The sequence below is a fragment of the Aeromonas salmonicida genome, assembly GCF_028355655.1.
Taxonomy (GTDB): domain Bacteria; phylum Pseudomonadota; class Gammaproteobacteria; order Enterobacterales; family Aeromonadaceae; genus Aeromonas; species Aeromonas salmonicida.
In genome coordinates, this window is record NZ_CP110645.1 from 3,465,441 (window position 1) to 3,523,111 (window position 57,671).

General features: G+C 59.9%; 46 protein-coding genes, 2 tRNA genes and 1 pseudogene (2 of these 49 cut by a window edge). 23 read left to right on the forward strand and 26 right to left on the reverse strand.

Annotated elements, in window-relative coordinates:
- Nucleotides 1-1,666: the 3' portion of a bifunctional isocitrate dehydrogenase kinase/phosphatase gene (gene aceK, locus ONZ54_RS16115; RefSeq protein ID WP_271786661.1), read on the forward strand. 62 nt of this gene lie to the left of the window's left edge; 1,666 of the gene's 1,728 nt are visible here — the last part of the coding sequence; the start codon falls outside the window, past its left edge; its stop codon occupies nt 1,664-1,666.
- Between the two features lie 171 nt (nt 1,667-1,837).
- Here aceK and ONZ54_RS16120 read toward each other — a convergent pair whose 3' ends face one another.
- Nucleotides 1,838-2,236 (reverse strand): META domain-containing protein, encoded by a 399-nt coding sequence (locus ONZ54_RS16120; protein WP_005312410.1) that lies wholly within the window; start codon nt 2,234-2,236, stop codon nt 1,838-1,840.
- Between the two features lie 172 nt (nt 2,237-2,408).
- On the opposite strand from ONZ54_RS16120, the gene ONZ54_RS16125 reads away from it, so the two are divergent.
- Nucleotides 2,409-2,885 carry a hypothetical protein gene (locus tag ONZ54_RS16125; RefSeq protein ID WP_058395661.1) on the forward strand — a complete coding sequence of 159 codons (477 nt, stop codon included), beginning with the start codon at nt 2,409-2,411 and terminating at the stop codon, nt 2,883-2,885.
- A gap of 4 nt (nt 2,886-2,889) precedes the next feature.
- Here the strand turns inward: ONZ54_RS16125 and ONZ54_RS16130 are convergent, their stop codons facing one another.
- Nucleotides 2,890-3,369: a putative 4-hydroxy-4-methyl-2-oxoglutarate aldolase gene (locus tag ONZ54_RS16130; RefSeq protein ID WP_271788297.1), complete on the reverse strand. Its 480-nt coding sequence runs from the start codon at nt 3,367-3,369 to the stop codon at nt 2,890-2,892.
- A gap of 42 nt (nt 3,370-3,411) precedes the next feature.
- Nucleotides 3,412-3,828, reverse strand: a complete 417-nt coding sequence (locus ONZ54_RS16135; RefSeq protein WP_271786662.1) for a DUF3293 domain-containing protein — start codon at nt 3,826-3,828, stop codon at nt 3,412-3,414.
- Between the two features lie 376 nt (nt 3,829-4,204).
- Here ONZ54_RS16135 and arcA point away from each other — a divergent pair, with 376 nt between their 5' ends.
- A complete protein-coding gene (arcA, locus tag ONZ54_RS16140) occupies nt 4,205-4,924 on the forward strand; it encodes a two-component system response regulator ArcA (RefSeq protein WP_005312398.1) in 720 nt (239 codons plus the stop codon).
- A 132-nt stretch (nt 4,925-5,056) separates the two neighbouring features.
- Here arcA and ONZ54_RS16145 read toward each other — a convergent pair.
- Nucleotides 5,057-5,131: transfer RNA gene (locus ONZ54_RS16145), tRNA-Gly, on the reverse strand.
- A gap of 99 nt (nt 5,132-5,230) precedes the next feature.
- A tRNA-Gly gene (locus ONZ54_RS16150) sits at nt 5,231-5,304 on the reverse strand.
- A gap of 201 nt (nt 5,305-5,505) precedes the next feature.
- On the opposite strand from ONZ54_RS16150, the gene cydD reads away from it, so the two are divergent.
- The 4 genes from cydD (at nt 5,506) to ONZ54_RS16170 (ending at nt 9,949) form a co-directional block, all read left to right on the forward strand.
- On the forward strand, nt 5,506-7,275 hold the full coding sequence (cydD, locus tag ONZ54_RS16155) for a heme ABC transporter permease/ATP-binding protein CydD (RefSeq protein WP_271786663.1): 1,770 nt from the start codon (nt 5,506-5,508) through the stop codon (nt 7,273-7,275).
- On the forward strand, nt 7,268-9,013 hold the full coding sequence (gene cydC, locus ONZ54_RS16160; protein ID WP_271786664.1) for a heme ABC transporter ATP-binding protein/permease CydC: 1,746 nt from the start codon (nt 7,268-7,270) through the stop codon (nt 9,011-9,013). The genes cydD and cydC overlap by 8 nt, the downstream gene beginning before the upstream one ends.
- Before the next feature lie 168 nt (nt 9,014-9,181).
- Nucleotides 9,182-9,553: an Rcs stress response system protein RcsF gene (rcsF, locus tag ONZ54_RS16165; RefSeq protein WP_017412233.1), complete on the forward strand. Its 372-nt coding sequence runs from the start codon at nt 9,182-9,184 to the stop codon at nt 9,551-9,553.
- A gap of 9 nt (nt 9,554-9,562) precedes the next feature.
- Nucleotides 9,563-9,949, forward strand: a complete 387-nt coding sequence (locus tag ONZ54_RS16170; protein WP_005312389.1) for a DUF488 domain-containing protein — start codon at nt 9,563-9,565, stop codon at nt 9,947-9,949.
- Between the two features lie 80 nt (nt 9,950-10,029).
- On the opposite strand, the gene ONZ54_RS16175 is transcribed toward ONZ54_RS16170, so the two are convergent.
- Nucleotides 10,030-11,022 (reverse strand): NAD-dependent epimerase/dehydratase family protein, encoded by a 993-nt coding sequence (locus tag ONZ54_RS16175; protein ID WP_271786665.1) that lies wholly within the window; start codon nt 11,020-11,022, stop codon nt 10,030-10,032.
- Nucleotides 11,023-11,257: 235 nt separating this feature from the next.
- Here ONZ54_RS16175 and tsaA point away from each other — a divergent pair, with 235 nt between their 5' ends.
- A complete protein-coding gene (gene tsaA, locus ONZ54_RS16180) occupies nt 11,258-11,962 on the forward strand; it encodes a tRNA (N6-threonylcarbamoyladenosine(37)-N6)-methyltransferase TrmO (protein WP_271786666.1) in 705 nt (234 codons plus the stop codon).
- Between the two features lie 136 nt (nt 11,963-12,098).
- Here tsaA and ONZ54_RS16185 read toward each other — a convergent pair whose 3' ends face one another.
- From ONZ54_RS16185 to ONZ54_RS16195, 3 genes are read right to left on the reverse strand one after another with little or no spacing between them, the layout of a single operon-like run.
- Nucleotides 12,099-13,220, reverse strand: a complete 1,122-nt coding sequence (locus ONZ54_RS16185; protein WP_271786667.1) for a beta-ketoacyl-ACP synthase III — start codon at nt 13,218-13,220, stop codon at nt 12,099-12,101.
- A gap of 57 nt (nt 13,221-13,277) precedes the next feature.
- Nucleotides 13,278-14,441: a vWA domain-containing protein gene (locus ONZ54_RS16190; protein ID WP_058395654.1), complete on the reverse strand. Its 1,164-nt coding sequence runs from the start codon at nt 14,439-14,441 to the stop codon at nt 13,278-13,280.
- Between the two features lie 4 nt (nt 14,442-14,445).
- Nucleotides 14,446-15,288 (reverse strand): AAA family ATPase, encoded by an 843-nt coding sequence (locus tag ONZ54_RS16195; protein ID WP_005312374.1) that lies wholly within the window; start codon nt 15,286-15,288, stop codon nt 14,446-14,448.
- 167 nt (nt 15,289-15,455) lie between these two features.
- Between ONZ54_RS16195 and cysK the strand changes: the two genes are divergently transcribed.
- The 4 genes from cysK to crr all read left to right on the forward strand — a co-directional run bounded on the left by cysK (nt 15,456) and on the right by crr (nt 19,449).
- Nucleotides 15,456-16,424: a cysteine synthase A gene (gene cysK / locus ONZ54_RS16200; protein ID WP_005312371.1), complete on the forward strand. Its 969-nt coding sequence runs from the start codon at nt 15,456-15,458 to the stop codon at nt 16,422-16,424.
- Between the two features lie 442 nt (nt 16,425-16,866).
- A complete protein-coding gene (locus tag ONZ54_RS16205; RefSeq protein WP_005303128.1) occupies nt 16,867-17,124 on the forward strand; it encodes an HPr family phosphocarrier protein in 258 nt (85 codons plus the stop codon).
- Between the two features lie 44 nt (nt 17,125-17,168).
- Nucleotides 17,169-18,896: a phosphoenolpyruvate-protein phosphotransferase PtsI gene (gene ptsI, locus ONZ54_RS16210; protein WP_005312368.1), complete on the forward strand. Its 1,728-nt coding sequence runs from the start codon at nt 17,169-17,171 to the stop codon at nt 18,894-18,896.
- Nucleotides 18,897-18,939: 43 nt separating this feature from the next.
- The gene (crr, locus tag ONZ54_RS16215; protein WP_005312365.1) at nt 18,940-19,449 is read left to right on the forward strand and encodes a PTS glucose transporter subunit IIA; all 510 of its coding nucleotides are present in this window, start codon (nt 18,940-18,942) and stop codon (nt 19,447-19,449) included.
- A gap of 88 nt (nt 19,450-19,537) precedes the next feature.
- Here the strand turns inward: crr and ONZ54_RS16220 are convergent, their stop codons facing one another.
- Nucleotides 19,538-20,500, reverse strand: coding sequence for a sensor domain-containing diguanylate cyclase (locus tag ONZ54_RS16220; RefSeq protein ID WP_271786668.1), 963 nt, complete (start codon nt 20,498-20,500; stop codon nt 19,538-19,540).
- Between the two features lie 62 nt (nt 20,501-20,562).
- Nucleotides 20,563-21,381: an ABC transporter substrate-binding protein gene (locus ONZ54_RS16225; protein WP_334312709.1), complete on the reverse strand. Its 819-nt coding sequence runs from the start codon at nt 21,379-21,381 to the stop codon at nt 20,563-20,565.
- Between the two features lie 237 nt (nt 21,382-21,618).
- On the opposite strand from ONZ54_RS16225, the gene ONZ54_RS16230 reads away from it, so the two are divergent.
- On the forward strand, nt 21,619-22,164 hold the full coding sequence (locus tag ONZ54_RS16230) for a cytochrome b (protein WP_271786670.1): 546 nt from the start codon (nt 21,619-21,621) through the stop codon (nt 22,162-22,164).
- 72 nt (nt 22,165-22,236) lie between these two features.
- Here the strand turns inward: ONZ54_RS16230 and ONZ54_RS16235 are convergent, their stop codons facing one another.
- The 3 genes from ONZ54_RS16235 to ONZ54_RS16245 all read right to left on the reverse strand — a co-directional run bounded on the left by ONZ54_RS16235 (nt 22,237) and on the right by ONZ54_RS16245 (nt 27,745).
- Nucleotides 22,237-25,989, reverse strand: coding sequence for an AAA family ATPase (locus ONZ54_RS16235; RefSeq protein ID WP_271786671.1), 3,753 nt, complete (start codon nt 25,987-25,989; stop codon nt 22,237-22,239).
- A complete protein-coding gene (locus tag ONZ54_RS16240) occupies nt 25,986-27,212 on the reverse strand; it encodes an exonuclease SbcCD subunit D C-terminal domain-containing protein (protein ID WP_271786672.1) in 1,227 nt (408 codons plus the stop codon). The genes ONZ54_RS16235 and ONZ54_RS16240 overlap by 4 nt, the downstream gene beginning before the upstream one ends.
- A 104-nt stretch (nt 27,213-27,316) precedes the next feature.
- A complete protein-coding gene (locus tag ONZ54_RS16245) occupies nt 27,317-27,745 on the reverse strand; it encodes a GNAT family N-acetyltransferase (RefSeq protein ID WP_005312341.1) in 429 nt (142 codons plus the stop codon).
- Between the two features lie 179 nt (nt 27,746-27,924).
- On the opposite strand from ONZ54_RS16245, the gene rdgC reads away from it, so the two are divergent.
- The 4 genes and pseudogenes from rdgC (at nt 27,925) to ONZ54_RS16265 (ending at nt 34,397) form a co-directional block, all read left to right on the forward strand.
- Complete coding sequence (rdgC, locus tag ONZ54_RS16250; RefSeq protein WP_005312334.1) at nt 27,925-28,836, forward strand: recombination-associated protein RdgC; 912 nt, start codon at nt 27,925-27,927, stop codon at nt 28,834-28,836.
- A 333-nt stretch (nt 28,837-29,169) separates the two neighbouring features.
- Nucleotides 29,170-30,791 (forward strand): annotated as a pseudogene (locus ONZ54_RS16255) (gamma-glutamyltransferase family protein).
- A gap of 373 nt (nt 30,792-31,164) precedes the next feature.
- Nucleotides 31,165-32,817, forward strand: a complete 1,653-nt coding sequence (ybaL, locus tag ONZ54_RS16260) for a YbaL family putative K(+) efflux transporter (protein ID WP_271786673.1) — start codon at nt 31,165-31,167, stop codon at nt 32,815-32,817.
- Between the two features lie 407 nt (nt 32,818-33,224).
- Entirely contained in the window at nt 33,225-34,397 is a 1,173-nt protein-coding gene (locus tag ONZ54_RS16265) for a M28 family metallopeptidase (protein ID WP_271786674.1), read from the forward strand.
- Nucleotides 34,398-34,474: 77 nt separating this feature from the next.
- Here ONZ54_RS16265 and ONZ54_RS16270 read toward each other — a convergent pair whose 3' ends face one another.
- Nucleotides 34,475-34,699, reverse strand: a complete 225-nt coding sequence (locus ONZ54_RS16270; protein ID WP_271788298.1) for a hypothetical protein — start codon at nt 34,697-34,699, stop codon at nt 34,475-34,477.
- 303 nt (nt 34,700-35,002) lie between these two features.
- On the opposite strand from ONZ54_RS16270, the gene pykF reads away from it, so the two are divergent.
- The 3 genes from pykF to pgl all read left to right on the forward strand — a co-directional run bounded on the left by pykF (nt 35,003) and on the right by pgl (nt 41,088).
- The gene (pykF, locus tag ONZ54_RS16275) at nt 35,003-36,415 is read left to right on the forward strand and encodes a pyruvate kinase PykF (protein WP_011898977.1); all 1,413 of its coding nucleotides are present in this window, start codon (nt 35,003-35,005) and stop codon (nt 36,413-36,415) included.
- Between the two features lie 147 nt (nt 36,416-36,562).
- Nucleotides 36,563-39,886, forward strand: a complete 3,324-nt coding sequence (mscK, locus tag ONZ54_RS16280; RefSeq protein WP_271786675.1) for a mechanosensitive channel MscK — start codon at nt 36,563-36,565, stop codon at nt 39,884-39,886.
- A 191-nt stretch (nt 39,887-40,077) separates the two neighbouring features.
- Nucleotides 40,078-41,088, forward strand: coding sequence for a 6-phosphogluconolactonase (gene pgl, locus ONZ54_RS16285; RefSeq protein ID WP_271786676.1), 1,011 nt, complete (start codon nt 40,078-40,080; stop codon nt 41,086-41,088).
- An 88-nt stretch (nt 41,089-41,176) separates the two neighbouring features.
- Here the strand turns inward: pgl and ONZ54_RS16290 are convergent, their stop codons facing one another.
- From ONZ54_RS16290 to ONZ54_RS16305, 4 genes are all read right to left on the reverse strand, one after another.
- On the reverse strand, nt 41,177-41,917 hold the full coding sequence (locus tag ONZ54_RS16290; RefSeq protein ID WP_271786677.1) for a dienelactone hydrolase family protein: 741 nt from the start codon (nt 41,915-41,917) through the stop codon (nt 41,177-41,179).
- Nucleotides 41,918-42,127: 210 nt separating this feature from the next.
- Nucleotides 42,128-43,654, reverse strand: a complete 1,527-nt coding sequence (locus ONZ54_RS16295) for a methyl-accepting chemotaxis protein (protein WP_271786678.1) — start codon at nt 43,652-43,654, stop codon at nt 42,128-42,130.
- A gap of 39 nt (nt 43,655-43,693) precedes the next feature.
- Complete coding sequence (locus ONZ54_RS16300) at nt 43,694-44,425, reverse strand: substrate-binding periplasmic protein (RefSeq protein WP_042468743.1); 732 nt, start codon at nt 44,423-44,425, stop codon at nt 43,694-43,696.
- Nucleotides 44,426-44,975: 550 nt separating this feature from the next.
- Nucleotides 44,976-46,214: a uracil-xanthine permease family protein gene (locus tag ONZ54_RS16305; RefSeq protein ID WP_021139103.1), complete on the reverse strand. Its 1,239-nt coding sequence runs from the start codon at nt 46,212-46,214 to the stop codon at nt 44,976-44,978.
- A gap of 305 nt (nt 46,215-46,519) precedes the next feature.
- Here ONZ54_RS16305 and ONZ54_RS16310 point away from each other — a divergent pair, with 305 nt between their 5' ends.
- Nucleotides 46,520-47,920, forward strand: a complete 1,401-nt coding sequence (locus tag ONZ54_RS16310) for a hypothetical protein (RefSeq protein WP_271786679.1) — start codon at nt 46,520-46,522, stop codon at nt 47,918-47,920.
- Nucleotides 47,917-48,258, forward strand: a complete 342-nt coding sequence (locus ONZ54_RS16315; RefSeq protein ID WP_125606400.1) for an RT0821/Lpp0805 family surface protein — start codon at nt 47,917-47,919, stop codon at nt 48,256-48,258. The genes ONZ54_RS16310 and ONZ54_RS16315 overlap by 4 nt, the downstream gene beginning before the upstream one ends.
- An 88-nt stretch (nt 48,259-48,346) precedes the next feature.
- Here ONZ54_RS16315 and ONZ54_RS16320 read toward each other — a convergent pair whose 3' ends face one another.
- Entirely contained in the window at nt 48,347-50,062 is a 1,716-nt protein-coding gene (locus tag ONZ54_RS16320) for an NAD-dependent malic enzyme (RefSeq protein WP_021139102.1), read from the reverse strand.
- A 236-nt stretch (nt 50,063-50,298) separates the two neighbouring features.
- On the opposite strand from ONZ54_RS16320, the gene ONZ54_RS16325 reads away from it, so the two are divergent.
- Entirely contained in the window at nt 50,299-51,087 is a 789-nt protein-coding gene (locus ONZ54_RS16325) for a substrate-binding periplasmic protein (protein ID WP_271786680.1), read from the forward strand.
- 33 nt (nt 51,088-51,120) lie between these two features.
- Here ONZ54_RS16325 and ONZ54_RS16330 read toward each other — a convergent pair whose 3' ends face one another.
- The 6 genes from ONZ54_RS16330 to ONZ54_RS16355 all read right to left on the reverse strand — a co-directional run.
- Entirely contained in the window at nt 51,121-52,074 is a 954-nt protein-coding gene (locus tag ONZ54_RS16330) for a formate dehydrogenase subunit gamma (RefSeq protein WP_271786681.1), read from the reverse strand.
- On the reverse strand, nt 52,071-52,730 hold the full coding sequence (gene fdh3B, locus ONZ54_RS16335; protein ID WP_058393423.1) for a formate dehydrogenase FDH3 subunit beta: 660 nt from the start codon (nt 52,728-52,730) through the stop codon (nt 52,071-52,073). Before fdh3B ends, ONZ54_RS16330 begins: the two co-directional genes overlap by 4 nt.
- Nucleotides 52,731-52,734: 4 nt before the next feature.
- The gene (locus tag ONZ54_RS16340) at nt 52,735-55,623 is read right to left on the reverse strand and encodes a formate dehydrogenase subunit alpha (RefSeq protein WP_271786682.1); all 2,889 of its coding nucleotides are present in this window, start codon (nt 55,621-55,623) and stop codon (nt 52,735-52,737) included.
- A 23-nt stretch (nt 55,624-55,646) separates the two neighbouring features.
- Nucleotides 55,647-55,850 (reverse strand): transcriptional initiation protein Tat, encoded by a 204-nt coding sequence (locus tag ONZ54_RS16345; RefSeq protein WP_271786683.1) that lies wholly within the window; start codon nt 55,848-55,850, stop codon nt 55,647-55,649.
- 73 nt (nt 55,851-55,923) lie between these two features.
- Nucleotides 55,924-56,544: a TorD/DmsD family molecular chaperone gene (locus ONZ54_RS16350; RefSeq protein ID WP_271786684.1), complete on the reverse strand. Its 621-nt coding sequence runs from the start codon at nt 56,542-56,544 to the stop codon at nt 55,924-55,926.
- 10 nt (nt 56,545-56,554) lie between these two features.
- Nucleotides 56,555-57,671, reverse strand: partial view of a 4Fe-4S dicluster domain-containing protein gene (locus ONZ54_RS16355; protein ID WP_416995593.1) — the 3' portion only. It continues 620 nt past the right edge of the window; only the last 1,117 of its 1,737 coding nucleotides appear in the window; the start codon falls outside the window, past its right edge — the gene reads right to left on this strand; the stop codon is at nt 56,555-56,557.

Consider the following 57,671-nt stretch of genomic DNA (forward strand, 5'->3'; position numbering starts at 1 on the left):
CAGCCGGTTTCTCGAAATAACCCAGGGCAGCAAGAGCCGCTTCGAAAACAGTGACTGGCTGGGAGTACAGCTCGCCGGGCGCGAGCGCATTCGCCTCTATGATCACCACGTCGGCGCCACCACGGCCCTGATCAAGCAGATGATGGGGGAGCATCACGCCACTCAGGAGCTGCTCAAGCGGGTAAAGGGCGCCTTCAGCGATCTGCTGCCCTGTTGTGACAACTTCGAGGTGGCGGAGTCCTTCTTCAACTCCGTCTATCGCCGCATCTTCCGCCATCGCAACATTCGCGACGAGAACCTCTACATCCATCCCTTTCGCAGCCGAGGGGAGCATCCCGACTTGAGCGCCCTGCTGCGGGTCTATCGCACTGACCTAACCCATCTGCCCCAGACCCTGAGCCAGATGCTGGGGGATTACAGCTTCACCCTCCCCTATGAGGACAAGCAGCGCGACATTGTCGACATCCACCGCCATCTTGCCGAGAACGGCCCGCATATCCTGCATGAGGAGCCCTTCGCCATCGAGCTGCTCAAAGAGGTGTTCTACCGCAACAAGGGCGCCTATCTGGTGGGACTTATTCGGGTGAAGGGGCAGGTGTTCCCCTTCATTCTGCCGCTGCTCAGCACAGGCCAGAGCATCTATGTGGATACCGTCATCTTCGAACCAGAGCTGGCCTCCATCGTGTTCGGCTTCGCCCGCGCCTACTTCATGGTCTACGCCCCAGTGCCGGCGCTGTTTGTGGTGTTTTTACGCCAGATCATGCCCCACAAGCCCGATTATGAGATCTACAACGCCATCGGCTGCCAGAAGCACGGCAAGACTGAACTCTATCGTCACTACCAGCAACACCTGGCCCAGAGCCGGGAACAATTTGTCATCGCCCCCGGCATCAAGGGGATGGTGATGAGCGTGTTCACGCTCCCCTCCTACGACGTTGTGTTCAAGGTGATAAAAGACGAGTTTACCCCCCCTAAGGATGTGAGTCACGAGCAGGTGCGGGCGAAATACAGACTGGTAAAACAGCACGATCGGGTGGGCCGCATGGCCGATACCCAGGAGTTCACCAACTTCGAGTTTCCCCTGGATCGCATCTCGCCCGAGCTCCTGGCAGAGCTCAAGACGGTGGCGCCCTCGGCGCTTACCATCACCAGTGACAAGCTGGTGATCAAGCACCTCTACACAGAGCGCAAGATGATCCCCCTCAACCTCTATCTGGACAAGGCGGACGAGCAGCAGACCCGGCTCGCGCTGGAGGAGTACGGCAACGCCATCAAGCAGCTGGCGGCGGCCAACATCTTTCCCGGCGACATGCTGTTCAAGAACTTCGGCGTCACCCGTCACGGCCGGGTGGTCTTCTACGACTACGACGAGATCTGCTACATGACGGAGTGCAACTTCCGCCAGATCCCGCCCCCCCGCTACCCGGAAGATGAATGGAGCGCCGAGCCCTGGTATTCGGTGGCCCCCAACGACATCTTCCCCGAGGAGTTCGCCACCTTCCTGCTGCAAAAGCCCCAGGTGCGGGAGATCATGATGCAGCTGCACAAGGAGATGTTCGACGCCAACTACTGGAAGATGCTGCAGAGCAACATCAAGGTGGGGGTGTTCGAGGATGTCTATCCCTATCGACGCAAGAAGCGCTTCAAGTTCCAGCGAGGGGGATGAAGAGGCGAGCCTCGCCTTGCTGCCAACTTGGGATGCAATGCATCTTGCGACGACAGAACCGGGAGTCTTGCCACAACGCTATGGCACAGTATTGAAAAAGGGACGCTGCGGCGTCCCTTTTTGATGGCAGCTGCCGGCTCACGCTACGACAACCCCTGACAGAAATATCAGTTATTTGGCCGCAGGCATGGCATCGAAAGTGAGCAGTGCAACCTTGTTGGCATCGCTCAGCACCAGCTGCTTGCCGCTTACCTTGAAGGTCGCCACCTTCTCAAGTTGCTGCAGATAGATCATCTCTTTGCCCGCCAGATCACCCGGGCACATCATGCGGGTCGAGCCCATGGCACCCAGCGTCAATACGCCGTCACCCTGCTGGGTGATACCGCCAAAATAGCGGTTGCAGCCGCCCTTGCCCGCCACCTTGTCACCCGCTACTTGCAGGGTGAAGGTATCATCGCTCGCACCTTGCAGTTGCCAGGTGGACGCTTGCAGCGCAGCCAGATTGGAACCAGTGGTCATGGCGCAGCCTCCCAGAGCCAATGCGGCCAGCAGGGTCAGTTTCTTGTTCATGGGTTCACCTCTTGATATAAGCGAAATAGGGGAAGGAACGTGATGATGGTGGCCTGTTTATCACGAGACCGAGGCAGATTAAAACTCTTTTATTGTGATCTCCGTTCCCTTTACTACCAACTGGCATGTGCCATGCTTGTATTCCTGTTCCGGACCCAGGGAGGGGAAAAGAATGGTTAAATCACTCATCGTCACACTGGTTTCATGCTTAAGCCTCAACGCTCAGGCCGCCGACTGGGATTTTCTCAAGAGCGAGGCTGACAGCCAGCTCTACGTCAAAAGCTACTCAGGCGTGCTGCTCGACAGCCAGACTCATCACAGCGACAGTTTCGACCTCTGGCTCATCAACACCGGCTATCAATATCCGATCATGGATGACGTCAGTCTCTACATGGAAGCAGGCCCGGCCATAGGCCCGCACAGCGAACAGTCCGGCTACAACCTGAGCTCTGGGGTGCGCTACCAGTTTTCCCCCACATTGAACATCGGCAGCCAGCTCAAACAGCTGGAAGTGCACAAGGCCAGCACACTGCTGGAGCTCAACACCAGCCTGCTGCTTACACCGCAGCTTGCCATCACGGCCAACTACGGCGTGAGTGCATTCAGTACTGAGCACTCCCTCAGCCTGGGCGTAGGCTTCAACTTCTGACCGATCAGATAAGCCGGGTGGCACTGACCAGTACGCCGTTGAGATCGGCGTAAACATAGTCACCCGGATGTATGGTCACACCGGCAAACGACACCACGGCATCCAGCTCTCCCTGCCCCAGCTTCTCTGTTTTGACCGGGCAGGCTGCCAACGCCTTGACTCCCAGCGCCAGGGTTGCCAGTGTCCCCACATCGCGCACAGCGCCAAAGATCACTATTCCCTCCCAACCCTGCTCCGCCGCCTTGATGGCCAGCTGATCGCCGAGCAGGGCGCGGCGCAACGAGCCGCCGCCATCAATCACCATCACCCTCCCCTGACCGGGACGGTTGACCAGCTCTCGCACCAGGCTGTTGTCTTCATAACAGGAAAGCGTGACCGCCTGGCCATAAAACAGCGGCTTGCCACCAAAATCGTGAAACAGTGGATCGGCGACTTGCAGGGTATCGCCGTGTTGATCGCAGAGGTCGGGCAGTAGATCCAGCATCATAAGCTTCCTTCCATGGACATGAATTCGCTCATTCTTTCATCAAGCCGTTGATCTGACAATCCAGTGGGATTCAATTTTGCCCAAATGGAGTAGCTCGCCTTTCATCAGCACGGGCTGCAACCAGAGCTCGCCCTGCTCCACCCAATAGATGGCGTTCTGGCCGAAACGCGCTGCCAAGTCGATGGCCTCAGCACGAGAAGAAGCCAGCGCCAGCGATGATTCACGCCAACTTGCATCAGGAGCACTGTCCCACAATGGCCCCAGCGCCATCATGGTGGGAGACGCAGCGATGGCCCGCCACAGGGCGCGCTGACGGCGGGTATTGCGACGCATTCCTACCTCGCGGCTGGCAGGATTCCAGGCCGTCACAATGGCATAAACAGGCCATTGAGGTGCCAAAAATGGTGCAATAAAACAAATTTTTTTGTAGTTTTCCCACAAAATCATGTCAACCACATGTTACATTCCATTACATTTTATAAGGGCGAAAATGGGGGTAACCCCAAGTATCATGCTGTGAACTCAGGGTTTGACCTATATCAATCCAGAGTTAAAAAGTTGCTATCTGACGGCAAAGAGTGTTGTTATGCGCCTGTTAACTGATAAAATGCAGCCACTTTTGTAATGGACTACCTTTCCAGGCTTCTCTCGATCAGACTTGTTGAGAGCCCACGTGTGGCACAGGGATGTTTGCCGACGCTGATGCCAAATTCGCGATAATCCGACCTGACATTCATACCCAGGATGACGTAATAAATTTTCAGGACCGGTCGGGTAACGCCAAAGAGTGTTAAAATTTAGATAACTAACTGATAAGAATCTGGGAATACTCATGCAAACACCACACATTCTGATCGTCGAAGACGAACTGGTCACCCGCAATACCCTGAAAAGCATCTTCGAGGCCGAAGGCTACGTTGTACTCGAGGCCAATAATGGCGACGAGATGCATCAAGCCCTCACTGCCCACACCATCAATCTGGTGATCATGGACATCAACCTGCCGGGCAAAAATGGCCTGCTGCTGGCGCGCGAGCTGCGTGAAGATGACAACATCGCCCTGATGTTCCTGACCGGTCGTGACAATGAAGTGGACAAGATCCTGGGTCTGGAAATCGGCGCCGATGATTACATCACCAAGCCGTTCAATCCCCGTGAATTGACCATTCGTGCCCGCAACCTGCTGAGCCGCACCATGAATGTGGCCGCTGGCGGAGAAGAGAAGAAGCTGGTTGAGCGCTACCTGTTCAACGGCTGGGCACTGGACATCAACAGCCGCGCACTGGTCAGCCCGGCTGGCGACATGTTCAAGCTGCCCCGTTCAGAATTCCGTGCCATGCTGCACTTCTGCGAAAACCCGGGCCAGATCCAGACCCGTGCAGAACTGCTCAAGAAGATGACAGGTCGTGAGCTCAAGCCCCATGACCGCACTGTGGATGTCACCATCCGCCGCATTCGCAAGCACTTCGAGAGCGTCAACGACACACCGGAAATCATCGCTACCATCCATGGCGAAGGCTACCGTTTCTGTGGCGAGCTGGAGCAGGAATAAGCCCGTTTCGTCATTGCAGAGTGAGTTTACGAGGCGCCCATGGCGCCTTTTCTCTGCCTGATGTTTGCCATTATCCAGCGCAAACACAAAACAAAAAGCCCACTCGCAGGAGTGGGCTTTTTGCATGAAAGCTGGAGCGGGCAGCGGGAATCGAACCCGCATCATCAGCTTGGAAGGCTGAGGTAATAGCCATTATACGATGCCCGCAGGACATCAAAATCAAGTGCGAGATGGGAGTTCAACCCCTTGCAATCAGCCTGTGGGCTTGTGCAGTTACCGCATTGATGCAGGCTTTGCATCTAAATTTGGAGCGGGTGATGGGAATCGAACCCACGTATGCAGCTTGGGAAGCTACCGTTCTACCATTGAACTACACCCGCGTCAGGGCCTCTACTATATGCATTTTGCCGCTGAGCGCAATCACCGCAATGGTATTTTTTACCATAAATCAAGCTGTTCGACCAACTAATGAGCAGCAAGGTGTTTTTTCAATCAAACATTTTCAACACCAGAAATTTACAAGGTTGCCAAGCCTGAGGGGCGAGGATAGTCTTGCGCCACTCGACGCGAGGATGGTGGTAATGGATAAAAAAACTCAAAAACGTCTTTATGGCTGGTTGCGCAACCAATCGAGCCACGGCCGACGCTGGATCGGTCTCTCCATAGGCTTTGGCCTTGGTCAGGGCATCTTGATGGTCGCCCAGGCCTGGCTGCTGGCGACCCTGTTGCATGGCTTCATCATCGAGGGGGCAACCCCGGAGCAATCCATTCCTCTCTTTATTACCCTGCTGCTGGTCACCCTGATCAAGGCCACTTTGGCCTATGGCCGCGAGGTTGCCAGTTTCAAGGCGGGCAGCGCTGTGCGCCAGGCCATTCGCGAGCTTGTGCTCACTCGCCTCAGCCGTCTCGGTCCTGCCTATATACAGCGCCGCCCTGCCGGTAGCTGGGCCAGCCTCTTGCTGGAACAGATTGAAAATATGCAGGATTTCTTCTCCCGCTATCTGCCGCAGATGGCCATTGCCGTCTTTATTCCGCTGGTGATCCTGGTGGCCGTGTTCCCGGTCAACTGGGCGGCTGGCCTGATCCTGCTGGGCACAGCCCCCCTCATTCCCTTCTTCATGATCCTGGTGGGTGTGGGCGCCGCCGATGCCAACCGCCGCAATTTCCAGGCACTGGCCCGTCTCTCCGGCCACTTTCTCGATCGCCTCAAGGGCTTGCGTACCCTGCAACTCTTCATGCGCACCCGAGCGGAGGGTGACGCCATTCGCGACGCGTCGGAAGATTTTCGCGAGCGAACCATGGAGGTGCTCCGTCTGGCGTTTCTGAGTACCGCCGTACTGGAGTTCTTCGCCGCCCTCTCGGTGGCGCTGGTCGCGGTCTATTTTGGCTTTTCCTACATAGATCATCTGAATTTTGGCCACTATGGCACCAAGGTCACCCTGTTTACCGGCCTGTTCGTGCTGTTCCTCGCCCCCGAATTCTATGCCCCGCTGCGCGAGCTGGGCGCTCACTACCATGCCAAAGCGCAAGCCATAGGCGCGGCCGAACAGTTGCTGGAATTCCTCGAAGCCGAGGTCAGCGAGCCCGCCTCCGGCAATGCCTCCTTTCATGCCGACAGCCCCGTCAAGGTAGAAGCCCGTGCCCTGGAGGTGCTGAGCGCCGAAGGCAAGGTGCTGGTCGGCCCCATCGACTTCACGCTGGCAGCCGGTTCACGCACGGCACTGATCGGGATCAGCGGCGCGGGCAAGAGCTCGCTGGTCAATGCCCTGCTCGGCTTTGCTCCCTATCGTGGTGAGCTCAAGGTCAACGGGCAGGAGCTTGCCAGTCTCGACATGAGTCAGTGGCGACTGCAACTGGGCTGGCTCTCCCAGAATCCCCAGCTGTTTCACGCCTCCTTGCGCGACAACCTGCTGCTGGCCAAGCCATCTGCCAGCGACGCCGAGCTGGAAGATGCCCTCAAGCGGGCTCAGGCCTGGGAGTTTGCCATGGAGAAGGGACTCGACTATCCGGTCGGTGATCAGGCTGGCGGTCTCTCGGTCGGTCAGGCACAGCGTCTCGCCCTGGCACGCACCCTGCTCAAATCGACCCAGTTGATGGTACTGGATGAACCCACCGCCAGCCTGGATCGCCACTCGGAGCGCGCCATCATGACCACGCTGGAACAGGCGACGGCAGGTCAAACTCTGCTGATGATCACTCACCGCCTGGATGAACTCACCAAGATGGATAACATCTTGGTGCTGGCCCGTGGCCAACTGGTGGAGCAAGGCAGCTTCCAGCAACTGAGCCAAGCCCAGGGGGCTTTCGCCCATCTGTTGTCCCATCGTTCCGGGAGTTCTCTCGATGACTGATCTATTACCGTTTCTACGCCTCTATCGTCAGCACTGGTTGAGTCTCTCGCTGGGCCTGCTGCTGGCACTGGTCACCCTGGTGGCGGGGATGGGGCTCTTGTCCCTCTCCGGCTGGTTCCTCTCCGCCGCGGCAGTGGCGGGAATGGCGGTCGCCAGCCGCGATACCTTCAACTACATGACACCGGCTGGCGGGGTGCGTTTCTTCTCCATCATCCGCACCGCAGGTCGTTGGGGTGAGCGGGTGGTGAGCCATGACGCTACCTTCCGGGTACTGACCCGGCTGCGAGTCTGGTTCTGGCAAAAGCTCTCGCCACTCTCCACCGGCACCCTGGCCGGTTTTCGTCAGGCAGATCTGCTCAACCGGCTGGTGGCCGACATCGATGCGATGGATCACGTCTATCTGCGGCTGGTCACTCCCATAGGCGCGGCCCTGCTCAGTTGCACCGGACTGGTCATATTCCTCTCCTTCTTCGATGGCGGCCTCGCCCTGACTCTGGGCGCCATACTGCTGTTTGGCATGATTGCCCTGCCGTTGGTCTTCTACTACCTCGGTCGCCAACCCGGTCGTCGGCTTATCGCCGAGAAATCGTCCATGCGCACCCGCATGGTGGACTATCTGGACGGTCAGGCCGAACTGCAGATGTTTGCCGCAGCCCCCAAGGCGCTCAGCGAGCTGCAACAGGCGGAACAGGCCCTGCTGACGGCACAGGCCCGTATGGCCAGGGTGAGCGGACTGGCCAATGCCAGCGTGCAGCTCTTGAGCGGCTGGACACTCACCCTGATGCTCTGGCTGGCCGGTCATGGTGTGGCGGGTGCGGCGCCTGATCCCATCACGGCGCTGATGGTGTTCGCCACCCTGGCAAGCTTCGAGGCCCTGCTGCCGCTGGCGGGGGCTTTCCAGCACCTCTCCACCAGCCTCACCTCGGCTCGCCGCCTCAACGAGATCCTGCAGGAGGCCAAGGCCCCCGAGTGGGGGAACGAGCAGCAGCATGCCAAAGAGGGCGTCTTGCAGATAAGCGATCTCTATTTCGGCTATCCCGGCAACCCGCATCCCGTGCTGCGTGGCTGTACCCTGCAACTGCAGGCGGGTGAGAAACTGACTCTGCTGGGCCAGACTGGCTGTGGCAAGTCCACCCTGATGGGATTGCTGACCCGTGAATGGAGCCCGCAGGCTGGCAAGATCCTGCTCGATGGCAAGCCGTTGACGGACTACAGCGAAGGGGCGCTACGCGCGTCTCTCTCTGTGGTGAGCCAGCGGGTTCATCTGTTTGCCGCCACCTTGCGTGACAACCTGAAACTGGCCGCCCCCGGGGCCAGCGATGAGCAGCTGACCGAGGTGCTGAGCCAGGTCGGTCTGGCACATCTGCTGGAGGATGAGGCAGGCCACAGCGATACCGGGTTGAATGCCTGGCTCGGAGATGGCGGTCGGCCCCTCTCGGGTGGCGAGCGACGCCGTATCGGTATCGCCCGCGCCCTGTTGCACGATGCACCGCTCTGGCTGCTGGATGAACCGACCGAGGGCCTCGACAGCCAGACCGAGCGGGAGATCATGGATCTGCTGTTCAAGCTGGGAGCGGATCGCACCCTGCTGCTCATCTCCCACCGCTTGCTGGGGTTGGAGCAAATGGACCGTATTGCCCTGATGGAAGAGGGGCAGATCCGACTGTGTGCGCCTCATCATGATCTGCTGGCTGACGACTACTATCGCAGCCTCTATGAGCGGCTGACACCGGCTTGAGAATGAAAGAGGGAGGATACGCCTGCGGACACAGCCCTCCTTTAAGACAGGCCGGCGGAGCCTGTCTGATCCCCGTCACACCTCGTCTTCACGGCTAAAATTGGGGCTGGTCGCAGGCAGCGACTGGCCCCTATAATGTCCGCCCTCACAGTTCAAAAAGATGCTGATATGAAACGCCTGATCCTGATGATGCCCCTGATTGCCTCCGGTTGCGCCGACTTCTCCTTCAACAGCAATCTGGACAAGGAAAACTTCGACGAGTACTTCAAGCCGGGCGGCGTTCAGATCTATGAACAGAACCAGCTGGCTGACCTCAACTACCTCTACCTCGGCACCGTCGAGGGGGAATCTTGCCAGAGCGATGCCAAGCAGCCGGTGCCCAACGCAGGTGAAGCGCGTACCCTGGCGCGTCGCCGCGTGGCCGACATGGGTGGCAATGGCGTCACCTTCGACAAATGCGCCGAGTTCAGTGACACTCCGGGCTGCCTGAAACAGGTGATCTGCTACGGGCAGGCGCTCAAAGTGGCACAAGAGAAGTAAGGATACCCCATGGCCCTGGCCATAGTCCGGCTCGGCAGTCCTCGTCTTGAAGGTGAAGGGTTGCGTATCGGCACAGTGCGGCGCCCACCCCGTGGTGTGCCCAAGCACGCATTTGCCAGTCAGGATTGGTATGACGTCTGGTTTCCCAATCTGGCGCCCAGCAGCGACACCATGAAGCTGGGCCAGGCCGCCGATACGCCTGCCCTCTGGGCCGTTTTCTGCAAGCAGTACAAGGCCGAGATGGCCACCCCCTGTGCCCGCCACGATCTGGCGCTGCTGGCTGCCCTCTCCCATACCACCAATCTGTCGGTGGGCTGTTACTGCGAGCAGGCGTCTCGCTGTCATCGCAGCATATTGCAAGAGCTGCTGGTCAATTGCGGCGCCAAGTTACGCTAGAGGGCGCCGCTGGATAGTGAAAGAGGGCGTCCCGACGGACGCCCTCTTTCACTTCAATCACCATTCAGACAGGACAAGCCCTACTGCAGGCTGCCAACCAGCAGGCGCCGACGCAGCGCAGCCTCCTGCTCCGCAGTCATACCCGCCACCACGGCTCCCTCGTTGTCCATCAACCATTGCATCAGATCGGCGACCGTCTCCTCCAGCGGTCGAAAGTTGAGCCCCTGCACTATGGCTGCCTCGGCACTGATGCGGCCATAGCCGGCATACTCAGCCAGCTCGTTTGGCAATAGCGTGGGATAGCTCTGCCAGGGTTCGACGCCGGCTGCCAACAACTCGGGCCAGGGGCGCCACTGTGCTTGCCATTGTGTGGCAGGTGCCAGCCTGGCGGTGATGCGATCCAGCCAGTCCACCAGCGCAATACCAGGTTTGAGCAGATTGAAACAGCCACCCAGCTGCTGCTCGGCGGCCCGCAGCACGAATTCGGCGCAGTCGCGCACGTCCAGGTATTGCAATCGATCCTGCCCGTCCCCCGGCAGCAACCAGGGCCCCCCTTGCTGCACCCGTTTCACCCACCAGGCCAAGCGACCCGTGTGATCATGGGGACCGCACAGGACACCGGGACGCAGGATGCAGAGCCGCTCGCCCCAATGATCCCGATACGCAGCTTCGCACAATACCTTCAGCGGACCGTAATCGGTGGGCAGTTCCCCCTCGACAATCTCGTGCAACGGCGCCGATTCATCCATGCCCCGGCTGGCGAAGTCGCGATAGACGCTGATGGTGGAGATAAAGATCAACCGCTCGCAGCGCCCGAGCAGGGCTGCCGAGAGGCTCACCGCCTGCTCGGGACGGTAGCAGCAGGTGTCTATGACCAGATCCCAGCGCAACCCTTGGCTTTGCAGGGGGCTCAGATCCTTGTCCCTGTCACCGTTGAGCTGAACCAGGTCACGCCAGTCCGGGTGCTGATGCCGGCCCCGGTTGAATAGCGTCACCTCGTGCCCCCAGTCCAGCGCCAGCGTGGTGAGGTGGCGGCCCAGAAAGCCGGTGCCACCGATAATCAGCAATTTCATCCATGTATCTCCAATCCGGCGCCATCTGAACGCCTTCGCCACAGAGCAGAGCGCGAATACCATCCCCTGCTCCATCTGCCTTCACCCTACGCAAGTTGGTGCCGGGGTACAGCTCCCCGAGTGCCGGTATGGGACGGGGATCACGACAGGACGCGGGAAATGAGCGTAGCGAGGCAGAGCCTGCGTTTTGAGGCTGCCTGTGCTAAATTGCCGGGGTTTTCAGTCAGGATCCGCCATGAAGTTCGAAATCGACACCCTAGGGATCATCCACTCTCCCTACAAGGAGAAGTTCGCCATCCCCCGCCAACCCGGTCTGGTCAAATCGGCCCGCGCCCGCCTCGAGCTGCTGCCCCCTTACGATCAGCCGGACGTGCTGCGCGGCATAGAGCAGTTCTCCCATCTGTGGCTCAGCTTCGTGTTTCACCAGACCATGGATCAGGGCTGGCACCCGACGGTACGTCCGCCGCGCCTGGGCGGCAACGAACGGGTCGGAGTCTTTGCCACCCGCTCCACCTTCCGCCCCAACCCGCTGGGCCTGTCGGTGGTCGAGCTGCACGGTGTTGGTCGCGAGCGTGGCAAACTGTGGCTGGAACTCGGCGCCGTGGATCTGCTGGATGGCACTCCTGTCGTCGATATCAAGCCCTATATTCCCTATGCCGACAGTCTGCCGGACGCCCGTGGCGGCTTTGCCCCCGATGCCCCCACCCCGCCTCTCGTGGTCAACTTCACCCCCGAAGCGGAGCTGCAGCTGCAACCCTGGCTCAAGGCTCACCCCGAGCTTCGTCTGCTGGTGAGCGAAGTGCTGGCCCAGGACCCTCGCCCCGCCTACAAGAAAGGCAAGCCGGACGAAAAGGAGTACGGCGTCAGGCTGTTTGATCTCAATGTACGCTTTCGCATCACAGAACCCGACTGTCTGGTGCTCGCCATAGAACTTGCTTGATCTCGGCGCTATTTGAGTAAAAAAACCACCTTGGTGAAGTGAGCCCCATTTATTGGACACGTCACACTGAGGTGGTTTTTTATTCGCCGCCTGCCTGTGGCATTGTGCTGTCTGGCACGCAGGAAAACTCAGCCCCTCACAGGCGCTGCAACAACAGGCTCCCTATCGAATAGCCGGCGCCGAAGGAGCAGAGCACGCCGCGGGCCCCCGCAGGCAGATCCTGATGGTAAAGATGGAAGGCGATGACCGAGCCCGCCGAGCTGGTATTGCCATAGCTGTCGAGGATCACGGGCGCCTCCTGCTGACTGGCATCGTGGCCCAGCAGCTTGCGGCCGATGAACTGGTTCATGGTGAGGTTGGCCTGATGCAGCCAGAGTCGGCTCAAGGAGTCCGCCGTCCAGCCCTGCTCATCCAGCTGACTGAGAATCTGATCGCACACCAGCGGCAGCACCTCCTTGAACACCTTGCGCCCCTGCTGGCGGAACAGTTTGTCATCCCCATGACGGGTACGCGGACTGAGCCGGTTCAAAAAGCCGAAGTTGTTGCGGATATTGTTGGAGTACTGGGTCACCAGCTTGCTGGCCACCAGTTGCCAGGGGTTGGCCACCTTGCAATCGGCCTCCCGCTCCAGCAGCACGGCGGTACAGGCATCGCCGAAGATGAAGTGGCTGTCCCTGTCACGAAAGTTGAGATGCCCGGAGCAGATCTCCGGGTTCACTACCAGCGCCAGTTTAGCGGTGCCTGCCGCCAGCATGTCCGCCGCCGTCTTGATGCCAAAGGTAGCGGATGAGCAGGCCACGTTCATGTCAAAGGCCATGCCGCTCGCCCCCAGATAGTGTTGCAACTCGATGGAGAGCGCCGGATAGGGCCTTGGCATGTTGGAAGCCGCCACTATCACCAGATCAATCTCACCCGGCTCCCGGCCGGCGGCAATCAGCGCCTGCTCGGCGGCAGCAACCGCCATCTCCACCATGATGGAGGGCTGATCGTCGGCCCGCTCGGGGAGCAAGGGCTGCATGATGTCAGGGTCCAGCACCCCCTCCTTGCTCACCAGATAGCGACTCTTGATGCCGGACGCCTTCTCGATGAATTCGCAGCTCGAGTGCTGCTTGGCGGATAGCTGACCCGCATCGATGGCGGAGGCATTTTCCTCGTTGTAGAGGTCCACATACTGGTTGAAGGCGGTCACCAACGCTTCATTGCTGACGGCAAAAGGCGGGGTATAGAGGCCTGATCCACTGATCACGATAGAAGTCATCTTTGCTCCTGGCCGGGTGCAATCCCGGCTTGTTGGTTTATTTGGGTAGAGAGGTCATTACAACTGATCGATCGCTGCGGCGAGACCAGCCAGCGTCAGCGGATGCATACGCCCGCCAACCACGTCATTCATCAACTTGATGGAGGGATGCCAGAGCCACTCGCGCCTGGGGATGGGATTGATCCACACCAGCCTGGGAAAGTGCTGCTGCAGGCGAGCGAGCCATACCTGACCCGCCTCCTCGTTCCAGTACTCAACGGCACCGCCGGGCCAGCTGATCTCGTAGGGGCCCATCTTGGCGTCCCCCACAAAAATCACCCTGTAGTCGCTGCCGTAGGTGCGCAACAATCTCAGGGTGTCGAACCGCTCCTCGAAGCGACGGGCGTTGTCTTGCCAGACGAAGTCGTAGAGACAGTTGTGAAAGTAGAAATACTCCAGATGCTTGAACTCGTGGCGCAGGGCCGAGAAGAGCCGCTGCACCTCGGCCACGTGGGCATCCATGGAGCCACCCACATCGAAGAAGACCAGCAGTTTGACGCCGTTGTGGCGCTCGGGCCTCAGCTTCACATCCAGCCAGCCCTGACGGGCTGTGCTCTTGATGGTGTCGTCGAGATCCAGCTCGTCAGGATTGCCCTTGCGCACCCAGCGTCTGAGTTTGCGCAGGGCCAGCTGGATGGCACGCTGGCCCAGGGGCGAGTCGTCGCTGAAGTTGCGATAGTGGCGGGCTTCCCACACCTTGACCGCCTTGCCATGCTGGCCCTCTCCCCCCATGCGGATCCCTTCCGGGTGAAATCCGCCGTGACCGAACGGACTGCTGCCGCCAGTCCCCACCCACTTGTTGCCGCCGGCATGGCGTTCTTTTTGTTCCGCCAATCGCTGGTTGAGGGTTTCAAGCAGCTTGTCGAGTCCACCCAGAGAGTGCAGCAGTGCCTTTTCTTCGGCACTTAACAAGCGTTCGAACTCCTTGCGTAGCCACTCATCAGGTAAGGCGTCGGGCAGCAAGTGGCTGGCCTGCAGACCGTCGTAATACTCGGCAAAGGCGCGATCGAAGCGATCAAAATGAGCCTCGTCCTTGACCAGCAGGCAGCGGGAGAGCTGATAGAAGTCGTCCATGTCGACACTGACCAGCCGGGCTGCCAGCGCGGCGTGCAAGTCCAGCAATTCGCGCAAACTGCAGGGGATCTTGTGGCGACGCAGCTGGCTGAAAAAGTCGATCAGCATGGTGTCAGTTGCCGCGACGGGCCAGGAAGGCCAGCTTCTCGAACAGGTGCAAGTCCTGCTCCGTCTTCAGCAGGGCGCCGTATAGCGCCGGGACCAGCTTGCCCGGTTCGCGGGTGCGCATCGCCTCGGGAGAGATATCATCGGCCAGCAGCAGCCGGATCCAGTCCAGCAGCTCGGAGGTAGAGGGTTTCTTGCGCAGCCCTTCCACTTCCCGCAGTTCGAAGAAAAGCGTCATGGCCTCATCCAGCAACGCCGCTTTCAGGTTCGGATAGTGCAGGTTGACGATGGCCTGCATCTCGGCCTTGTCGGGAAAGCGAATGTAGTGAAAAAAGCAGCGACGCAAGAAGGCATCCGGCAGCTCTTTTTCGTTGTTGGAGGTGATGATGACAACGGGGCGCCGGCGGGCCTTGACTCGCTCGCCGGTCTCGTAGACGTCAAACTCCATCCGATCCAGCTCCAGCAACAGGTCGTTGGGGAATTCGATGTCCGCCTTGTCTATCTCGTCGATAAGCAGCACGGGCCGCTCATCAGCGGTAAACGCCTGCCACAGCTTGCCCTGGCGAATGTAATGACTGATATCCCCCACTCGCGGATCCCCTAGCTGGGAATCACGCAGCCGGGCCACTGCATCATATTCGTAGAGCCCCTGCTGGGCTTTGGTGGTGGATTTAATGTGCCAGGCAATGAGGTGAGTGCCGAGCGAACTGGCCACGGCCTCGGCCAGCTCTGTTTTGCCAGTGCCAGGTTCACCTTTGATAAGTAACGGTTTTTCCAGCACTATGGCCGCATTGACCGCCATCTTCAGCGCCTCTGAGGCGAGATAGCGATCGCTTCCTGCAAATCCCATAACGTCCATTCCTTTGACGATAAGAGACCTTTTTGAGATCGAGGCCTCAGTAAGAAAGAATAAGCTCTATATCTTGTAATAACATATTGTTATAACAAATCGTCACTTCTCATTCAGAAACCACAGGGTAATCTTGTTTCATCGCCGTAACAAACAGGGATAGCACCATGAGCAAAATTTTTGAGGACAACAGCCAGACCATAGGTCACACCCCGCTGGTTCGACTCAACCGTGTTACCAAGGGCCGCGTACTGGCCAAGATTGAAAGCCGCAACCCGAGCTTCAGCGTCAAGTGCCGCATCGGTGCCAACCTGATCTGGGATGCCGAGAAGCGCGGCGTACTGACCCAGGGCAAGGAGATCATCGAGCCCACCAGTGGTAACACAGGTATTGCTCTGGCATTTGTGGCCGCCGCCCGTGGCTATCCCATCACCCTGACCATGCCGGCCACCATGAGCCTGGAGCGCCGCAAGCTGCTCAAGGCGCTCGGTGCCAATCTGGTGCTGACCGAAGGCCCTCTTGGCATGAAAGGCGCTATCGCCAAGGCCAACGAGATCCTCGAATCCGAGCCGGGCAGATACGTTTTGCTGCAACAGTTTGAAAACCCGGCCAACCCGGAAATTCACGAGAAGACCACTGGCCCCGAGATCTGGGATGCCACCGACGGTCAGGTGGATGTATTCGTGGCCGGTGTAGGTACAGGCGGCACCATTACCGGCGTCTCCCGCTACCTGAAGCAGACCAAAGGCAAGGCCGTGATCTCGGTGGCCGTCGAGCCAAGCGAATCACCGGTGATCAGCCAGCGTCTGGCCGGTCTCGAAATCAAACCGGGTCCCCACAAGATCCAGGGCATTGGTGCCGGCTTCATCCCGGGCAACCTGGACCTGACCCTGCTGGACCGCGTCGAACAGGTGAGCAGCGATGATGCCATCGAGATGGCGCGCCGTCTGATGGAAGAGGAAGGCATTCTGGCCGGTATCAGCTCTGGAGCCGCCGTCGTGGCCGCCGCCCGTCTGGCCGAGCTGCCGGAATTTGCCGACAAGACAATCGTCGTCATACTGCCGAGCGCCGCCGAGCGTTATCTCTCCAGCGCATTGTTTGCCGGCGTGTTCAGCGAGCAGGAGTTGCAGCAGTAAGTGATCGGATAATTTCAAAACAACGGCGCTCCCAGGAGCGCCGTTTCTTTATGAGCTAGACTGAGCACTTGGCAGCGTCACTCGGCCCCTTATTTTTTGGGGTAAAATAACAAACAAACGAGTGACAAAAAAAGCAGACATCCTGTGATAAATTTCATATCCTGTGCGGCGTCACGAGGTGTTTGCCGACTAGGTATCACAAAGTAACAAAGTGTTATTTTTCGTTATAAAATAATTTCAAGCCAGTATTTCTGCGGCTTGTAGCGCGATAACGGAAAAGAGTAGCGGCAAACACCGAATACTGCACAGAAAATTGACCTGGATTAAACCATTGCAGGTCTGATTTCGTTACTTTACAACATATCCATACTGACACGGTGAGACAAGGAAGCGTCAAAAGCATCCATCTCTCCAAAAAATATCAATAATATGGGGTGAAACCATGTACGAGAAGTCTGTTGTTATCACTGCTGAAAACGGCCTGCACACCCGTCCGGCAGCTCAGTTCGTGAAAGAAGCCAAAGAATTCCAAAGCGAGATCACTGTGGTCTCCGGTGGCAAATCCGCCAGCGCCAAGAGCCTGTTCAAGCTGCAGACCCTGGGCCTGACCAAAGGCACCAACGTGACCATCCAGGCCGACGGCCCGGACGCTCAGAAAGCCGTTGAGAAGCTGGTTGCCCTGATGGACGAGCTGGAGTAATCCAGCTTTATTCCTCCCCCACAGTCGTTTTAATAGGAAGGATTATGATATCTGGCATTCTTGCGTCCCCCGGTATCGCATTCGGTAAGGCGCTTCTTCTTAAAGAAGATGAAATCGTTATCAATCAGGGCAAGATTTCTGCTGACCAGATTGACGCCGAGATCAACCGCTTCCTCGAAGCCCGCACCAAGTCAGCTGCACAGCTGGAAGCCATCAAAGCCATGGCTGGTCGCACCTTCGGTGAGGAAAAAGAGGCCATCTTCGAAGGCCACATCATGCTGCTCGAAGATGAGGAGCTGGAAGGGGATATCAGATCCTTCATCAAAGACAACAAGGCCACCGCTGATAAGGCCGTCTACGAGGTCATCGAGCAATACGCCAAGATGATGGCCGATCTGGACGATCCCTACCTGCGCGAGCGCGCCACCGACTTCCGTGACATCGGAACCCGTCTGGTGAAGAACGTGCTGGGCATCGCCGTTGTCAATCTGAGCACCATAGACGAAGAGGTCATCCTGGTCGCCAAAGACCTGACTCCGTCCGAAACTGCCCAGATCAACCTGAAATATGTGTTGGGCTTCGTTACCGATATCGGTGGCCGTACCTCTCACACCTCCATCATGGCGCGCTCCCTTGAGCTGCCGGCCATAGTGGGCACCAACGACATCACAGAGCGCGTCAACAATGGCGAGATGCTGATACTGGATGCGATCAACAACCAGATCATCATCAACCCGACCGCTGAACAGCTGAACGAAGCCAAGCAATTCCAGGCCCAGTTCCAGGCTGAAAAAGATGAGCTGGCCAAGCTGAAAGATCTGCCTGCCATCACCCTGGATGGTCACCAGGTCGAAGTCTGCGCCAACATAGGTACCGTCAAGGATACCGAAGGTGCCATCCGCAATGGCGCCGAAGGCGTGGGTCTGTACCGTACCGAGTTCCTGTTCATGGATCGCGATGCGCTGCCGACCGAAGACGAGCAGTTCAAGGCCTACAAAGAAGTGGCAGAGGCCATGCCGGATCAGCCGATCATTGTCCGTACCATGGACATTGGCGGCGACAAAGAACTGCCGTACATGAATTTCCCGAAAGAGATGAACCCCTTCCTGGGCTGGCGTGCCGTGCGTATTTTCTTCGATCGCGAAGACATCATGCATGCCCAGCTGCGGGCCATACTGCGTGCGTCTGCCTTCGGCAAACTGCGCATCATGTTCCCGATGATCATCTCCGTCGAAGAGTTCCGCAGCCTCAAGGCCACCGTAGAGAAGCTGAAAGCCGAACTGCGCACCGAAGGCAAAGCCTTTGATGAATCCATCGAAGTGGGTATCATGATCGAGACTCCGGCTGCTGCCGTGATGGCTCATCATCTGGCTAAAGAAGTGGATTTCTTCAGTATCGGTACCAACGACCTGACCCAGTACACTCTGGCAGTCGACCGTGGTAACGAGATGATCTCCGCCATGTACAACCCGCTGTCACCCTCCGTCCTGACCCTGATCAAGATGGTTATCGACGCTTCCCATGACAATGGCAAGTGGACCGGTATGTGTGGTGAGCTGGCTGGTGACGAACGCGCCACACTGCTGCTGCTGGGTATGGGTCTGGATGAGTTCTCCATGAGCTCCATCTCTGTACCGCGTATCAAGAAGCTTATCCGCAACACCAACTTCGAAGATGTGAAGGCAATGGCTGACCAGGCTCTGAGCTATGCAACCGCCGCCGAAATCGAAGCCTGTGTAGATAACTTTATTAAGCAGAAGGCAGTCTGCTAAGATCGGCTGCAAACAGCGACAATCATCTCTAGGAGCTTTTACTATGGGTCTGTTTGATAAACTGAAGAAACTGGTTTCCGACGATAGCTCTGATACAGGCGGCATCGAAATTTTTGCCCCGCTGTCAGGTGAAATCGTACCGATCGAAGATGTGCCTGACGTTGTCTTCGCCGAGAAGATCGTCGGCGACGGTATCGCCATCAAGCCGGCTGGCAACAAGATGGTTGCACCGTGCGATGGTACCATCGGCAAGATCTTCGAGACCAACCACGCGTTCTCGCTGGAATCCGACTCTGGTATCGAGCTGTTCGTTCACTTCGGTATCGATACCGTTGAACTGAAAGGCGAAGGCTTCACCCGCATCGCTCAGGAAGGTCAAAAGGTCAAGCGCGGCGACACCATCATCGAGTTCGATCTGGCCATTCTGGAAGCGAAAGCCAAGTCTACCCTGACGCCGGTTGTCATCTCCAACATGGATGAGATCAAAGAGCTGATCAAGATGACGGGTGCCGTAACTGTGGGCGAGACCCCGGTGATCCGCATCAAAAAATAATGCACTGCTGGTTCAAGCCAGTTGCTGCAACGAAAAACCGAAGCCATGCGCTTCGGTTTTTTTATGAAAAAATGGCAGTGAATACCGACTACTCCTTGCCAAACAATACCCGGTTTCGCCCCTGCGCCTTCGCCTGATACAGCGCCCTGTCCGCCACCTGCAACAGGTTGTCGAGGCTTTGTCCCGTCGTCAGCGTGGCGCAGCCAAAACTCATCGTCAGTGAGAAATGGTGATGGTGCCAATTTATCTGACTGGCAGACAACAGCTGTCGCAGTTGCTCGGCCAGGGAGACCGCCCGGGAGGCATCAGCTCCCGGCAGGATCAGCAGGAACTCCTCCCCTCCCCAGCGCGCCAGACACTCCTTTCCCTGCAACTGCTCCCCCATGATGCGGGCAACCCCACACAAGGCCGCGTCCCCGGCGGGATGACCGTATCGATCGTTGACCTGCTTGAAGTGATCAACATCGCACAGAACCACTGACAAAGGTCGCCCCTGCAGCCAGTGCGCCTGCAGCTGCTGTTCGGCTCCGCGCCGATTGCTGAGTTCTGTCAGTGGATCGGTACAGGAGAGGCGACTGACCTCCTCTATCATGCAGTGCAGATCGTGAATGTCGCGAAACGTCACTATGTGCCAACCGGGCATGGCATCGGCCGTCAATTGGGCTGTGATGGTAAACCAGCGGCGCTGGCCATTCTTGCAGTAGATCCGGGTAGACATCTCCGCCACGGCAGAGCCGTTGGCCAGACTGGTCATGACAACCTGATTCCAGTCCTGGATGGCTTGAGTTCTGGTCTGCTCATCGTGATAGACAGTCGCAAACCAGGCTGTCATATCCGGCAACTCGGCCAGGGTGTAACCCAGCTGCGCCGAGAATGCCTGATTCACGAACCTGTGATGCCGGATGGGAATGTTCGACAGGGTTGTTGGTATTGTGCCAAGAGTATCACCACAGACCGCCTCTGAAATGAGGATCGGTATCGGGATCACATCAAAGGATCGAAACAGGATCTGCTGCAGTTCGCTCAATATCGCTGACTCGGATATGTTCAAGGTATTTCCCTTACCAATATTTCGCTCAACAGTAAGTGAGTCCGCAGGCTGGGTAAATCCGCTTATTGAGCCTCTCGGACCACCTTGGTCGCAGTGTTCTCTCCCGGTTGCCACTCCTGATAGGGGCCGTGGATGGCAGAGTAGATCTTGTCCAGCTGACCGGAGGCCTTGAGCTTGCCGATGGACTGTGTCAGGAAACGGTCCACCCTATCCCCCTTCTCTCCTTTCGGGATAATAAACACATCGTCGAACTCGCCGAAATAGACGCGGTGGATATTGGTCAGCCCCATCTTCCTCAATGCAAAATCGGCCTCCTCCTGCGCCCAGAGAAAGGCGTCGATACGGCCCCTGCTCAGTTTGCCAAGGGACTGCTCGATTGAGAGGGAACGCTTGACCGAGAAGGGCCAGAAGTCGCTCACCCCCTCGATGAGCAGATCCCGCTTGGTGTACTCATAACCGAGTACCATGGCAGGCGTAATCGGAGCTGTGCTGTTGCTGTAAAGCACATGGGTCACTTTGCCAAAGGTCACAGAACTGAAACGATAGGGGAGCATGGATTCATCGATATAGGGATTGCGCAACGCGGGCAGATTGAAGTCCGCTTCCCCCATCACCACGCTGCGGGTTGCCCGCGACATGGGATAGACCATCACGCTCACCTCGACCCCGTCGTCCAGATCGGCGATAGCCTTGACCAGATTGACGAAGGGGCCGCTACCATCGGAATCGATGAGCCCCGGCAACAGGCCGAGATAGGCAGATAAGCGCGTTGGATATTCAGACTCGGCCGCAGAGAGGCGGTCATTGCTGCTCCCCATCCCCCCTGCCACAAGGGCGCACAACATGAACAGGAGACCCTTACCCAAGCCGACATGTTTCATGGATCAAACCCTCGTCATCACTGCCATAGCGGGCAGGGTTATCAGAAGCATAGCTCCGTGATGAAAGGTACAACCACAGCCAGCGGGATGAGCATTCATTGTTAAAAGGTTATCTGGATCAATGTTTGCCCGGACAAGTCTCGTAACATGGAAAGGGATATACCAAGGTCCGGCCATCCCAAGCCCGCCCAACGAGATAAAACGTGATGCAATGAGCGCCCCGAGAAGGACACGAGCATGTTGAAAAATACCGAACAGCGTTATGGCAGCCTGAGTATCGGGCTGCACTGGTTGACCCTGCTATTGATGATGGCCGTCTACGCATTGATGGAGTTCAGGGATATTTTCCCCAAGGGCTCGGCCGGCCGTGACCTGATGAAGGAGTGGCACTTCATGGTGGGCTTATTGATTCTGACGCTGGTCGTCGTACGGCTGCTGGTGCGCTTTAGCAGCCCGTCACCCCGCATAGTGCCCACCCTGTCACCCCTGATGCGAACACTGGGTCACCTAGCCCACCTGGCACTGTATGGCTTTCTCATCCTTGCTCCGCTGCTGGGTTGGTTGCTCCTCAGCGCAGGCGGCAAACCCATTCCCTTCTTCGGATGTGAGCTGCCCGCCCTGCTTGCACCGGATGATGGTCTGAAGGGGACGATCAAGGATCTGCACGAAACGCTGGCCAACATAGGCTATGCGCTGATCGCCCTGCATGCGGCGGCAGCCATCTATCACCATCATGTGCTCAAGGATAACACCTTGACCAATATGTTGCCCGAGCGGAAATAAACACCCGCCTTGAACCCGCCAACAAAAAGGCCCCTTTGACAGGGGCCTTTTGCCATGGCTGAAGCGCCACCATCAGGGCAACACCACCCGACTTTCACCACCGCCGAGGGCCTCGACCCGAATTTGCACACCGATCCGCTCCACCAGGGTCTGCACATGGGAGATGACGCCTATCTGGCGACCGGCCGCCTGCAGGGAGTCGAGGCTGGAGAGCGCCAGATCCAGGCTGTCCGGATCCAGGGTGCCGAAGCCCTCGTCGATAAACAGCGATTCGACCTGGGTCTGGCGCGACGAGAGGCTGGAGAGCGCCAGGGCAAGCGCCAGCGACACCAGGAAGCTCTCGCCGCCGGAGAGGGAGTCCACAGATCGCACCTCGTCCCCCATGTCCAGATCCACCACCTGCAGCGCCAGATCCGTACCGGGTACCCGCTCCAGTCGGTAGCGCGGCGACAACTCGCCGAGCTGGGCATTGGCCTCCAGCAGCAGACGCTCCAGGGTGAGGCTCTGGGCGAAGGTGCGCAGCTTGGCGCCGCTGGCGGAACCGATAAGCTCGGACAGCTGCTGCCAGTGATCCGTCACCGCCTGCTGGCAACTCAGCTCCTCTTGCAAGGAGCCAGCCTTGAGGGCCGCCGCCTCGGCCTGGGCCAAGGTACTCTTGCACTGGAACAGCTGCTCCTCCAGCTCGCGACAATGGGCCTCACAAGCGCCAAGACGCTCGGCAAGGGCTTCGGTGGAGAGCGCTGTCAATTCGCCGTGATGCTCGCGATAACGCTCCCGTTTCACCTCCTCCAGCGCCAGCGCCCGTTGGCGTTCGGCCAGCCGGGTACGCGCCTCGGCCAGGGCATCATCCAGCCCCTGCAGGGCTGTACGGCGGGCCTTGAGCTCCTCCGGATGGATGGCCAGCAATCGGCGCAGATCATATTCGGCAATCCCGAGCCTGGTGGCATGGGAAGCCCAGCGCCCCAGTACCTCGCGGCGGCGGCGACTGCTCACCTGTTTGTCCTGCTCAAGATGGGTCAACCGTGTTTTGAGCTCTGTCTGTCGCTCCCTTGCGGCCCGCAGTGCGCCCACCGCCTCTTCGAGTTGATTGGCTCCCCGTGAAAGTCGCTGCTGCCACTCGCCCTCGACCTCGGCGATAGCACGTCCCCCAAGACACGCCTCGCGGCTGGCCAGCAGTCCCTGGCGCTGTTGCTCGGCCTCCTTGTAGTCGCGCTCCAGCTTGTGCAGCTGTTCATTCTGGCTCTGTACCCGTGCCTCCTGCGCACTGAGCGCCGGGGTCAGGCTGGCAAGTTCGCTGCCCAGCTGCTCCCACTCGCGCTGTCCCTGCAAATAGGCCTCGCAGGTCTGCTGCCATTCGAGCCACTGCCGGCTGCCGAGCCATTGACGCCAGGGTTCGGCCCCCATCTGTTCATCGAGCCGGCTTTCACCCTGAACCAGGCGCTGGCGCAGTGTGACTTCCTGCTCGGCCAGCGCTTTGAGCTCGGCCTCCCACTCTATCTTCTGCCGCTCGGCCTCCTGCCACTGCTGTTCAAACTGCTGATGACGGGTTGTGAGCTGAGTCAGCTGATTGCGCAGCCCCATCAGCATCTGCTGGCCTTGCTGGGCCTGTTGCAGCTGTCGCTGTCCGGCCACCAGACCCAGCTCCAGCGCCTCCCCCTGTGCCAAGAGATGCGCCAGCAGATCCGCCCACTCGGCGGGGCTTTGCCGCAAAGGCAGCCCGTGGCCCAACAAGGTCTCACCACCCCACTGCAACCAGCGCTGGGTCAGCTGTTCGGCTCTCGCCTCCAGCTCGGGTTGGTGTTGCTGGCGGGCAACCAGCTGACGAGTCAGCTCGACGCGCTCGCTCTCTCCCTGAATATGTTGATGATTGAGTCGCTCCCACTCCAGCTCCAGCTGACGGGCACGCTCGGCCAGCTGGGCCAGGATGCCGGCCACCTGCGGCTGACTCTGGCGATAGGGATGCTCCTCTGCGCCACACAGCGGGCAAGGCGTACCATCGCTGAGCACGTGACGATACTGCTCGAAGCTGGCGACGGCGCGGGCCTGATCCAGCGCATGACGCGCCTCGTCACGCTGAAGCCCGAGTCGCTCCAGCGCAGGCTCCAGCTCCTCGTGCTGGATGGCCAATCGGGTGAGGTGCTGCTCCAGCAGTGCCATCTCTTGTAACAAGCGCTCCTGTTGCTCGCTGTGATTACGGCCTGCCTCCGCCAGCTCCAGCAATTGGCGCACCCGTGCCAGCTGCTCGGTCTGGGTCTGACGCTGCTCCTGCGCCTTGGCGACCTGACCATCCCACTCCTGCGCCTGCAACTGGTCGTGCTGCTGTTGCAGCCGGGCGCGCTCCTGCTGCCAGTAGTCCCGCTCCTGCTGTCCCTGCTCCAGCCGGCTGTTGAGATCCCGCAGGGCATGGCTCTTGTGCTCACGGCTTTGCAGCAGATGTTGCAGCTGATCCCGACCCTCGGCCCAGTCCTGCATGGCCGCCAGCAGGGGTTGCCACTGGCGTGCCAGGGGTGCCAGCGCCTTGCGCTCCTCGAGCCAGAGCGCCCATTGCTGACGCCGCACCTCGAGCGCCTGCACCCGGCTCGCCTGCTGTTGCCACTCCTGTTGCAGGGCGACTTGCAGCGCGCGGGCCTGCGCCCCCTGCTGCTGAACTTCCTGCAACTGGCTGCTCTTCTCCCTGATGCGGGTATCGAGCTCCTGCGCCCGCTTGAGTTCAGGTTGCAGCGCCCCCCATTCGCGCTCGGCGGCTATCTTGTCGGCCAGCAGTTGCTGCTCGCGCAGCGCGGCCTGCTGCTGGGTCTGCTCGACCTGTTCGAGCTCGGGACCCAGCTGGCCAATGAGCTGCTCCTGCTGCTGCACTTCCAGGGTGAGGCGAGCGAGCTCGTCGTGATCGGCGCGGGCCACCTGGGCCTGTTCGGCGCGGCCAAACTCCTCCCGCTCGGGAGCCGCCTGGGCGTGAGCCGCTTCGGCGGCGGTCAGTGCCGTCTGCCCCTCCTCGCAGGCCAGCAACTGGGCGGCGATACGATCGTTGAGGTCCCGCAAGTCCTGCAACAGCTGGCGCTGCTGCTGCTCGTGCTTGAGGCTGGTGGAAAGACCCAGCTGCTGGGTTACCCACTGCTCGCGGGTCGCCTCGTCCATCAGCGCCACGTCGCCGAGCCGTTGCTGGATAGCGGCCAATTTTTGCTGCTCCTCCCGCGCCCGTTCATGGGTCTGGATGGAGATGGCGGAATAGAGCTCGGTGCCCGTCATCCGTTCGAGCAGGGCGGAGCGCTCGTCGGCGCTCGATTTGAGAAACGCGGCGAACTCCCCCTGAGGCAGTATCACGGCGCGGCGAAACTGCTCCCAGGAGAGCCCCACCAGTTCATCGATGCGATCCTGCAGCTCCCGCTTGCTGCCGGAGAAGACCTGACCCGACGCCACGTCGGTCAGGCTGCGCTCCTGGGCCTGAAAACGCCCCTCGGAACGGTTGCGCGCCCGGCGCACCGCCCAGCGGGCCAGCCAGATGCGGCCATCGCAGCCGCGAAACCGTACCTCGGCACAGCCGCTGGCGTGGCCGCGACTGAGGATGCCCCGCACGTCGTTGGCTTTGAGCTTCTCCTCGTCATCCGCTCGGCCCACCTCGGCCACGTGCTTGCGATTGGCGATGAAGCGCGGCATCTCGTCGTACAGCGCCAGGCAGATGGCATCGAGCAATGTGCTCTTGCCGGCGCCCGTGTTGCCGGTGATGGCAAACAGCCCTGCGGCGCCGAGCGCCCCCTTGGTAAAGTCGATGGTGAAGGCCCCGGTCAGGCTGGCCAGGTTCTCACCGCTGAGGGACAGGATCTTCATGCGCCGGACTCCTTCACCTGCTGCAATATCTCTTCAAACGAGGCGACCAGTTCGGCCTCGGGTTCACCGTCAAACTGGCGCTGATAGCAGAGCCTGAACACCTCAGTGGGGGAGAGCTCATCCAGCCTGCGCTGGTTCTGGCCATCGGCCAGCCCCTGGCCAGAGCCCAGATAACGGGTACTGATACGGGCCAGGCGTACCGGCTTGCCCGCCAGCGCCGCCAGTATGCGCTCGCGGATGCGGGCCTCGGGTCTGGGCAGCAGCAGTCGTACTTCGAGGAAGGGTTGTGCCTCGCTGGGCAGCGCTGGCAGGGACAAGGCCTCTATGGCCTTGAGCGCCCCTTCCAGTTCGCTCTCGGGCAGGCGGATCATCTCTACCGCGCGGGGCACAGGGATCCGCTCCAGACCCACCAATTTGCCCCCCTCAAACGTCACTTCCAGCACCTGATGGTTGTAGTTGGCCTCGGCCAGCGAGAGCGGCAGTGGCGAGCCGCTGTAGTGAACACCCTCGGTTGGGCTCTGGGCCAGATGGAGGTGACCGAGCGCCGTGTAGTCGGCGCTGGCAAAAATATTGGCAGGCAGGGCATGCTGGTTGCCGCCGAGTACCCGCCGCTCTGAAAGCTCGGAGAGCTGACCTGCCGCCAGATAGGCGTGGCCCATGGCGATCAGTGCCTGCTCGGGTTCGCAGCGCGCGCGACCTTGCGTCAATACCTCTTCATAGACCCGCCGTACCCCTTCAATCAGCCGATCCTGGCCCTCTTCAAGCTGTTCAACCCTCAGGTCGCTGCTGCGCAGGAAGGGAACGGCGGCGCACCAGGCGGCTATCTTGCCCTCCCTATCTTGCAGCGGCACCAGCAGGCGGTCGGTTTCAAGCTTGCCCTCACTGTCACGGCTGATGCTGCCCACCAGATGCAGATCGAAGGCGCGCAGCAGTTCGTGAGGGGCATCCAGCTTGGAGGGGGAGTCGTGGTTGCCACCGATCAGCACCATGTTGAGGTGGGGCATCTCGGCCCGCAGCCTGGCCAGAAAACGGTAGAGCTGCTGCCAGGCGCTGGCGGGGGGATTGGCGGTATCAAACAGATCGCCCGCCACCAGCAGAGCATCGATCTGCCGCTGCTTGATGGTATCGGCCAACCAGTCGAGGAAGCTGTCGTGTTCGAAGCGGCGTTCATGGCCATGGAGTTGATGACCAAGGTGCCAGTCGGCGGTATGCAGGATTTTCATGAGAAATCGACTCGGATCCAGGAGAGGTGCCAGCGGCACCCGATGGAGACAAGATGAGGATGCCAGCCTCTCTTTTCAAGCAAAACAGGCAGGTGGCGTCAGATTCAGGCGGGCTCGCAACACATCTTGTACTGGGGATGACCGGTGAGGGGATCCGACTCCTCCCCCTGGATCACGAAACCGTGGCGGCGGTAGAAGCGCACCGCCTGCGCATTCTCCACGAACACCCGCGCATGCAATCTGGCCCCCTGCGCCTTGGCCTCCTGCAGCAGGGCATGGCCCACGCCACGCCCCTGCCGGTCGGGGCGCACGAACAGGGCAGCCAGGTAATCCTCCACCAGTGCCATGAAGCCGAGCAGCTCGCCGCGCTCCTCGAACACCCAGATGCGGGCGTGGTCGAGATAGCGGGTGCGCAGATCCTCCTGGGCCTGCCACCAGCAGGAGGCATCGACGAAATCGTGGGCCTGCAGGGAGGCCAGCAACCAGATTTCGACGATCTCTTCCATGTCCTCGGACCGACTCGGCCTCAACATATTTGCATCCTTGTTAACAATCTGAACACCCGCAGTCTAGGGGACTTTGATGACAGGGTTGGGGACGAACATGACTCCCTGTGAACTCGATCGTCCTTTTTTTACGAGAATGATTGGCTGATCACAAAGCGCCTCTCTAGTACAATGCCCGCCGGACAATCTATGAGACCGAGGACGCCATGTGGTTTAAAAACCTGCAGATTTATCGCTTTACCCGCCCCTTTGACCTGACAGTGGATCAGCTGGAAACCCAGCTCGAGGCCTGTGCCTTCACCCCTTGCGGCAGTCAGGACATGTCCCGGTTCGGTTGGGTCAAGCCCCTTGGCAAATTCGGTTCGACACTGACCCACTCCGCCTCAGGCCACATCCTCATCTGTGCCCGCAAGGAAGAGAAGATGCTGCCGGGTACCGTCATCAAGGAGATGCTGGCGGAGAAGGTAGAAGCGATCGAATTCGAGCAGGGCCGCGCCCTCAAGAAGAAAGAGAAGGAAGCGCTGAAGGAGGAGATACTCCACACCCTGCTGCCTCGTGCCTTCAGTCGTACCAGCCAGACCTTCGCCTGGATCAACCCGGCCGACAATCTGATGGTGGTGGACGCGGGCTCCGCCAAGAAGGCGGACGATCTGCTGGCCCTGCTGCGCAAGAGCATAGGCACTCTGCCGGTGGTGCCGGTGGCGCTCAAGAATCCGCCCGAGATCACCATGACAGAGTGGCTGAGCGAGGGTAACCTGCCCGCCACCTTCGCACTGGAAGACGAAGCCGAGCTGCGCAGTGCCATGGAGCACGGCGGCATCATCCGCTGCAAGCAGCAGGATCTGATGACCGACGAGATAAAGAACCACCTGGCCAACGACAAGCTGGTGACCAAGCTGGCTCTGAACTGGGGCGAGACCCTGAGCTTCGTGCTGGGGGACGACCTCTCCATCAAGCGTCTCAAGTTCAGCGAAGAGCTGCGCGAGCAGAACGACGACGTGACCAGCGAAGATCCCGCCGCCCGTCTGGATGCGGACTTCGCCCTGGTGACCGCCGAGCTGGCCCAGTTCATCCCGGCACTGTTTGCCGCCCTGGGTGGCGAAGAGCAGTCCATCTGATCAACGCCTGCTTGCATTGCACAAACCGCCCGAGTGGCGGTTTTTTTGTGTCTGCGGCGCATGACCTTTATTGATAAATGAGTAAGGTATTGATCTGGTTCAACAACTTGAGCAACCAGTGCCAATCGTGACATAGTCGTCCTTCGCGCTCATAAAACAGACAAGGAGAGTGTCATGTTGCTCAAACCCGCAGGGCTGGCCGTTGCCTTCGCCCTCCTGGCCGGTTGCGCCAGTGACAAGGGCTTTCACTATGCCCCGCCCCCCCAGACCCTGATCGCCCCGGAAGCCGCCAGCGGCTGGACAGACAAACAGGGCTGGCAGGGTCATGACTTCATGGTGGCTGCGGCCAACCCGCTGGCAGTGGATGCGGGCTACCAGATCATCCGGGCGGGCGGCAGCGCCGTGGATGCCGCCATCGCCGTGCAACTGGTACTGACTCTGGTGGAGCCGCAATCCTCCGGTATCGGTGGTGGCTCCCTGCTGCTGGTATGGGATGGCAGCAAGGTTGCGGCTGTGGATGGTCGCGAGACGGCCCCTGCCGCCGCCACGGATCAGCTGTTCATGAAGGATGGCAAGCCCATGGCCTTCTATGACGGCGTGGTGGGCGGTCGCTCGGTCGGCGCGCCTGGCACAGTGCGGGCGCTGGCGCTGGCCCATCAGCGCTATGGCAAGCTGCCCTGGGCTGCGCTGTTCGAGCCCGCCATCACCCTCGCGGAGCAGGGGTTTGTCATCAGCCCGCGCCTCGCCACCCTGCTGGCAAAAGACCCCTATCTCGCCAAAGACCCGGATGCCCGCGCCTACTTCTATCTGCCCGACGGCACACCAAGGCCTGCCGGCAGCACGCTCACCAACCCGGCGCTGGCCGGGTGCTGAAGACCCTGGCCACACAGGGGGCGGATGCCTTCTATCAGGGGCCGCTGGCAGATGCCATGGTGGCCAAGGTGCGCCAGCATCCCACCAATCCCGGTGTGCTGGCGGCGGCCGATCTGGCCAGCTATCGCGCCAAACTGCGCGACGGCCTCTGCTTTGACTACCGTCAGAGCCAGATCTGCGGCTTCCCGACCCCCTCCTCAGGCACCATAGCCCTGGGACAGATCTTCGGCATGCTGGAGAGCCGCGACATGGCGGCCCTCAAACCTGTGACGACGCCAGAAGGTCAGCTTGCCGCATCAAGCGATGCCATCCATCTCTACAGCGAGGCGGCGCGGCTCGCCTTCGCCGATCGCAACCAGTATGTGGCAGACAGCGATTTTGTCAGCGTGCCGGTGAAGGGGCTGCTGGACAAGGGCTATCTGGCCGAGCGGAGCAAGCTTGTCGGCGAGCGCTCCATGGGGATCGCCCAGCCCGGTACGCCGCCGCTGGCACTGGCTCGCGGCAAGGATGCGACCCCCGAGCTCCCCTCCACCAGCCATGTCTCCATCGTCGACAAGGCGGGCATGGCGGTCTCCATGACCAGTTCCATCGAGGATGGTTTCGGTTCGCGGCTGATGGTCAACGGCTACCTGCTCAACAACCAGCTCACCGATTTTTCCTTCACCTCTGTGGATGCCGCCGGTCTGCCGGTGGCGAACCGGGTCGAGCCTGGCAAACGGCCACGCTCCTCCATGTCCCCCCTGCTGGTTTTTGACAAGCCAAGCGGCGAGCTGACCATGACGCTGGGCTCGCCGGGGGGCTCCGCCATCATCAACTACGTGGGCAAGACGCTGCTCGGCACCCAGGATTGGGGGCTGAACCTGCAGCAGGCCATCAACCTGCCCAACTTCGGCAGCCGCAACGGCCCCACCGAGCTGGAGCTTGGGCGCACACCGGAGAGCGTGGTCGAGGGATTGAAGGCCAGAGGCCACGAAGTGGTACTGAGCGAGCAGACATCGGGTCTGCAAGGGGTCAAGCGCAATGCCGGCGGCTGGTTCGGCGCCGCCGATCCGAGACGCGAGGGCATTGCCAAGGGCGAGTGAGTACCAGCGTATCTTCACCAAGGCGACCTCTGGGTCGCCTTGGTGCTTGTGGCGTGCTGGCACCCACCTATACAGGGAAAATCATCAACGATGAATTATTCCTGCCAACGAAATGGATAAAGCTGTCTCTTCTCCCCCTGCATTTCGACACTTATACACTTTTAATCGCAAACAAGCGTCAAAATGTGGATAAATATTGCTTTTAAGCAAAATTTGTATTACTTTTCAACAGAAACGACAACTGTTGTCCCCAATATCCAGTGTTCGCTGCGGCCAACATCTGTCTCTTTCGCCCCCTGCTCATTGACAGCTGCCCTCTTCATCCCCAGCGGTGATCTGGTAGCCCCCTGACTGCCATTAGCGAGGTGACGACATGGACCACTCCCTTCCCCTGATTACCACCCTGGTTGGCGGCTTCGTGCTCGCCTACGTACTCGGCATGCTTGCCCATCGTCTCAAGATCTCCCCCATGGTGGGATATCTGGCGGCCGGGGTGATCTCGGGCCCCTTCACACCGGGTTATGTGGCCGACATGGCGCTGGTGCCCGAGCTGGCGGAGCTGGGGGTCATATTGCTGATGTTCGGGGTCGGCCTGCACTTCTCCTTCAGCGACCTGATGTCGGTGAAGAAGATCGCCATCCCGGGGGCCATAGTCCAGATAGCGGTCGCCACCTTGCTCGGCATGGGGCTCTCCTCCCTGCTGGGATGGGATCTCACCGCCGGCCTGATGTTCGGCCTCGCCCTCTCCACCGCCAGTACAGTGGTACTGCTGCGGGCGCTGGAGAGCCGCCAGAACCTGGAGACCCTGCAGGGGCGCATCGCCATCGGTTGGCTCATCGTCGAGGATCTGGTGATGGTGCTGGCGCTGGTGATGCTGCCCATACTCGCCAATATCCAGCACGGCGATCAGAGCATGAGCTGGCAGAGCATAGCGCTGGATCTGGGCTGGACCCTCGGCAAGGTCGCCCTGTTCGTGGCACTGATGATGGTGGTGGGCAGTCGCTTCATCCCCTGGTTGCTGGCCCACACCGCCAGCACTGGCTCCCGCGAGCTGTTCACGCTGGCGGTACTGACCGGCTCCCTCGGCATCGCCTTCGGTGCGGTCAAGCTGTTTGGCGTCTCCTTCGCCCTCGGCGCCTTCTTCGCCGGCATCGTCATGAACAGCTCCGAGCTGAGCCATCGCGCCGCCAACAACACGCTGCCGCTGCAGGATGCCTTTGCCGTGCTCTTCTTCGTCTCGGTGGGCATGCTGTTCAACCCGGCTGTGCTGCTGACGGATCCGCTGGCGGTGCTGGCCACCCTGTTCATCATCATGTTCGGCAAGTCGGTGGCGGCCTACGCCATAGTGCGGCTGTTTCGCTACAGCCAGCGCACCGCGCTCACCATCTCCGCCAGCCTGGCCCAGATCGGCGAGTTCTCTTTCATCCTGATTGGGCTCGCCATCGTGCTCAAGCTGGTGCCGGAAGCGGCCCGGGATCTGATCCTGGTGGGTGCCAGCCTCTCCATCATGCTCAACCCCCTAGTGTTCAACGCCGTCGAGCGCTACCTGGAGAAGCACCCGGATGCCGACAACCCCCAGGCACTGGCCGAGTGCAAGTGTCCGGCCGTCGAGATGAAGGAGCACACTGTGCTGGTGGGCTTTGGCCGTGTCGGTCGCCTGCTGGTGGAAGGGCTGCAAGCCGCCGGGCGGCCACTGGTGGTGATAGAGCAGGATCCGCACCGGCTGGAAAGCCTGCACCAGGCCGGGATCCCCCATATCAATGGCAACGTGGCGAACGATGAGGTGCTGTGTCGCGCCGCCATCGCCGATGCCAGCTGGCTGCTGGTGGCCATCCCCAACAGCTTCGAGGCCGGCGAGGCCATCGCCCAGGCCAGACTGATCAATCCGGCCATCCGGGTCATCGCCCGCGCCCACAGCGATGACGAGGTTCACTTCCTCACCCGACAGGGGGCAGACAAGGTGATCATGGGGGAGCGGGAGATAGCGCTCGGTATGCTGGCGGAAACCACTGGCGCCCCTGCATAAGCCCGTCACCACCAGACAAGAGAGGGGCCCATGGCCCCTTTCGTTTATCCCCCAGTCCACCCGTGACTGAATCGTGCTGACGATGGCTGATGAGTCATATCGGCAATCCCGAACGCACCTCAGCGCCATGGCACAGTTTGGCTCCCTTCGTCAGCCCCCCAGCCGGGGCACCTTGGGTACCACCTTGCAACCACACTGCCACCCGCCTCCTTGTCAGCACAAAGCTCCGGCCAGCTCGGGACAAGCCCGGTGGTAAACAGCAGATTGTGCAGCGGCCCCCACCGGACGGGGGAGTCCGCATACCAGATGGGCAGATCCGGTGAGCGCCCCCTTGGCTAGACTGCGGTGGTCGTCTTATGACACCCACCCATGCTAGTCACCTGTGACAATACCCGGAAGGATCCGACATGAAACTCTTTATGACCGCCCTCTTGCTGCCCCTCGCCGTGCAGGCCGCTGACCCCGTCTGGATCACGGTCGGTGCCGACAACGGCGTCGAACTCAGGCAGGTCAAGGCCAAGCTGGCCCCCCTGTTCAGCGCCAGCGGCGCCCCCATACAGCTGGCCCAGATAGAGGCGAGCGAGCTGGGTACCCTCTCCCACCTGATGCATGAAGGCCACCAACGCTGTGGCGGCTATGTGGTTCACAGCACGCTGGCAGATGCGCTGCAGAGCATGGCCCAACCCCTCAGCCAGAACCTGTTCAGCCCGCCACCGCTGACTCAGGGTGCCAGTGTCAACCGGCTGCTGCCCTATCTGGATCAGGGCAACATAGTGGGCACCATCAGCAAGCTCTCCAGCTGGCGCAACCGCTACTACACCACCACAACCGGGGTGCAATCCGCCGACTGGGTCGCCAGCCAGTGGCAGAGCCTCGGCAGTGCCCTGCCCTGGGCCAGCGTCAGCCGGGTAAAACACAGCGGCTACCCGCAGCAATCCGTGGTGCTGACCCTCAAGGGCAGCCGCTATCCTGACGAAGTCGTGGTGCTCGGCGGCCACCTTGACTCCACCGCAGGCTCGGCTCCCAACAGCCGCACCCTGGCCCCGGGCGCCGACGATGATGCCTCCGGTATCGCCACCCTGACCGAAGTACTGAGGGTCATCGCCGAGCAGGGCCGCCAACCGGAGCGCACCCTGCAATTTATCGGTTATGCGGCAGAAGAGGTGGGCTTGCGCGGCTCCAAGGACATAGCGACCCGCTACAAGGCGGCCAACACCAGGGTACTGGCCGCGCTGCAGCTGGACATGACCAACTATCAGGGCTCGGTTGAGGATATCGTCTTCATGACCGACTACACGGACCAGGGACTGACCGGCTATCTCGCCCAGTTGCTTGACGCCTACCTGCCGCAAATAAGCTATGGCTATGACAGCTGCGGCTACGGTTGCTCGGATCATGCCTCCTGGCACAATCAGGGCTATCCCGCCGCCATGCCGTTCGAGTCACGCTTCAACGACTACAACCCCAAGATCCACACGGCGCAGGATACCCTGCAAAACTCCGATGCATCGGCCGGCCATGCCCTCAAGTTTGCCCAGCTGGCTACCAGCTTCGCCATCGAGATGGGCAAGATCAACTGAGTGACACCCGGTTGAACAAGCAGCAATAAGACAAGAAAGGGAGGCTCGGCCTCCCTTTCTTGCTCATCACACGGTTTTCAGCGGGATTGTGGATGCCAGCCAAGCAGACTGGCCTGACGCAGCTGTTGCCAGGCTGGGCGGGAGAGAAGGGGTTCACTGGCCGCCAGCATCTGGTGCAATTCGGCAAGCTCAAGAGAGCTGACGGCCCCCTCCAGAGGCGCTGGATCATCCGGCCAGCAGCTGGCGGGCAGTGCCTGCATCCCGAGCAGGGCGAGAGAGAGTATCAGCAGATAGGGCGCCATATTGCGGCTCTCATGTTCAGTCACCGGGTCTATTCTTGTCGAGACTGATGACGGCTTGATGACAGGGAAGGATCGTCATTTTATAACATCTGACGAGGCTAACCGGCGCCGAGACACATATGGCAACATTTATGCCAGATCTGCGAAAACCAGTTAATTTATGCCCTAAAAAGTAACCGGGAGGAAAACGTTATCCCTGAAAAGAAAACGTTATCTGGTCAAAACGTTGTTTCTGGATCATAAAAAGTATCCAAAAACTGGTGTATATTGCACGGCGGAAACTCCTTAACCATGAAGACTGACATGAAAAAGACCAAAATCGTCTGCACCATAGGTCCCAAGACCGAATCCAAAGAAATGCTGGCTAAAATGCTGGATGCCGGCATGAACGTCATGCGCCTGAACTTCTCCCACGGCGATTACGCCGAGCACGGTGGTCGTATCAACAACCTGCGCGCTGTCATGGCCGAAACCGGCAAGCACGCAGCCATACTGCTCGACACCAAGGGTCCGGAAATCCGTACCATCAAGCTGGAAGGCGGCAACGACGTTGCCCTGGTCGCTGGCCAGACCTTCACCTTCACCACCGACCAGACCGTCATTGGCAACAAAGACAAAGTGGCCGTGACCTATGCCGGTTTCGCCAACGACCTGCGCGTCGGCAACCGCATCCTGGTGGATGACGGCCTGATCGGCATGGACGTGATCGAAATCACCGAGCGTGAAGTCATCTGTAAAGTGCTGAACAGCGGTGATCTGGGCGAGAACAAGGGCATCAACCTGCCGGGCGTCTCTATCAAGCTGCCGGCCCTGGCCGAGAAAGACAAGCGCGACCTCATCTTCGGTTGCGAGCAAGGCGTTGATTTCGTTGCGGCTTCCTTCATTCGCAAGAAAGAAGACGTGCTGGAAATCCGTGAGCACCTGAGAGCCCACGGTGGCGAGAACATCCAGATCATCTCCAAGATCGAAAACCAGGAAGGCCTGGACAACTTCGACGAGATCCTGGCTGTCTCCGACGGCATCATGGTGGCACGTGGCGACATGGGCGTGGAAATTCCGGTTGAAGAAGTGATCTTCGCCCAGAAGATGATCATCACCAAGTGCAACAAGGCACGCAAAGTGGTTATCACCGCCACCCAGATGCTGGATTCCATGATCAAGAACCCGCGTCCGACCCGCGCCGAAGCTGGCGACGTGGCCAACGCCATTCTGGACGGTACCGATGCAGTCATGCTGTCCGGTGAGTCCGCCAAGGGCAAGTACCCGCTGGAAGCCGTGACCATCATGGCCACCATCTGCGAGCGTACCGATGCCGTTATGCCGTCCAACCTGTCTGCTGCCAACGACAGCAACAAGCTGCGCATCACCGAAGCCGTTTGTAAAGGCGCGGTCGAGACCTCCGAGAAGCTGGGCGCCCCGCTGATCGTGGTTGCCACCGAAGGCGGCAAATCTGCCAAGGCCATTCGCAAGTACTTCCCGCAAGCCTGGATCCTAGCCATCACCACCAACAAGAAAACCGCAGCCCAACTGGTTCTGACCAAGGGTGTGGTGACTCATGTGGTTGACAGCATCGCCTCTACCGACGATTTCTATCGCATCGGTAAAGAAGCAGCGCTGGAAAGCGGCATGGGTCTGAAGGGTGACGTGGTCGTCATGGTCTCCGGTGCCCTGGTACCGAGCGGTACCACCAACACCGCCTCCGTTCACGTACTCTAATCAGTCCTGAACCGATAAAACGGCGCCTGCGGGCGCCGTTTTTTTTATCTGCCCCCCTGCTTCCCGTTCAAGCCCGGTGTTAGAATCCACGCGGATTCAGTCCAAGTGGGAAATGTCCCAAATATCGCGTAATAACCCGGAAGTTTTATGCTCTCAACACGTTTCAAAAGAGCCTCGGCAGCCCTGTTGCCGCTGCTCTGCTTACTCATCAGCCTCTGCGCCCCGCAAGCCATGGCGCAGGATGTGCCCCAACGGGCCAGCGTACAGCGGGCGCTCGATGCCCTCGGCAAGTCCGAGACCCTCACCGTCAGCCAGCAGGCCGACCAGAAGTTTCTGACAGACACCCTCAGCCTGCTCGACAGCATCGAGAAGGAACATGCCAAGGCCAAGAGCCAAACCCAACGCCTCCGCGCTCTGCCAGGTGAGCTCAGGGAGATCAGCGCCAAACTCGATGCCCTGACCCAGAACAAGAGCGCCGAGCAGATCAAGAGTGAGTACGCACGCATGAGTCTGGCCGAGCTGGAGAGCCGCCAGCCCGAAGTCATTGCCAACATGCAGGATGCCCAGGAAACCCTCGGCACCATCGGCAGCCAGCTCACCAGTCTGCAAACCCTGCCGGAGCGGGCGCAGACCAACATGAGCCGTGCCTATCAGCGCAGCCAGGAGATCCGCACCCGCCTCAACGTCGGTGACAGCGTCAGCACTGCCGAGAAGATGAAGCTGGGCGCAGAGCTGGCCCTGCTGGAGCTGCAACTGGCCAATCTGCAACAACAGCTGGATAACCGTACCAGCATGCAGGACCTGGCGGTCAAACAACGGGACTACCAGAATGCTCGCCTCGCCAACGAGGAGCAGAAGCTGCAACTGCTGCAGGAGCAGAGCAGTGCCAAACGTCTGGGGGATACCGAAAAAACCGCAGAGCAGACCGGTGAACTGGTCGCCATCGACGATAACCCGCTGGTACAAAAAGAGCAGGAACTCAACCATCAGCTCAGCCAGCAACTGGTCAGCGCCACCACCAATCTCAACAATCTGGTGCAGAAGAACCTGCAAGCCAAAAGCTGGCTGGAACGCGGCACCCAGACAGAGCGCAACCTGAACGAACAGGTACAGATGCTCAAGGGCAACCTGCTGCTCTCCCGCATCCTCTATCAGCTCTATCAACAGCTGGAGTCCGCGCCCACCTCTGCTGTCAAGAATCTGGAAGAGCAGATCGCCGATCTGCATCTGGCACAGTTCGAACTGAGCCAGCAACGTGACCAGCTGTTCCAGAAAACCCAGTATCTGGACAACCTGATCGCCAACAGCAGCGAGCCGGTCAGTGCAGAGGACAGAGCCAATCTCTCCACCCTGCTCGACACCCGCATCAGCCTGCTCGACCAGCTCAACCGTCAGCTCGACAGCCAGCTGACCAACGCCATCAGCCTGCAGCTGACCCAGCAGCAGCTGGCGCGGATCTACGCTTCCATCGAATTTACCCTGCAGCAACACATCTTCTGGGTCAGCAGCAACAAACCCATCGATGTGAAGTGGTTCATCAACTGGCCTGCCCAGGCTTACAAGCAAGCCTCAGACTGGGTGCTGAAACCGGACTGGGACGGCTGGGGCGAGATGCTGCTGCCGGTTTCCCTGCTCGCCTTCCCGCTGCTGCTGGTGGGTGGCCTGCTGATCTGGAAGCGACCCTCCCTGCTCAATCGACAGAAGCGGATCAACAAGGATCTGGGACGTTTTCGCCAGGACAGCCAGTGGCACACACCGCGCGCCCTGCTCTATACAGTGCTGCAGCGCCTGCCGGGCAGCCTCTTCATACTGGCGGCCGGTCTCTGGCTCACTTACTGTGGCCTGCTCAGCCCCAAACTGATTTTCCAGATCACCCTCAACCTTGCCCTCGGTTATCTGGTGTTCAGCGTCTACCTGGCGGTGATGCGCCCGGGCGGCATTGCCGAATCCCACTTCCGCATTCCGAAGGCCGAGTTGCAGGCCAAGCGCACCAGCATGCGCTACCTCTGGTTGCCGCTGCTGCCCCTCATCATGCTCTCTACCAAGGCGGTCGTAGAGCCTTCGTCGCTGGGCAACGATGTTGTCGGTCAGGCGCTAACCCTGCTGCTGCTGGGCCTCACCACCTATCTGGTGTTCCCCATCTCTCGCACCATCATCAAGGGCGAGGGCAGCATGCAACAGTCGATCACAGCGGGCGCCCTGGCGCTGGCGCCGGTGGCACTGATGGTGCTGGTCGGACTGGGCTACTACTATACGGCGCTGAAACTGACCGGCCGTCTGGTGGAATCCTTCTACCTGCTGATCATCTGGAGCCTGGTCTACCGCACCTCACTGCGTGGTCTGGAGCTGGCGGCCCGCCGCCTGGCCTACCGCCGTGCCGTGGCCAAGCGTGAGCACAAATCCCAGGAAGACGCGGAAGGTGGCGAGTCCATCGAAGAGCAGCCCATGGACCTGGAGGATGTCAGCCAGCAATCCCTGCGCTTGACCCGCACTGCCTTGCTGCTGGTCTTCGGCGTCGCCTTCTACTGGCTCTGGTCTGATCTGGTGGCAGTCTTCTCCTACCTCGACAGCATGGTGCTGTGGCACCGCAGTGAAGGGAGCGGCACCAATGCCGTGCTCTTCCCGATCAGCCTGAGCGACGTGCTGATCGGCTTCCTCCTGCTCGGGGGCGCCTGGTCACTGGCCCGCAACCTGCCCGGTCTGCTGGAAGTGCTGGTGCTCTCCAAGTTGAACCTGGCCCAGGGTACCGCCTACGCCATCACCACCATACTCAACTATGTACTGATCGGCTTCGGCTCCCTGACCGCCCTCTCCATGATGGGTGTACAGTGGGACAAGCTGCAGTGGGTAGCGGGTGGTCTGTCGGTCGGTATCGGTTTTGGCATGAAGGAGATCCTCTCCAACTTCGTCTCGGGCATCATCATACTGTTCGAGCGTCCGGTGCGGATCGGCGACACAGTCACCATTGGCCCCTTCTCCGGTACCGTCTCCAGGATCCGCATTCGCGCCACTACCCTGACTGACTTCGACCGCAAAGAGGTGATCATTCCCAACCAGCAGCTGATGACAGAGCGGCTGATCAACTGGTCCCTGAGCGATACCGTCACCCGGGTGATCGTGCGGGTGGGTGTGGCTTACGGCTCGGATCTGGAGCTGACACGTACCCTGCTCAAACAGGCAGCCGATGAGAACAGCCGCGTCTTGAAAGACCCGGCCCCCATCGTCTACTTCCTCACCTTCGGCCCCAGCACCCTGGATCATGAGCTGCGTTTCTTCGTGAGTGAGCTCGGCGATCGCAACCCGGCCGTGGATGAACTGAACCGCAAGATCGACGTCCTGTTCAAGGCTAACGGCATCGAGATCGCGTTCAACCAGATGGATATCTACATCAAGAACATGAAGGGCGAAGAGCAGAAAGTGGAGTCCGACTCCCCCCAGCCCCCCGCCCTGCCGGGCCCGCAGCCCGGCTGATGCATCAGGTATAAAACGCCAAAGGCCCCGTCATGGGGCCTTTTCATTGCCAGTCCCCTATCAGCCCAGCCAACTGGCTTTGCCTTCATGGCAACCCCCTGTGCCCGACCCGAACAAAAGAGCAGGCAAGATCCCAGGGGATGGGGATAAGATTGGCCTGCCGTTGCCCATAACCAGGAGTGAGAAGCACAATGCAGCAAGTCGTTTATGTCGCCAGCCCCGGCAGCCAGCAGATCCATGTGTTTTCCCTGGCCGACTCGGGGGAGATGCAACTCTTGCAAGTGGTAAGCACTCCGGGTCAGGTACAGCCCCTGGTGATCAGCCCGGACGGAAAATGGCTCCATGCTGCCGTGCGCCCCGATTTTGCGGTGATAAGCTACCGGATCGACGCAGATGGCAAACTCGCAGAACAGGGCTCGGCCCCTCTGGCGGGCAGCGCCTCCCATACCGCTATCGATGCCAGCGGGCGCTTCCTGTTTGCCGCCTCTTATGCCTTCAACCACGTCACCGTATCCCCCATCGATGCCAGCGGCATTGTGCAGGCGCCGCATCAGCAGCTGACCCCATTGATGACGGCTCACTCTGTTACCTTGCTGAGGAACGAACGAGGAGAACAGGAGGCCTTGGTCGCCTGTCTCACCGAAGATGCCATCCGCCGCTTTATCCTGAGTGCAGATGGTCAACTGCTGCCCCACTCCCTGGGGGACTTGCATACCGCAAAAGGGGCCGGGCCAAGACACTTGGCGCTGCATCCCGTCAATGGCGACATCTACTGCCTGAACGAGCTCGATTGCACCATCAACCGCTATCGGCGTGACGCAGATGGCCAGATCAGGCAGCCGCAGAGCCTGGATATGCTGCCCGAGGGATATCAGGGAGAGCGCTGGGGGGCGGATCTGCATGTCACGCCGAATGGCCGTTTTCTCTACAGCTGCGAGCGGGCCAGCAGCCTGCTGACCCTGTTTGGCATAGCTGAGCAAGATGGCAGCCTGACCGCCCTCGCCCACTTCCCGACTGAGACCATGCCCCGCGGTTTTGCCATCGATCACAGCGGTCGCTATCTGGTGGCGGCCGGGCAGGCCTCTCACCAGGTAGCCATCCACAGTATCGATCCCGATAGCGGCCAGCTAACCCTGCTCGCGCGCCATCCTGTCGGGGAAGGGGCCATGTGGGTGAGGGTAATGGCCTTGCCAACACAGTGAGATACGAGCAGCGAAAAGCCATGACAGTGCCATGGCCTGGAATTGCTGTCTCGCTCTCTACCTCACTATCTATCTCACTCTGGCCGATCTAATCCCTGGTCACTTCACCCAGGAATTCGGTGAGGCGCTGCCAGGCTTTTGCATCGGCGTCGGCGCGGTAATTGTCCGAGCCAAACACACTGAACGCATGGGGGGCACCGCTGTAACTGGTCGCTTCATGTTTGATGCCCGCACTCTCCAGCTCGGCGATGAGCGCCGCGAACTGACCGAGTGACACCGCCTGATCGGCGCTACCGTGCTGAATGAGCAAATTCGCCCGGGTCTGCTGGTAGTCCTGCCCGGCCGGTGTCTCCAGCCCGCCATGCACACTGACGATCCCCTTGAGACTGGCACCGCTGCGGGCCAACTCCAGCACAGCGGCCCCGCCGAAGCAGTAACCGACGGCCACGGCATTATCCAACCGCCCGCCCTGCCTGGCGGCCTCGGTCAAGGCCCCTTGCAACAGCTTGCGCATCTTGGGCCTGTCTTGGTACAGAGCACCGGTAAGCCGTTTTTTGTCCTCCATGGCGGTCGGCCTGACTCCAGCACCGAACAGATCGGCGGCAAAGACGTTGTAACCCAGCGCTACCAGCATCCTGGCTCGCTTGATTTCATACTCCGTCAACCCGTCCCAGTCATGTACCAGCACCACCAGCGGCGCCTGCTTGTCAGGGGCAGCCAAGTAGTAACCCTCGAAGGCTTGACCATCGACCTGATAGGGCACAGCCCCGGCCTGAACAGCGCCACCCCATAGCAGCCCAAGTAAAACCAGCATCCATCTTCTCTTCATCTTTCTCTCCCGGGTCATGAGCACGCGCTCTGATTGTAGCCGCCGCGCCTGACGCCGCGACCCCGTTCAGCAAAGCGGATATGCAAAGGGGCCACTCGTGAATGGCCCCTGATGATCGACAAACTCATTATTCTGCTGATTTCGCCGCCCAATTGGCTGTGCTATCGGCATCTGTGACGCCTCATCATGACCATTGCTTCCACCAAAAACTCATACCCTGAACTGCTTGAGCAAGCTGTCGAGCTGGGCCGACAACTGGCGCAGGTCGCTGCTTGCCTCCGCTACCTGAGCCACCCGGGCGGCACTGTCATTATTGAGTCCGGCAATGCGATTGACACTGTTGCTGACCTCTTGCGCCACCGAATGCTGCTCTTCCGACGCCTGAGCGATATACATGTTCATCTCGCGAATGAGACTGACCTGGGTCTTGATTTTCTCGACAGATACTTGCACATCTGCCGCTTCAACACCTGCCTGTGACGCTTTGTTCTGACTGTGCTGCATGCCGGACACCACATTTTGTGTCGCCTGTTGCAGCCGCTTTATGCTGGCGCTGATCTCTTCGGTTGATTGCCGGGTACGCCCGGACAGGGTACGAACCTCATCGGCCACCACGGCGAAACCACGGCCCTGATCTCCGGCTCTGGCCGCTTCTATGGCGGCATTGAGCGCCAGCAGATTGGTCTGCTCGGCAATGCCGTTGATCACTTCAATGATGTTGCCGATGCTGCTGCTCTCCGTCGAGAGCGAACGGATCAGGTTGGCGACCCGCTCCACCTCTCCCACCAGTTGATGAATGGCCTCATTGGCATGGCCCGCCAAGTTGTAGCCCTGATCGACATAGAGGCTGGCTTCATCGGTCGCACTTGAGGTTTTCACCGCATTACCTGCGACCTCCTGTACTGCATGACTCATTTCGGTAATGGCGGTCGCCACCTGATCCAGCTCTGATTGCTGTTCATCACTGCCGCGGCGGGTATCGGTCGCCAGGGAATCACACAGCTCCGCCGTTTGCAGTACACCGGCTGAGAGGGTGTTGATCTCGGCCACAGTGCCTTGCAGCTTGGCGATGAACTGATTGATATTGCCAGCCAGAGCCCCCATCTCGTCCTGGCGGCGGATCTTGAGGCGCTGCGTCAGGTCACCATCCCCCCGGGCCAGGTCAAAAACGGCTGAGTTCATTTGATGCAAGGGCCGCAACACGTTGCGATGAATAAGCACCATCAGCAACAATATGATGCAGATATCGAGCACCACTATCTGCCAGACAGTGGTGATGAGCAGTTGGCGAAGCTGTATTTGAATGGTGTCATCACTGGTCAGCACCAGCAGTTTGGCCACAGTGTTCTGCTGGCCATTGTCGTCATACACCAGATCATGACCGCTATAGGCGGCAGTATCCGCTGGCAGCTGGGCGACCCCCTGAATGTCGCCAGCAGGCTCACGGGCAAATCCCGCCACCAGTTTATCTTTGTTCACTACCAGCAGGGCGCTGAGCGCATCGGCGGCCAGCTCCGATTTCAGCGATGCCTCGATAAACGCTGACTCGTAATTCCATAGCGGGCCGGGCAAAGACAACTGCAGCCGGCTGATGGCCTGCTCGACCAGCGCGGCCTGTCTGTTATAGCTATCCGCTCTGGCTGCGCTGTAGTTGTAGCCGCCAAACAGCACCAGCAGCAGACTCACCGACAGGGAGGTCAGCACGGCAATCCTGAACTTCAGACTATTCCAATCCATGGTTCCCTCCCGACATCGATACTTGGCCGCTTCCTGGTGTTACTGGTACTTGGCATTGATCTTTTCGATGGTGCCGTCAGCCTTCATGGCGGCAAGGATCTCGTTGAGCTTGTTGATGAGATCATCCGGTGTCTCTTTGTTGAAGGCCAAACTCATCTGGGTTTCCTTGAACACAAATACCGGCTTGGGATTGGTGGTCTTCTCCTGATTGGCCAGATATGGGGCCAGATATTCGCCGGTCGCCCACAAATCGATGCGGCCAGCCGCCAGCTTTTTCACGTTGGCCGTGTCATTAGCCGCCAGTTGCAGTTTGTCGAACCCCTGTGCCTTGAGGAACTCTGCCGCAGCATCACCGTTATAGCCGCCGACTGAATACTGCTTGGCATCTTCCAGAGACGCGATAGTGATGTTGGAGCCGGGATTGGCAAAAAAGACCCAGTTATTGTTGACCAGAGGGCCAACCCATTTGAACAGTGCCTCCCGCTCGGGAGTCCGCGTCGTGGAGTAGAGTGCATTATTGGGGGTACTGAGCGTGTCTTCATAGGCACGCTTCCATGGCATCATGCTCAGCTTGTATTCAACGCCGGCACGCTTGAGCAACTCTTCCACTACCTCGGTAGAGAGCCCGACGATCTTGCCTCCCTCCCCCTGCATGTTGAAGGGCGGATAATCCTCGGTCATCACATTCAGCGGTGCGGCCTGAACTGCGCTCATGGCCAGTACCGAAGAGACGGAGAACAGGGCACTTTTCCACAACAGTTGATATGTCATTGCAACCTCACTTTGCTCATAACTCATCCCTAAATACCCGCCATTATCGATGACTGGGCTGTCATGACCCTGGCTGGGTCGCGCCGGCTTTCACGGTTCACCGCCTTCACGACACATGTGGCAGCAAGCAGATGGGGGGGGTGGATCAGCTGTAGTAACGAGATAGTGGCTGACTTGGCTGACCAAAGGGTCAGGATCTGGTGATCAGGATGAGAAGTGGCTGCGCCATGATGGCCAGGGCTTGATGGGAAAATTGCCCGGTGCAATACCATGACAAGTCGTACAACCAGAGAGGCAAGGGACAAAAAAATGATTGAAAACACCCACATCCATTTTTTCATATTGCGCAGCATAACCTCAGAGCCAAACCTGTCCTTTAGCTAAGGTCACGAAAGCAGATACGTCAACACATACGCCAAATAGAGCGTTTAGTGCTGAAATGGTGCCAAATAACACCACAATGACCATACCTCATTCATTGCCAGACCAAAAACAGGAAGCCACCCTGAGGTGGCTTCCTGTTTTTCACAGTGAGCGATAGCTCCCTTGCTTAATCCTTGGCGGCGTCCATCACGCCCTCTTCGGAATTGGCAGGCAGGATCAGGTTGAGCAGGATGGCGGCGACCGAGGCCAGACCGACACCAGCCAGGGCGAAGTCACCGATCTTCATCTCCAGAGCGCCGACGCCCACAGTCAGGGTCACGGCCACGATGGCGATATTGCGCGACAGTCCCAGATCCACCTTGGACTCCACCAGGGTCTTTAGACCGATGGCGGCGATGGACCCGAACAGCAGCAGCATGATACCGCCCATCACCGGCATGGGGATGGAGGTGAGCAGGGCGTTGAACTTGCCGAAGAAGGCCAGAATGATGGCAAACACGGCGGCCCAGGTCATGGTAACCGGGTTGAAGTTGCGGGTGATCATCACGGCGCCGGTCACTTCGGCGTAGGTGGTCACGGGTGGACCACCGATGAAACCGGCGAAGCAGACACCTATGCCGTCACCGGCCAGGGTGCGGTGCAGGCCCGGGTTCTTGGTGTAATCCTGCCCGGTCACACCGCCGATGGCGAGTACGCCACCTATGTGCTCGATACAGGGCGCTATGGCCACCGGCAGCATGAACAGCGCCGCAGCCCAGTTGATCTCCGGAGTTTCAAAATGGGGCAGCGCCAGCCAGGGGGCATTGATCATGCCATCAAAACTCACGTGGCCCATCAGCACGGCAGAGACGTAACCGGCAATCACACCGCACAGTATGGGGATGAGCTTGATCCAACCCTTGCAGAACACGGCGGCAATCAGGGTCACCGCCAGCGAGATACCCGCCAGGGTCAAGGCCGTGGTGGGCGGAACTACCTGCTCGGCACCGGCACGTCCCATCGCCATGTTGCAAGCGACCTGGGCCACCGAGAGGCCGATCACCATGATCACGGGGCCAATCACCACAGGGGGCAGCAGCTTGTGCACAAAGCCCATGCCACGCACGCGAATGAGTGCCGCCAGGATGAAATACATGAAACCGGCGGCAAACAGGCCAAACATGGTGGACGGCAGTCCCCAGGTCTGGGTGGCGTAAATGATGGGGGCGATGAAGGCAAAGCTGGAACCGAGGAAAATCGGAACCTGGCGGCGAGTGCAGAGCTGGAACAGCAGGGTTCCCACACCGGCGCCAAGCAGGGCCATGGAGGGGTTCAGTCCGGTGAGCAGGGGCACCAGAACCATGGCACCGAAGGCGACAAACAGGATTTGCAGCCCGGCGACACTTTGCTTGACTAAGGAAAACATGGATGTCCTTAATTTTTTGATAACTGACAGGGATATTTGACACTTTTCAGTTATCACAAGACTTTTTCAAGGCACGAAACGAGCCATAAGGCGTCACTTGTTACCTTTTACTGCTTGGGGAGGGCATGAAACTGGCTTTTTAGGCGGGATTCGTTGCTACAAGCATCGAGTATGCGATTTTACGCACTTTTGTGGCAGACGCCAATCGTTTTTCCTTCATGATTATTGTGTTTATGATCAAAAGTTCCGCCATCAGGGGGCGCTCTATAATGGATCCTGTGAATCAAGATGGACAAGGAGTCCCCATGTCACAGCCCCCATTCAAAGCCAGCCAGCGCAGATTGCTGATCGGCTCGGCTATCGCACTCGCCCTGTTTGCGAACCCGTTCAGTTATGATTTCACCCACAATGAGTGGCAAATGAATCAGGCCTATGCCAAGTCCTGCTTTATCGCCGGCACCCGCATAACGATGGCCGATGGCTCCATCCGCCCCATCGAAACGCTCCGGGCCGGTGAACAGGTGCAGGATCAGCACGGCGGCAGCAACCGGATCCTGGCGGTCGAACGGGTCATACTGGGCAAGCGCAGGCTCTACGGGATCAACCATCTGCCTCCATTCTTTACCGCTGAGCACCCTCTGCTGACCACTCGGGGCTGGGCGGCCATCTCACCCGCCATGACCCGAACCGAAAACCCGCAACTGACGGTGTTGCCGCTATTTACCGGCATGCAGATAGTGTGTCGCCCGGTACCTGTCATGGTGACAGGCAATCTGGCCCTGCAACCCCAACCGGAATTACTGCTGGTTGAGTCACTCTGCTCGATCGAGGCGCCTCCCACTACCGAGCTCTTCAATCTGCTGCTCGATGGCAGCCACAGCTACATCGCCAATGAGCTGATCGTTCACAACAAAGATGGCAGTGGCAGCAACAGCGGCGGAGGCAACGATAGCGGTGGAGGCAACAACAGCGGCGGAGGCAACGACAGCGGCGGAGGCAGCAACAGCGGCGGAGGCAGCAACAGCGGTGGTGGCAGCAACAGCGGCGGAAGCAGCGACAGCGGTGGAAGCAGCGACAGCGGTGGAAGCAGCGACAGCGGTGGTGGCAGCGATAGCGATGGGGGCCGCGATGATAGTGGCAGCCAGGGCGAGCATGCTGGCGGTGAGCGACATGGCAGTGGTGAACAACACGCAGGTGGCGATCACCATGGCGGGCGCGGGTTTGGCAATGGCATTGATGACAACGGTATGGATGCCGTTGATGCCAACGGCAACAAACTCAGAGGCGATGGCACGGTCGATGACAACGGTGTAGATGCCGTCGATGCCAACGGCGGCAACAAACTCAGAGGCGATGGCACGGTCGATGACAACGGTGTAGATGACGTCGATGCCAACGGCGGCAACAAACTCAGAGGTGATGGCACGGTCGATGACAACGGTGTAGATGCCGTCGATGCCAACGGCGGCAACAAACTCAGAGGCGATGGCACGGTCGATGACAACGGTGTAGATGACGTCGATGCCAACGGCGGCAACAAACTCAGAGGTGATGGCACGGTCGATGACAACGGCGTGGATGCCGTCGATACCAATGGCAACAAACTCAGGGGCGATGGCACGGTCGATGATCGCCAGCAAGTGCTTACCGATGAGCAGGAGCGTGCGCTGCTCAACAACGGTTTTCGCCAACAGGGGCAACCATGATGCGCTATCTGCTACCACTCCTCCTGCTCGGCCTCGCTGGCTGCGCCACGGTCGACACTCCGCCGCTTTACCATCAGATGGATAAGGCAGATGTTCAACTGGCCAATCAGGCCCTCGCCAAGGCACTGGAAACCCGCACCAAAGGGCAAAGCCTCACCTGGTTCAATCCAGCCAACCGTCACTCGGGCAGCGTCACGCCGCGGCGTACCTTCCGCCATGCCAACGGGGAGTGGTGTCGCGACTATCGCGAGCAACTCTATATCGGCAAGATGAGCCAGCAGTGGCAGGATACCGCCTGCCGCAATCAGGAAGGGCGTTGGCGGCCACTGCGAACTTAGTGCATGCCACGGGAATAAACGAAAGGGGGTAGCAGCGCTACCCCCTTGTCATCTTTACTGCCCCATGATCTGGTCAGTGGATCCGTGGTTATACCCGGCGATAAGGCAGGTAGAGCGGCTCCCACATGTGGCTCAGTATGTGCTGCTGCAGATCCTGCCCGATCAACGGGTGGGACGGATCCTTGCGCACTATGTCTTTGAGCACGGCGGTCGCCACGTGGACCGAGATATTGCGCAACTCGCGAATGCGCGGATAGACGGAGCCCTGGGCCAGATCCTCCTCGTTCACGCACTCGGCCAGCGCGAAAGCCGCCGTGGTGAAGATATCCGGGCTGATCTCGCTCAGCTGGCTGACGATGGCCGCCAACCCCACGCCCGGGAAGATGAAGACGTTGTTGCCCTGTCCGATGCGGTAACTCTTGCCCTCGTAGTGCACATCATTGAACGGACTGCCGGTGGCAACGATCGCCTTGCCCTGACTCCAGCGGTAGATGTCTTCCGGCAGCGCCTCGCAGTTGGCGGTCGGGTTGGAAAGCGGGAACACCATGGGGTGAGCACAATGTTTTTGCATCAGCTGGATGTGCTCCTCCTTGAAGGCGCCACCGGCGCCGCTGGTCCCCAGCAGCACAGTGATGGGCACATGACGCAACACGTCCGTCAGATTGGCCTTGCCGGGGGCTTCGGTATCCCAGCCCGCCAGCAACAGACCCGGCTTGGCGTAACGACGCTTGTACTCGTCGAGCCCTTCACGGTTGTCGCACACCAGCCCCTGGGTATCCAGGATATAGATGCGATCGCGGGCCGCCTGGGGATCCAGCCCTTCGCGGATCATGCCTGCGCAGATCTGATCCGCCACCCCTACCCCACCGGCGCCCGCGCCGTAGACCAGGTAGTTCTGCTGACCCAGGGTTTCCCCTTTCACCTTGACCGCCCCTATGATGCCGGCCAGCACAACGGCCCCCGTGCCCTGAATATCATCGTTGAAGGAGGGCAGCGCCTGCTGGTAACGGGAGAGATTGTTGAAGGCGTTGGACTTGCTGAAGTCTTCCCACTGCAAGACGGCGTTCGGGAAGTGGCGCTTGACCCCGGCCACGAACTTTTCGATGAAGTCGTCGTACTCCTTGCCACGGATCCGTCTGTGAGGCTGCCCCAGATACATGGGGTCATCCAGCAGGGCCTGATTGTCAGTGCCCACATCCAGCGCGATGGGCAGGCAGCAGGCGGGGTGAATACCGGCCGCCAGGGTATAGAGGGAGAGTTTGCCGATGGGAATGCCCATGCCGCCCACCCCCTGATCACCGATCCCCAGGATCCCCTGACTGTCGGTCACTACGATAATGCGCACCGACTTGGCGTCCAGATGACGCGCCAGAGAGCCCATGTCCTCGACGTTTTTCGGGGTGATATAGAGGCCGCGTGCCTTCTGGTAACGATGGCTGAACTCCTGACACGCCTTGCCGACGGTCGGGGTATAGATGATGGGGGTCATCTCCTCCACGTGACGGGACAAGAGGGCATAGAAGAGGGTTTCGTTGCGATCCTGCAAGGCACGCAGGTTCTGGTACTTCTCGATGTCGCTGCAGGCGCTCAGAAATCCCTGATACACCCGCTCCAGCTGGGCTTCAAAGGTTTGCACCTGAGGAGGCAGCAGGCCGTCAAGCTCGAAGTCGGCGCGCTCCTGTTCGGTGAAGGCGGTGCCCTTGTTGAGATTGCGATCGTTGAGCAGGTCAGTGCCTGTCAGTGCAACGGGGCGAAAATCCTGTCCCTGTGCATCTTTCCACAGCAGATATTGTCCGGTAGCCATAGTCATTCTCTTTGATTTACGTGAAGTTGCCGTTCGGCAGGAGAGCAAGACTCATAATGAAATCAATCATATGACGTTTAATCTTTCGGTTTTGTGAGCTTGGGCATACCCTGCGGCCAAAATACCAAGCCAAAGTGACACTCAGCCAGTGTTGCGACAAATGGACAAAAGTCATGCTAGGATTGCGGCCATTCTGACCATCCTTCACTGTCCACCAGCCAAGAGTGGTTTCTATATTGTTGATAGCCAAGCTTATTTCTCTGCGTCTGATGCTGCCGGTCTTGCTGTTGCTGACCATGTCGAGTCCCCCCGCCCTGGCCACGCAGCACAGGGTGCTCAACATCATAGTCGGTGAATGGCCCCCTTTCGTCTCGGAGCAGTCGAAACACTACGGCCCCGTGGCTCACCTCATCAGCGATCTGTTTCAGGAGGCGGGCTATAGCGTCAGATATCACTTTGCCCCCTGGGGCCGGGTCTATTCGCTGGCGGCAGCCAGCCAGCTCTATGACGCCACCGCCGTCTGGATGCACAAGCCGGAACGGGAGAAGGACTTTCTGTTCAGCGAGCCGGTATTGCAGGAGCAGTTCGTCTTCTTCTCGCTCACGTCACGACAGTTGAACGCCGAGCGACTGGCACAGATTGCCGGTTTGCGTCTGGGGGGCGACATTGCCTACAGCTACGGGCCCGAGCTTGATGCCATGGTGGCAGAGGGCAAGGTAAGCCAGCAGCGGGTCACCAACATCAAGCTCAATTTCGGCAAATTGCTGCGCGGTCGTATTGACCTCTATCCTCAGGAGCTCCGGGTCGGCCTGACCGCGCTGCGCAAAGAATTTGATCCGGCCACCGCAGCGACCATCACCCACAGCCAGACACCCTTTTTGCAAAACAACAGCTTCGTGATGTTTCCGCGCAAGATGCCGGACTCGGCCAGATTGCAGGCCCAGTTCAACCAGAAATTGCAGCAAGCCATCACCAGCGGACGCTATCAGGACTATTTCGATCGACTGGAACGGGGTGAATACTGAGATCGGGGCCAGCCCCGATCTCAGTACTGCGGCTCAACGACCATCCGGCTTGTCGAGCTGCTCCTTGACCTCTTCAAACCAGAGCCTGTGGTGCTGCCTGGCCCAGCTCTCGTCCACATAGCCGCTCTTCATACCCTCCAGCGCCCCTTCTGTTCCCACAGTCCCTATGTAGATGTGACCGAATGAGGCGGCAATCAGCCCGATGGCACCGATCCCGTGCAACAGGTTGCTCACCGCCATCACCTCTCGGGTCTGGCCAAACAGGGGGAAGTCGAGCACCAGTCCTGTGATACAGACCAGCAGGCCCGCGCTGCACAGCAGCCAGAACCACACCTTCTCCCCGCCGTTGCAAAACGCCGCATCCGGATGCTTGCCATTGGGCAAGATGCCCCCACCCTGGCGAAACCACTCCCAATCCACCCGGGTCGGCAGATTGTGGCGCAACCATTTGAGGATCATCACCAGCAGCCCCAGCACGAACAGAGGCCCCAGGTAGTTGTGCGTCAGCTTGGCGCCCTGAATAGCAGCCCCCCACACCCCATCCCCGAAGGGGCGGATCACAAACTTGCCATAGAGCAGGATCAGGCCACTCAGGGCAAGCAGCAGAAAAAGCGCCGCCGTATACCAGTGCAGGGCACGCTCAAACGGGGTCCAGCGCAGCACCTTGCGACCGGTGCGAGGGTGAGCCAGCTTGAGCTGGCCTACCCACAGGTAGAACAGCAGCAAAGCAAGGACGGAACCACCTATGGCCAGAGCACCGAACGGTGAGACCCAGGTATTACGAAGGGTACGCCACTGTTCACCGGTCACATTGATCAGCACGCCGTGTTCGGCGCCCCCGGAGGTGGTGATGCCCACCTCTCCCCCCTTAACGGCACGCCAGTAGTCGGCGCCGGCAAAGCCGACCGTCTCTTTTTCGGCATCGGCGAAACCGGGCGCACTGAACAGCAGCAAGGCCGTCAGCAGCGCCGTCAGCCAGTGTCTCATTGGCCGCCCTCCTGCTTGCCAAGCTTGAGCCCCTTGCCTCTGCCATCGCGCGGCTGGCTGGCGTCATGGAACAGATCCTGCTCATCCCCGCCCCAGGCGGCGTGAGGGGCGCCGCGATAGGCGACCCGCTCGCGGAAGATGTCGGAGATGACCTGGGCGTCACCGGCCAGCAATGCCTTGGTGGAGCAGAGCTCGGCACACATGGGCAGCTTGCCCTCGGCGATGCGGTTGGCACCGTACTTCTGGCGCTCCGCCTCGCTGTGGTCCTCCTCCGGGCCACCGGCGCAGAAGGTGCACTTGTCCATCTTGCCCCGCTCCCCAAAGGCGCTGCTCTTGGGAAACTGGGGGGCACCGAACGGACAGGCAAACAGGCAGTAGCCGCAACCGATGCAGAGATCCTTGTTGTGCAGCACTATGCCGTCATCTGTGTGGTAGAAGCAGTCGGCCGGGCAGACCGCCATGCAGGGGGCGTCGGTGCAGTGCATGCACGCCACCGAGATGGAGGTCTCGCCGGGCAGACCGTCGTTGAGGGTCACCACCCGGCGACGCTGTATGCCCCACTCCAGGGCATCGTCGTTCTCGTTCTTGCACGCCGTCACACAGCCGTTGCACTCGATGCAGCGCTTGGTGTCACACATGAATTTCATTTTGGCCATGGTCTCAGGCTCCTACTTTACGAAAGCGGCACAGGGTGACCTTGGTCTCCTGCATCTGGGTGACAGGGTCATAACCATAGGTGGTGACTATGTTGACCGACTCCCCCAGCACATAAGGGTCAGACCCTTCCGGATATTTGGATCTCAGATCCTTGCCCTCGAAGTGACCGCCGAAGTGGAACGGCATAAAGGCCAGCCCCGGCTTGACCCTTGGGGTCACCAGCGCCTTGACCAGCACCCGGCCCCCTTCCGGCCCCTCCACCCACACATCCTGACCGTCGCGCACGCCGACGTCGTTGGCATCCGCCGGGTTCATCTCGACGAACATCTCCTGCTGCAATTCAGCCAGCCAGGGGTTGGAGCGGGTCTCGTCACCGCCCCCCTCGTATTCCACCAGACGGCCGGAGGTGAGGATGATGGGGAACTCTTTGCTGACGTCTTTTTCCTGCACAGAGGCGTACTGGGTCGGCAGGCGCCACAGGCTCTTGGAATCAGGCCAGGTGGCGTAGTCAGCCAGCAGATCCCGACGCGGGGTGTAGAGCGGCTCGCGGTGCTTGGGCACCTGATCCGGGAAGGTCCACACCACACAACGCGCCTTGGCGTTGCCGTAGGGCACGAATCCGTGCTGGATGGCGACCCGCTGGATGCCGCCGGAGAGGTCAGTCTTCCAGTTCTTGCCCTCGGCTTCTTTCTTCTCGGCCTCGGTCAGCTCATCCCACCAGCCAAGCTGCTTCATCAGATCGGCGGTGATCTCGGGATAGCCATCCTCCACCTCGCTTCCCTTCGGCCAGGAGTCTTCGGCGAGCAGTGATACCCCCTGATACTCGATGCCGAAACGGGCACGGAAACCGCCGCCCCCTTCTGACACCGGAATGCTGGTGTCGTAAAGGATGTGGCTGCCGGGATGCTTCATCTCGGGGGTGCCCCAGCAGGGCCAGGGCAGACCGTAGATCTCGCCGCTGATGGGGCCGCCTTCGGCCTTGAGGTTGGTCTTGTGGAAGGTGTGCCAGTTCTGCTGGTGCGCCTTGAGCCGCTCCGGGCTCTGGCCTGTGTAGCCCACGCTCCACATGCCACGGTTGTATTCGCGGGTGATGTCTTCCAGCAGCGGCTCGTTGTTCTCCACCTTGATGTGCTTGAACAGCTCATCGGCAAAGCCGAGTTTCTTGCTCAGCAGATACATGATCTCGTGATCCACCTTGGATTCGAACAGGGGCTCGATCACCTTGTCGCGCCACTGCATGGAGCGGTTGGTGGCGGTGACGGAGCCATAGGTTTCGAACTGTGTGGTAGCCGGCAGCAGGTAGACGCCGTCGGTGCGATCGTTCATGACGGCGGCGACTGTGGGGTACGGGTCGACAATCACCATCATGTCGAGCTTTTGCATCGCCTTCTTCATCTCGGGGCCGCGAGTCTGGGAGTTGACCGCATGCCCCCAGTAGAACATGGCGCGGATGTTGGAGCCCTGCTCGATGAGATCGGCGTTCTCCAGCACACCATCCACCCAGCGGGAGACCGGAATGCCGTTGTTCTGCATCGGCAGCTTGCCGTTGTAGGCCTTGTTGTCAAAACGTGCCTTGATCCATTCGTAATCCACATCCCACACCCGGGCCCAGTGCTTCCAGGAGCCCTCTTCCAGCCCGTAGTAACCGGGCAGGGAGTCGGAGGTGACGCCAAAGTCGGTGGCACCCTGTACGTTGTCGTGACCGCGGAAGATGTTGGTACCCGCCCCGCTCTTGCCCACGTTGCCGAGGGCCAGTTCGAGGATGCAGTAAGCACGGGTATTGTTGTTGCCTGTGGTGTGCTGGGTGCCGCCCATGCACCAGACCACGCAGCCGGGGCAGTTGTCCGAGAGCAACTTGGCGGCGCCATACACCTCTTTTTCACTCAGGCCGGTCACCCGCTCCACTTCCGCAGGCGTCCAGCGCGCCACCTCTTTTTGCACCTCGTCCATGCCAAAGACGCGGGTGCGGATGAACTCCTTGTCTTCCCAGCCGTTCTTGAAGATGTGCCAGAGCATGCCCCAGATAAAAGCCACGTCTGTGCCCGGACGCAGGGAGAGGTACATGTCCGCCTTGGCGGCGGTGCGGGTGCGACGCGGGTCGACCACCAGGATCTTGCAGCCGTTGCGCTCTTTCGCCAGCAGTATGTGCTGCATGGCGACCGGGTGGGCCTCCGCCGGGTTGGAGCCGATAAACATGATCGACTTGCTGTTGTGCATGTCGTTCAGGCTGTTGGTCATGGCACCGTAGCCCCAGGTGTTGGCTACCCCGGCCACCGTGGTGGAGTGGCAGATCCGCGCCTGGTGATCCACGTTGTTGGTGCCCCACAGGGACGCCATCTTGCGAAACAGATAGGCCTGCTCGTTGGAGTGCTTGGCGGAGCCGAGCCAGTAGACGCTGTCGGGGCCGGACTCCTTGCGCAGGCGCAATACCTCGTTGCCCACCTCTTCGATGGCCTGCTCCCAGCTCAGGCGCTGCCATTTGCCGCCCACCAGCTTCATCGGGTACTTGAGGCGACGCTCACCGTGGCCGTGCTCGCGCAGGGCCGCCCCCTTGGCGCAGTGACCGCCAAGGTTGAAGGGGTGATCAAACGCCGGCTCCTGACCGGTCCAGACGCCGTTCTGCACCTCGGCATAGACGCCGCAACCCACAGAGCAGTGGGAGCAGATAGTGCGCTTCACCTCGACCGGCACGTCGGCCGCCACGGTTTTGGCCTCGGCCCGCTGCATCATGGCCGGGGCCAGCCAACCGGCCGCCACGGCGCCACCGGCCACCAGACCTGAGTTGACCATAAAGGCGCGGCGGGTCAGCCCCTGACCGCGAGCGGCTGCATTATTTTGCAAGCTGCCCTGCTCGCCCGCTTGGGGCTGCTCGGCACGTTTCGTCAGTTTCATGAGATCTCCTTCACTGATCCGGCTCAGTCGGTGCCACGCAGGGTGCGATAAAAGTCGTGAACATGGGGGGTCTCCCGATAGCCCTTGGCAGCTTGTTTGTCGTGAGTCAGCGCCTCCTTGCTCACCACCCGGCCGGTGGCACCGGCCAGCACGCCTATGGTGGCGACCACGCCAACCCCCTTGATCAGATTGCGTCGGGACGGGTCTTTCAGCTTTTCATCGCTCATCTTTCTGTGACCTCTGTTTTTGTTATGGCCGGCAGCACAGTGCCAGCGTCGCTATCAGTGAGTGGGAGCCGCGTCATGGCAGCGTTACCACAGGACTACCAAATGGCAGGCGCAATTCGTTTTCCAGCTTGAAGAAATCTTCGGCAAGGGCGCCGACCGCCCGGTAGAAGCTGCCACCCTTCGCCTGTTGCTGATCGCGGCAGCAGGCGAGACCCCAGGGGGCAAGGTGGCGCTCATAGAAGCGGTTGCGATCCGGGTGCTGCTCGGTAATCAGTACCGCCATCACCTCACAGAGGGCGGCCAGATGATCTTCCGGCTCGCACACCCCGCTCTGGCGCTCGAAACCCAGCGACTGCAGATCGGCGCGCAGCACTGCCAGCGGCAGCTCCATCAAGGAGCCGGTGAGATACCAGGAGGCAAACGGCACGATTTCACCGCGCCCCAGCCCGATAAAGAGATCCTGATACTCCTCGGCAAGCTCATTCTCGTGGTGGCTGCTGGCCGCCAGCTGCACCAGCCCCAGCCCTCTGGCAAAGGGGCCCGGCATGGCCTGCAACCCTTGCAGCCAGGCGAGCTGTTCGCCACGGGGGGCGGCGCGCCACAGGCTCGCCAGCAGGGCGTAGAGATCGGCGCTGCTCTGTTCCAGTTCGGTCATGGTCAGTTCGCCTGCGTTGTCATTGAGTTGTTGATTCATCACAGGCCCCTCACACCTTGAGCTGGGAGACGGGATCCGCCGCCAGCGCTGCAAACACATCCTTGACCCGGCACTCCTCGCACATCAGCAGCCGCTGGGCGGCCTCGTTCTGAAAATGGGAGTGACCGGCCAGTTTTTGCTGGATGCGGCGGATCATCGAGGCGGGCGCGAACGGCTTGCCACAACGAATGCAGCAAGCGGCCTCTTCGGCTTTCAGGCTCTGCACGGCGCGGCGCGCCTCGGGCACGGGTTGCAGGCGGGGCGTGAGCACTATGGCCTGCTCGGGGCACGCCTTTTCGCACATGCCGCACTGGATGCAGTCCTGCTCGATAAAGTTGAGGCCGGGGGCATGACCCACCGCATGCAGGGCGCGGCTCGGGCAGACCGCCACGCAGCCCATGCAGAGGGTGCAGTCAGACTCTTTGAGCTCCACGCTGCCGTAAGGGGCGCCGTGGGGCACCGCCAGCAGCTCGCGACTTCCCTCGTTGGCCTGCCAGAGGGCATCGAAGGCGGCAAACAGGTTCTCCCGTTTGTCCCCTTTCAGCGGCTTCTCCAGCAGGGCAATGGCTGGCTGGTCGGAAACAGGCTCACCAGCATCTACGTCAAACAGGGCAATGCGATCGGCAGCAAGACCGGCGCCTACCAAGAGCACGGCGGCGCTCACCAGTTCCCGCTCAACCAGCGCACGGACGCTTTCGGGGGCATCGTCACCGAGCACAATGCGCACCGCGCTGGCGCCATAGGCGAGGGCGGCGAACCAGCTCTCTATCCCTAAACTCGCGCTCTCCTCCACCCAGACCGGCAGCCAGTTGGCGGGAAGAGAAGCGAGCTCGGCCTCCACCCATTCACGCTCGTTTTCACCGGTAATCAGCAGTTGCGGCGCTTCGCCACCCGCCTCCCTGTAGTGCTTCAGCAGACGCAGCAGATAGTCGCCGCTGGTGTTGGCGTCGGGCTGGTGATAGGCAATTGCCCCGGTCGGACAGGCAGTGGCACAGCTGCCAAAGCCCTGACAGAGATGGGGATCGATCTGGATGCGACCATTGATAGGCTTGAGCGCATCGGTCGGGCAAACATCGAGGCAGCGGCTGCAACCGGGCACGCCACGGGCAGTAAAGGCACAGGCCTCG

Bases quoted from the DNA above. Each gene is read 5' to 3' on its own strand.
- ONZ54_RS16185 (WP_271786667.1), bottom strand. From the start codon at position 13,220: ATGACTTCTATCGTGATCAGTGGATCAGGCCTCTATACCCCGCCTTTT.
- ONZ54_RS16245 (WP_005312341.1), bottom strand. From the start codon at position 27,745: ATGTTGAGGCCGAGTCGGTCCGAGGACATGGAAGAGATCGTCGAAATC.
- ONZ54_RS16305 (WP_021139103.1), bottom strand. From the start codon at position 46,214: ATGTTTTCCTTAGTCAAGCAAAGTGTCGCCGGGCTGCAAATCCTGTTT.
- ONZ54_RS16350 (WP_271786684.1), bottom strand. From the start codon at position 56,544: ATGAATCAACAACTCAATGACAACGCAGGCGAACTGACCATGACCGAA.
- pgl (WP_271786676.1), top strand. From the start codon at position 40,078: ATGCAGCAAGTCGTTTATGTCGCCAGCCCCGGCAGCCAGCAGATCCAT.
- ONZ54_RS16290 (WP_271786677.1), bottom strand. From the start codon at position 41,917: ATGAAGAGAAGATGGATGCTGGTTTTACTTGGGCTGCTATGGGGTGGC.
- ONZ54_RS16315 (WP_125606400.1), top strand. From the start codon at position 47,917: ATGATGCGCTATCTGCTACCACTCCTCCTGCTCGGCCTCGCTGGCTGC.
- ONZ54_RS16230 (WP_271786670.1), top strand. From the start codon at position 21,619: ATGTTGAAAAATACCGAACAGCGTTATGGCAGCCTGAGTATCGGGCTG.
- ONZ54_RS16235 (WP_271786671.1), bottom strand. From the start codon at position 25,989: ATGAAGATCCTGTCCCTCAGCGGTGAGAACCTGGCCAGCCTGACCGGG.
- ONZ54_RS16225 (WP_334312709.1), bottom strand. From the start codon at position 21,381: ATGAAACATGTCGGCTTGGGTAAGGGTCTCCTGTTCATGTTGTGCGCC.
- ONZ54_RS16265 (WP_271786674.1), top strand. From the start codon at position 33,225: ATGAAACTCTTTATGACCGCCCTCTTGCTGCCCCTCGCCGTGCAGGCC.
- pykF (WP_011898977.1), top strand. From the start codon at position 35,003: ATGAAAAAGACCAAAATCGTCTGCACCATAGGTCCCAAGACCGAATCC.
- rdgC (WP_005312334.1), top strand. From the start codon at position 27,925: ATGTGGTTTAAAAACCTGCAGATTTATCGCTTTACCCGCCCCTTTGAC.
- ONZ54_RS16170 (WP_005312389.1), top strand. From the start codon at position 9,563: ATGGCCCTGGCCATAGTCCGGCTCGGCAGTCCTCGTCTTGAAGGTGAA.
- ONZ54_RS16330 (WP_271786681.1), bottom strand. From the start codon at position 52,074: ATGAGACACTGGCTGACGGCGCTGCTGACGGCCTTGCTGCTGTTCAGT.
- ONZ54_RS16240 (WP_271786672.1), bottom strand. From the start codon at position 27,212: ATGAAAATCCTGCATACCGCCGACTGGCACCTTGGTCATCAACTCCAT.
- crr (WP_005312365.1), top strand. From the start codon at position 18,940: ATGGGTCTGTTTGATAAACTGAAGAAACTGGTTTCCGACGATAGCTCT.
- ONZ54_RS16340 (WP_271786682.1), bottom strand. From the start codon at position 55,623: ATGAAACTGACGAAACGTGCCGAGCAGCCCCAAGCGGGCGAGCAGGGC.
- ONZ54_RS16195 (WP_005312374.1), bottom strand. From the start codon at position 15,288: ATGGGATTTGCAGGAAGCGATCGCTATCTCGCCTCAGAGGCGCTGAAG.
- ONZ54_RS16345 (WP_271786683.1), bottom strand. From the start codon at position 55,850: ATGAGCGATGAAAAGCTGAAAGACCCGTCCCGACGCAATCTGATCAAG.
- ybaL (WP_271786673.1), top strand. From the start codon at position 31,165: ATGGACCACTCCCTTCCCCTGATTACCACCCTGGTTGGCGGCTTCGTG.
- cydC (WP_271786664.1), top strand. From the start codon at position 7,268: ATGACTGATCTATTACCGTTTCTACGCCTCTATCGTCAGCACTGGTTG.
- ONZ54_RS16120 (WP_005312410.1), bottom strand. From the start codon at position 2,236: ATGAACAAGAAACTGACCCTGCTGGCCGCATTGGCTCTGGGAGGCTGC.
- ONZ54_RS16270 (WP_271788298.1), bottom strand. From the start codon at position 34,699: ATGGCGCCCTATCTGCTGATACTCTCTCTCGCCCTGCTCGGGATGCAG.
- ONZ54_RS16320 (WP_021139102.1), bottom strand. From the start codon at position 50,062: ATGGCTACCGGACAATATCTGCTGTGGAAAGATGCACAGGGACAGGAT.
- arcA (WP_005312398.1), top strand. From the start codon at position 4,205: ATGCAAACACCACACATTCTGATCGTCGAAGACGAACTGGTCACCCGC.
- ONZ54_RS16310 (WP_271786679.1), top strand. From the start codon at position 46,520: ATGTCACAGCCCCCATTCAAAGCCAGCCAGCGCAGATTGCTGATCGGC.
- cydD (WP_271786663.1), top strand. From the start codon at position 5,506: ATGGATAAAAAAACTCAAAAACGTCTTTATGGCTGGTTGCGCAACCAA.
- tsaA (WP_271786666.1), top strand. From the start codon at position 11,258: ATGAAGTTCGAAATCGACACCCTAGGGATCATCCACTCTCCCTACAAG.
- rcsF (WP_017412233.1), top strand. From the start codon at position 9,182: ATGAAACGCCTGATCCTGATGATGCCCCTGATTGCCTCCGGTTGCGCC.
- ONZ54_RS16205 (WP_005303128.1), top strand. From the start codon at position 16,867: ATGTACGAGAAGTCTGTTGTTATCACTGCTGAAAACGGCCTGCACACC.
- ONZ54_RS16125 (WP_058395661.1), top strand. From the start codon at position 2,409: ATGGTTAAATCACTCATCGTCACACTGGTTTCATGCTTAAGCCTCAAC.
- ONZ54_RS16190 (WP_058395654.1), bottom strand. From the start codon at position 14,441: ATGCTGATCGACTTTTTCAGCCAGCTGCGTCGCCACAAGATCCCCTGC.
- fdh3B (WP_058393423.1), bottom strand. From the start codon at position 52,730: ATGGCCAAAATGAAATTCATGTGTGACACCAAGCGCTGCATCGAGTGC.
- ONZ54_RS16295 (WP_271786678.1), bottom strand. From the start codon at position 43,654: ATGGATTGGAATAGTCTGAAGTTCAGGATTGCCGTGCTGACCTCCCTG.
- mscK (WP_271786675.1), top strand. From the start codon at position 36,563: ATGCTCTCAACACGTTTCAAAAGAGCCTCGGCAGCCCTGTTGCCGCTG.
- ptsI (WP_005312368.1), top strand. From the start codon at position 17,169: ATGATATCTGGCATTCTTGCGTCCCCCGGTATCGCATTCGGTAAGGCG.
- ONZ54_RS16300 (WP_042468743.1), bottom strand. From the start codon at position 44,425: ATGACATATCAACTGTTGTGGAAAAGTGCCCTGTTCTCCGTCTCTTCG.
- ONZ54_RS16130 (WP_271788297.1), bottom strand. From the start codon at position 3,369: ATGCTGGATCTACTGCCCGACCTCTGCGATCAACACGGCGATACCCTG.
- ONZ54_RS16175 (WP_271786665.1), bottom strand. From the start codon at position 11,022: ATGAAATTGCTGATTATCGGTGGCACCGGCTTTCTGGGCCGCCACCTC.
- cysK (WP_005312371.1), top strand. From the start codon at position 15,456: ATGAGCAAAATTTTTGAGGACAACAGCCAGACCATAGGTCACACCCCG.